Origin of the sequence: Marinilabilia salmonicolor (genome assembly GCF_003003035.1) — a bacterium.
GTDB lineage: Bacteria > Bacteroidota > Bacteroidia > Bacteroidales > Marinilabiliaceae > Marinilabilia > Marinilabilia salmonicolor_A.
In genome coordinates, this window is the sequence record NZ_PVTS01000002.1 from 353,465 (window position 1) to 411,135 (window position 57,671).

At 40.8% G+C, this 57,671-nt stretch carries 51 protein-coding genes (1 of these 51 cut by a window edge); 4 read left to right on the plus strand and 47 right to left on the minus strand.

Annotated features, from left to right (window positions below):
- Positions 1-705: 705 nt before the first annotated feature.
- From BY457_RS03110 to BY457_RS03215, 21 genes are all read right to left on the minus strand, one after another.
- Positions 706-1,080, minus strand: a complete 375-nt coding sequence (locus BY457_RS03110) for a GxxExxY protein (RefSeq protein WP_106151862.1) — start codon at positions 1,078-1,080, stop codon at positions 706-708.
- Between the two features lie 1,217 nt (positions 1,081-2,297).
- Positions 2,298-3,851, minus strand: coding sequence for a glycine--tRNA ligase (locus BY457_RS03115; protein WP_106151863.1), 1,554 nt, complete (start codon positions 3,849-3,851; stop codon positions 2,298-2,300).
- A gap of 247 nt (positions 3,852-4,098) precedes the next feature.
- Positions 4,099-4,785 carry a hypothetical protein gene (locus BY457_RS03120; protein ID WP_106151864.1) on the minus strand — a complete coding sequence of 229 codons (687 nt, stop codon included), beginning with the start codon at positions 4,783-4,785 and terminating at the stop codon, positions 4,099-4,101.
- Positions 4,786-4,832: 47 nt separating this feature from the next.
- Positions 4,833-5,606, minus strand: coding sequence for a hypothetical protein (locus BY457_RS03125; protein ID WP_106151865.1), 774 nt, complete (start codon positions 5,604-5,606; stop codon positions 4,833-4,835).
- A gap of 12 nt (positions 5,607-5,618) precedes the next feature.
- Complete coding sequence (locus BY457_RS03130) at positions 5,619-6,170, minus strand: DUF2867 domain-containing protein (protein ID WP_106151866.1); 552 nt, start codon at positions 6,168-6,170, stop codon at positions 5,619-5,621.
- Positions 6,171-6,181: 11 nt separating this feature from the next.
- Positions 6,182-7,648 carry a rhomboid family intramembrane serine protease gene (locus tag BY457_RS03135; RefSeq protein ID WP_106151867.1) on the minus strand — a complete coding sequence of 489 codons (1,467 nt, stop codon included), beginning with the start codon at positions 7,646-7,648 and terminating at the stop codon, positions 6,182-6,184.
- 10 nt (positions 7,649-7,658) lie between these two features.
- Positions 7,659-8,168, minus strand: a complete 510-nt coding sequence (locus BY457_RS03140) for a hypothetical protein (protein WP_106151868.1) — start codon at positions 8,166-8,168, stop codon at positions 7,659-7,661.
- A gap of 95 nt (positions 8,169-8,263) precedes the next feature.
- Positions 8,264-8,716, minus strand: coding sequence for a hypothetical protein (locus BY457_RS03145; protein ID WP_106151869.1), 453 nt, complete (start codon positions 8,714-8,716; stop codon positions 8,264-8,266).
- Between the two features lie 760 nt (positions 8,717-9,476).
- Positions 9,477-10,478, minus strand: a complete 1,002-nt coding sequence (locus tag BY457_RS03155; RefSeq protein WP_106151871.1) for an NADP-dependent oxidoreductase — start codon at positions 10,476-10,478, stop codon at positions 9,477-9,479.
- Positions 10,479-10,669: 191 nt separating this feature from the next.
- Complete coding sequence (locus BY457_RS03160) at positions 10,670-10,924, minus strand: DUF3781 domain-containing protein (protein ID WP_106151872.1); 255 nt, start codon at positions 10,922-10,924, stop codon at positions 10,670-10,672.
- Between the two features lie 13 nt (positions 10,925-10,937).
- Positions 10,938-11,342 carry a GyrI-like domain-containing protein gene (locus BY457_RS19320; protein ID WP_374956691.1) on the minus strand — a complete coding sequence of 135 codons (405 nt, stop codon included), beginning with the start codon at positions 11,340-11,342 and terminating at the stop codon, positions 10,938-10,940.
- 148 nt (positions 11,343-11,490) lie between these two features.
- Positions 11,491-12,042 (minus strand): helix-turn-helix domain-containing protein, encoded by a 552-nt coding sequence (locus tag BY457_RS03170; RefSeq protein ID WP_106151873.1) that lies wholly within the window; start codon positions 12,040-12,042, stop codon positions 11,491-11,493.
- An 11-nt stretch (positions 12,043-12,053) separates the two neighbouring features.
- The gene (locus tag BY457_RS03175; RefSeq protein WP_106151874.1) at positions 12,054-12,395 is read right to left on the minus strand and encodes a type II toxin-antitoxin system HigB family toxin; all 342 of its coding nucleotides are present in this window, start codon (positions 12,393-12,395) and stop codon (positions 12,054-12,056) included.
- Positions 12,396-12,525: 130 nt separating this feature from the next.
- A complete protein-coding gene (locus BY457_RS03180; RefSeq protein ID WP_219885129.1) occupies positions 12,526-13,419 on the minus strand; it encodes an NAD-dependent epimerase/dehydratase family protein in 894 nt (297 codons plus the stop codon).
- 36 nt (positions 13,420-13,455) lie between these two features.
- Positions 13,456-16,596, minus strand: coding sequence for a DUF3427 domain-containing protein (locus tag BY457_RS03185; RefSeq protein ID WP_106151876.1), 3,141 nt, complete (start codon positions 16,594-16,596; stop codon positions 13,456-13,458).
- Positions 16,593-16,979, minus strand: coding sequence for a (deoxy)nucleoside triphosphate pyrophosphohydrolase (locus BY457_RS03190; protein WP_258176545.1), 387 nt, complete (start codon positions 16,977-16,979; stop codon positions 16,593-16,595). The genes BY457_RS03185 and BY457_RS03190 overlap by 4 nt, the downstream gene beginning before the upstream one ends.
- Positions 16,980-17,111: 132 nt before the next feature.
- Positions 17,112-18,545: a DUF5723 family protein gene (locus tag BY457_RS03195; protein WP_106151926.1), complete on the minus strand. Its 1,434-nt coding sequence runs from the start codon at positions 18,543-18,545 to the stop codon at positions 17,112-17,114.
- A gap of 115 nt (positions 18,546-18,660) precedes the next feature.
- The gene (locus tag BY457_RS03200; protein ID WP_258176547.1) at positions 18,661-20,286 is read right to left on the minus strand and encodes a hypothetical protein; all 1,626 of its coding nucleotides are present in this window, start codon (positions 20,284-20,286) and stop codon (positions 18,661-18,663) included.
- A gap of 28 nt (positions 20,287-20,314) precedes the next feature.
- Positions 20,315-22,795, minus strand: a complete 2,481-nt coding sequence (locus BY457_RS03205; RefSeq protein ID WP_106151878.1) for an OmpA family protein — start codon at positions 22,793-22,795, stop codon at positions 20,315-20,317.
- Between the two features lie 315 nt (positions 22,796-23,110).
- Positions 23,111-24,820, minus strand: coding sequence for a S41 family peptidase (locus BY457_RS03210; RefSeq protein ID WP_106151879.1), 1,710 nt, complete (start codon positions 24,818-24,820; stop codon positions 23,111-23,113).
- A gap of 82 nt (positions 24,821-24,902) precedes the next feature.
- Positions 24,903-27,407 carry a hypothetical protein gene (locus BY457_RS03215; RefSeq protein ID WP_106151880.1) on the minus strand — a complete coding sequence of 835 codons (2,505 nt, stop codon included), beginning with the start codon at positions 27,405-27,407 and terminating at the stop codon, positions 24,903-24,905.
- A gap of 129 nt (positions 27,408-27,536) precedes the next feature.
- Here BY457_RS03215 and BY457_RS03220 point away from each other — a divergent pair, with 129 nt between their 5' ends.
- Entirely contained in the window at positions 27,537-27,842 is a 306-nt protein-coding gene (locus tag BY457_RS03220; protein WP_106151881.1) for a YciI family protein, read from the plus strand.
- Between the two features lie 105 nt (positions 27,843-27,947).
- Here the strand turns inward: BY457_RS03220 and BY457_RS03225 are convergent, their stop codons facing one another.
- The 10 genes from BY457_RS03225 to BY457_RS03270 form a co-directional block, all read right to left on the minus strand.
- A complete protein-coding gene (locus BY457_RS03225) occupies positions 27,948-28,229 on the minus strand; it encodes an acylphosphatase (RefSeq protein WP_106151882.1) in 282 nt (93 codons plus the stop codon).
- 267 nt (positions 28,230-28,496) lie between these two features.
- Complete coding sequence (locus tag BY457_RS03230; RefSeq protein ID WP_181256327.1) at positions 28,497-29,399, minus strand: glycosyltransferase family 2 protein; 903 nt, start codon at positions 29,397-29,399, stop codon at positions 28,497-28,499.
- Positions 29,400-29,470: 71 nt separating this feature from the next.
- Positions 29,471-30,175 carry a phosphoadenylyl-sulfate reductase gene (locus tag BY457_RS03235; protein WP_106151884.1) on the minus strand — a complete coding sequence of 235 codons (705 nt, stop codon included), beginning with the start codon at positions 30,173-30,175 and terminating at the stop codon, positions 29,471-29,473.
- Positions 30,176-30,217: 42 nt separating this feature from the next.
- Positions 30,218-31,249 (minus strand): ATP-dependent 6-phosphofructokinase, encoded by a 1,032-nt coding sequence (locus tag BY457_RS03240; protein ID WP_258176549.1) that lies wholly within the window; start codon positions 31,247-31,249, stop codon positions 30,218-30,220.
- Between the two features lie 68 nt (positions 31,250-31,317).
- A complete protein-coding gene (locus BY457_RS03245) occupies positions 31,318-32,178 on the minus strand; it encodes a universal stress protein (protein WP_106151885.1) in 861 nt (286 codons plus the stop codon).
- A gap of 115 nt (positions 32,179-32,293) precedes the next feature.
- A complete protein-coding gene (queA, locus tag BY457_RS03250; protein ID WP_106151886.1) occupies positions 32,294-33,343 on the minus strand; it encodes a tRNA preQ1(34) S-adenosylmethionine ribosyltransferase-isomerase QueA in 1,050 nt (349 codons plus the stop codon).
- 120 nt (positions 33,344-33,463) lie between these two features.
- Complete coding sequence (gene truB, locus BY457_RS03255) at positions 33,464-34,240, minus strand: tRNA pseudouridine(55) synthase TruB (RefSeq protein ID WP_106151887.1); 777 nt, start codon at positions 34,238-34,240, stop codon at positions 33,464-33,466.
- 33 nt (positions 34,241-34,273) lie between these two features.
- Positions 34,274-35,077 carry an undecaprenyl-diphosphate phosphatase gene (locus BY457_RS03260; protein ID WP_106151888.1) on the minus strand — a complete coding sequence of 268 codons (804 nt, stop codon included), beginning with the start codon at positions 35,075-35,077 and terminating at the stop codon, positions 34,274-34,276.
- A gap of 106 nt (positions 35,078-35,183) precedes the next feature.
- Entirely contained in the window at positions 35,184-35,453 is a 270-nt protein-coding gene (locus BY457_RS03265) for a DUF3098 domain-containing protein (protein ID WP_106151889.1), read from the minus strand.
- Between the two features lie 71 nt (positions 35,454-35,524).
- Positions 35,525-36,394 carry a cell division protein FtsX gene (locus BY457_RS03270; RefSeq protein WP_106151890.1) on the minus strand — a complete coding sequence of 290 codons (870 nt, stop codon included), beginning with the start codon at positions 36,392-36,394 and terminating at the stop codon, positions 35,525-35,527.
- Positions 36,395-36,994: 600 nt separating this feature from the next.
- Here BY457_RS03270 and BY457_RS03275 point away from each other — a divergent pair.
- The gene (locus tag BY457_RS03275; protein ID WP_106151891.1) at positions 36,995-37,927 is read left to right on the plus strand and encodes a radical SAM protein; all 933 of its coding nucleotides are present in this window, start codon (positions 36,995-36,997) and stop codon (positions 37,925-37,927) included.
- A gap of 11 nt (positions 37,928-37,938) precedes the next feature.
- On the opposite strand, the gene BY457_RS03280 is transcribed toward BY457_RS03275, so the two are convergent.
- From BY457_RS03280 to BY457_RS03300, 5 genes are all read right to left on the minus strand, one after another.
- Positions 37,939-38,967, minus strand: coding sequence for a hypothetical protein (locus BY457_RS03280; RefSeq protein ID WP_114437357.1), 1,029 nt, complete (start codon positions 38,965-38,967; stop codon positions 37,939-37,941).
- The gene (locus BY457_RS03285) at positions 38,964-39,449 is read right to left on the minus strand and encodes an RNA polymerase sigma factor (protein ID WP_106151893.1); all 486 of its coding nucleotides are present in this window, start codon (positions 39,447-39,449) and stop codon (positions 38,964-38,966) included. The genes BY457_RS03280 and BY457_RS03285 overlap by 4 nt, the downstream gene beginning before the upstream one ends.
- Positions 39,450-39,828: 379 nt before the next feature.
- Positions 39,829-42,603, minus strand: a complete 2,775-nt coding sequence (gene polA, locus BY457_RS03290) for a DNA polymerase I (RefSeq protein ID WP_106151894.1) — start codon at positions 42,601-42,603, stop codon at positions 39,829-39,831.
- Positions 42,604-42,646: 43 nt separating this feature from the next.
- Positions 42,647-43,096 (minus strand): 6-pyruvoyl trahydropterin synthase family protein, encoded by a 450-nt coding sequence (locus tag BY457_RS03295; protein WP_106151895.1) that lies wholly within the window; start codon positions 43,094-43,096, stop codon positions 42,647-42,649.
- Positions 43,097-43,158: 62 nt separating this feature from the next.
- Complete coding sequence (locus BY457_RS03300; RefSeq protein ID WP_258176557.1) at positions 43,159-43,458, minus strand: ArsR/SmtB family transcription factor; 300 nt, start codon at positions 43,456-43,458, stop codon at positions 43,159-43,161.
- 533 nt (positions 43,459-43,991) lie between these two features.
- Here BY457_RS03300 and BY457_RS03305 point away from each other — a divergent pair.
- Positions 43,992-44,966, plus strand: a complete 975-nt coding sequence (locus BY457_RS03305; protein ID WP_106151896.1) for a polyprenyl synthetase family protein — start codon at positions 43,992-43,994, stop codon at positions 44,964-44,966.
- Here the strand turns inward: BY457_RS03305 and deoC are convergent.
- From deoC to dtd, 3 genes are read right to left on the minus strand one after another with little or no spacing between them, the layout of a single operon-like run.
- Positions 44,963-45,841, minus strand: coding sequence for a deoxyribose-phosphate aldolase (gene deoC, locus BY457_RS03310; protein ID WP_106151897.1), 879 nt, complete (start codon positions 45,839-45,841; stop codon positions 44,963-44,965). The two genes, BY457_RS03305 and deoC, sit on opposite strands and share 4 nt — an antisense overlap.
- 1 nt (position 45,842) lies before the next feature.
- Complete coding sequence (locus tag BY457_RS03315) at positions 45,843-46,166, minus strand: nucleotide pyrophosphohydrolase (RefSeq protein ID WP_106151898.1); 324 nt, start codon at positions 46,164-46,166, stop codon at positions 45,843-45,845.
- 5 nt (positions 46,167-46,171) lie between these two features.
- Positions 46,172-46,624, minus strand: coding sequence for a D-aminoacyl-tRNA deacylase (dtd, locus tag BY457_RS03320; RefSeq protein WP_106151899.1), 453 nt, complete (start codon positions 46,622-46,624; stop codon positions 46,172-46,174).
- 232 nt (positions 46,625-46,856) lie between these two features.
- On the opposite strand from dtd, the gene BY457_RS03325 reads away from it, so the two are divergent.
- Positions 46,857-47,828 (plus strand): lipoate--protein ligase family protein, encoded by a 972-nt coding sequence (locus BY457_RS03325; RefSeq protein ID WP_106151900.1) that lies wholly within the window; start codon positions 46,857-46,859, stop codon positions 47,826-47,828.
- A 12-nt stretch (positions 47,829-47,840) separates the two neighbouring features.
- Here BY457_RS03325 and uvrC read toward each other — a convergent pair whose 3' ends face one another.
- From uvrC to BY457_RS03370, 8 genes are all read right to left on the minus strand, one after another.
- On the minus strand, positions 47,841-49,664 hold the full coding sequence (gene uvrC / locus BY457_RS03330; RefSeq protein ID WP_106151901.1) for an excinuclease ABC subunit UvrC: 1,824 nt from the start codon (positions 49,662-49,664) through the stop codon (positions 47,841-47,843).
- Between the two features lie 5 nt (positions 49,665-49,669).
- Complete coding sequence (gene ade, locus BY457_RS03335; protein WP_106151902.1) at positions 49,670-51,301, minus strand: adenine deaminase; 1,632 nt, start codon at positions 51,299-51,301, stop codon at positions 49,670-49,672.
- A gap of 901 nt (positions 51,302-52,202) precedes the next feature.
- The gene (gene mnmG / locus BY457_RS03345) at positions 52,203-54,080 is read right to left on the minus strand and encodes a tRNA uridine-5-carboxymethylaminomethyl(34) synthesis enzyme MnmG (protein WP_106151930.1); all 1,878 of its coding nucleotides are present in this window, start codon (positions 54,078-54,080) and stop codon (positions 52,203-52,205) included.
- A 50-nt stretch (positions 54,081-54,130) separates the two neighbouring features.
- Positions 54,131-54,559, minus strand: a complete 429-nt coding sequence (ybeY, locus tag BY457_RS03350; RefSeq protein ID WP_106151904.1) for an rRNA maturation RNase YbeY — start codon at positions 54,557-54,559, stop codon at positions 54,131-54,133.
- Positions 54,560-54,564: 5 nt separating this feature from the next.
- Positions 54,565-54,951 carry an ATP-binding protein gene (locus tag BY457_RS03355; protein WP_106151905.1) on the minus strand — a complete coding sequence of 129 codons (387 nt, stop codon included), beginning with the start codon at positions 54,949-54,951 and terminating at the stop codon, positions 54,565-54,567.
- A gap of 112 nt (positions 54,952-55,063) precedes the next feature.
- Positions 55,064-56,221: a murein hydrolase activator EnvC family protein gene (locus BY457_RS03360; protein WP_106151906.1), complete on the minus strand. Its 1,158-nt coding sequence runs from the start codon at positions 56,219-56,221 to the stop codon at positions 55,064-55,066.
- Positions 56,202-57,029 (minus strand): DUF4292 domain-containing protein, encoded by an 828-nt coding sequence (locus BY457_RS03365; protein WP_106151907.1) that lies wholly within the window; start codon positions 57,027-57,029, stop codon positions 56,202-56,204. The genes BY457_RS03360 and BY457_RS03365 overlap by 20 nt, the downstream gene beginning before the upstream one ends.
- A protein-coding gene (locus BY457_RS03370) for a tetratricopeptide repeat protein (RefSeq protein WP_106151931.1) crosses the window boundary here: on the minus strand, positions 57,019-57,671 show its end. The gene runs 1,105 nt beyond the window's last position; the window shows 653 of its 1,758 coding nt (coding positions 1,106-1,758); its start codon lies off the right edge, out of view — the gene reads right to left on this strand; its stop codon occupies positions 57,019-57,021. The genes BY457_RS03365 and BY457_RS03370 overlap by 11 nt, the downstream gene beginning before the upstream one ends.

Genomic DNA, 57,671 nt, shown 5'->3' on the forward strand with positions numbered 1-57,671 from the left:
TTTTTTTACCACAGAGAAGCACGGAGGAGCACAGAGTAACATCGCAAACTTTCCGTGTGACTTTTTGGATAACTGTAGTTTTTTTTCTTTTTCCCCAGAAAAACGGAGGAGTAAACAGCAACAACGCAATCCCTCTGTGTGTCTCTGTGAACCTCTGTGGTTTATTCTTTTTTTACCACAGAGAAGCACGGAGGGGCACAGAGTAACATCGCAAACTTTCCGTGTGACTCTTAGGGGCACTGTGGTTCTTTTTCACCCCAGAGAACCGGAGGAGTAAACAGCAACAACGCAATCCCTCTGTGTGTCTCTGTGAACCTCTGTGGTTATTCCTTTTTTTTACCACAGAGAAGCACGGAGGAGCACAGAGTAATAACGCAAACTTTCCGTGGGACTCTTTGGGTCACTGTGGTTCTTTTTTTCAGCCCAGAGAAACGGAGGAGTACACAGAAATAACGCAATCCCTCGGTGTGTCTCTGTGGAACTCTGTGGTTTATTCTTTTTTTACCACAGAGAAGCACCGAGGGGCACAGAGTAACATCGCAAACTTTTCGTGTGACTTTTTGGATAACTGTAGTTTTTTTTCTTTTTCCCCAGAAAACCGGAGGAGTACACAGCAACAACGCAATCCCTCTGGGTGTCTCTGTGAACCTCTGTGGTTATTCCTTTTTTACCACAGAGACGCACGGAGAAAACACAGAAAAAAAATCAATTATTCACTACTCTCTGTATCCCGTTTTTTAATTTGCTAACATTGAAATTCAACAGAAGACCAACCCGGCATTCTGATAATTTCAAATACGTTAATAATTGAGCTAAATGTAAATCTGTCAATCGTTCTACTGTCTTCAACTCAACAATAATCTTGTTTTCAACCAACAAGTCCAGTCTGAACCCAGTCTTTAACCGAACATCTCCATAAACAACCGGTAATATCTTCTCTTTTTCAACTTCAAACCCTTCATTTTTCAATTCGTAGAAAAGGCACTCTTGATAAACCGACTCAAAAAGACCCGGCCCCAGTGTTTTATGAACCTTTATGGCAAGCTCAATAATCGAACCTGTAATTAAATTTTCATGCATAATGCAGGTAGTTTTAAGGTTTTAATAACTCATGGGTTTTACAACACAGAATCAGTAATATACAATTTTTTTGTGTTTCATTTTTAATAACAAAAAAAAACCAAAAGCAAAGAAATGATAAATCCCCTCTTTGTTTCTCGCTGAACACTAACAACTTACCCTTTTTGTCCACAGAATTAAACGAAGGAACACGCAGGAACAAAACTGACCCTCGGTGACTCTCTGTGGACCTCCGTGGTTTATCTTTTTTTACCACAGAGAAGCACAGAGGGGCACAGAGTAATAACGCAAACTTTCCGTGTGACTCTTTTGGGTCACTGTGGTTCTTTTTTTTCCCCAGAAAAACGGAGGAGTACACAGCAACAACGCAATCCCTCTGTGTGTCTCTGTGAACCTCTGTGGTTATTCCTTTTTTTTAACCACAGAGAAGCACGGAGGAGCACAGAGTAATAACGCAAACTTTCCGTGTGACTCTTTTGGGTCACTGTGGTTCTTTTTCTATCCCAGAAAACCGGAGGAGTACACAGCAACAACGCAATCCCTCTGTGTGTCTCTGTGAACCTCTGTGGTTATTCCTTTTTTTTACCACAGAGAAGCACGGAGGAGCACAGAGTAACATCGCAAACTTTCCGTGTGACTTTTTGGATAACTGTAGTTTTTTTTCTTTTTCCCCAGAAAACCGGAGGAGTAAACAGCAACAACGCAATCCCTCTGTGTGTCTCTGTGAACCTCTGTGGTTATTCCTTTTTTTTACCACAGAGAAGCACGGAGGAGCACAGAGTAATAACGCAAACTTTCCGTGGGACTCTTTGGGTCACTGTGGTTCTTTTTTTCACCCCAGAGAAACGGAGGGACAGCAACAACGCAATCCCTCTGTGTGTCTCTGTGGAACTCTGTGGTTATTCCTTTTTTTTACCACAGAGAAGCACCGAGGGGCACAGAGTAATAACGCAAACTTTCCGTGTGGACTCGTTGGGTCAATGTGGTTCTTTTTTTTTCCCAGAAAACCGGAGGAGTACACAGCAACAACGCAATCCCTCTGTGTGTCTCTGTGAACCTCTGTGGTCATTCCTTTTTTTACCACAGAGCAGCACGGAGGAGCACAGAGTAACATCGCAAACTTTCCGTGGGACTCTTAGGGCCCCTTAGGTAAAACAAAAAACCCGGCACCTGCCGGGTTTAAACCTCTCTTTATGAGCCTATATTTTCTAAAAAATTTAGATCAATGACTTCAGCAGCTCTTTCATACTTATATGACCTGTCATGATTTTGTACAACTCCGAAATCTTCACCCGCTCCTGCTCCATACTATCGCGGTAACGGATGGTTACGCTATCATCCTCCATAGTCTGGTAATCCACTGTAATACAGAATGGAGTTCCTATTGCATCCTGACGGCGGTAACGCTTTCCGATAGAATCTTTCTCTTCATATCGGCAGTAAAAGTCGAACTTGAACTGATCCATTATTTCCAGCGCTTTTTCAGGCAGTCCGTCCTTACGCACCAATGGCAAAACAGCCAATTTAACGGGCGCAATTACAGGGGGCAACTTAAGCACCACACGCGATTCGGATTTCCCGTCTTTCCCGGGAACTTCCTCTTCAGTGTAAGCACCTGCCAGAATACTCAGGAACATACGGTCAACCCCGATAGAGGTCTCAATGACATACGGCACATAACTCTTGTTCAGTTCCGGATCGAAATACTGCATCTTTTTTCCTGAGAACTCCTGATGCTGAGAAAGGTCAAAATCAGTACGGGAATGAATTCCTTCAACCTCTTTGAAACCAAAAGGCATCTCAAACTCCACATCGGTAGCCGCATTGGCATAGTGTGCAAGCTTATCATGGTCGTGGAAGCGATATTTTTCATCCCCCATTCCCATCGACTTATGCCACTTCATCCGCATCTCTTTCCAGTATTCGAACCATTTCATCTCCTCGCCGGGACGCACGAAAAATTGCATCTCCATCTGCTCAAACTCACGCATGCGGAAGATAAACTGACGGGCGACAATTTCGTTACGAAAGGCTTTACCAATCTGTGCGATACCGAAAGGCAACTTCATCCGACCGGTCTTCTGCACATTCAGAAAATTCACAAAAATCCCCTGAGCAGTTTCAGGACGCAGATAAATTTTTGAGGCACCCTCTGCTGTAGAGCCCATCTCGGTAGAGAACATCAGGTTAAACTGACGAACATCGGTCCACTCTTTGGAACCCGAAAGCGGACAAGCCACTTCATAATCCACAATAATCTGGCGCAACTCTGTCAGGTCATTATCGTTAAGCGCTTTCACAAAACGTCCATGCACCTCATCCAGTTTATCCTGATTGGCTTTCACCCGTGGGTTGGTTTCGCGAAACTGAGCCTCGTCAAAATCATCGCCAAACTTTTTCCGGGCTTTTTCAATCTCCTTATCGATTTTACCCTCAAATTTGGCCATCAGGTCCTCTATAAGCACGTCGGCACGGTAACGCTTTTTGCTGTCTTTGTTGTCAATCAACGGATCGTTGAAAGCATCAACATGACCGGAAGCTTTCCAGGTAGTGGGGTGCATAAAGATTGCTGAATCAAGTCCGACAACATTCTCATGCAGCAAAACCATGGAATCCCACCAATATTTTTTGATGTTATTTTTGAGCTCAACCCCGTTCTGACCGTAGTCGTAAACGGCACCAAGACCGTCGTAAATCTCACTCGACTGAAATACAAACCCGTACTCCTTACAATGGGCTACCAACTTTTTGAAAACATCTTCCTGGGCCATACAATGAAATTTTATATGATTTTTCTTATTTCTGATTCTGCCTTGTAAAGCGCACAAAAATAAGGGAAAAAATGCTTATTGCGAATTATTTGCAAAAATCTGTTGGCGAAATTGGAGAAAATTGGGGAGGACCACCAATTCAACACCCTACAAACATATAAAAAAAAGGCTTTACACACAGCAAGGCACCAAAGCCATCCCGTGCTCTTCTTCTCATTCAACACAAAAAGACCAACCGAAAGATTTTTTATTCCAATGCGACACCCTCCATATCGTTTCTGATTTTTTCAATCAGGAAAGTATTGAAATCCTTCAGCATCAGGTTGGCATTCCAGAAAGCACACCAGCAGTAGGCATCCACCTTAAATTCATCCACATACTCCTTGTAAAAACTGCCAAAATCCTTTACCAGTGTACCGTCTTTCCTAAACAACTTCAAATCTGAAACATCAATAATAATTTTCCCCGGAGTTTTTATGCCGGAAGTAGCCAACGCTCCCACAAGTCCAAAAGATGCACCCACGGCTGCCCCTGTTGAGTATTCCTGCTGAGCATAAAAACTATTTAATGTCCCGGTCATATAGTAATCGCTAAATCTACTCTGATCGTATAAAGACATTTCAAACAAACGCGCCTTATTAAAATGATCAACCAGAATTCGGGTAAACTGATTTACAACCGTATCTTTCTTATAATGCTTTTCAGAATTAATACACATCTGTTTCCCATCCAATCTCATCTGATGTGGGTTGGAAAACAAAACAGAATTGGCCTCAAAACTATCTCTGTTATCTGTAAAAATCCTTACATCAACAACCACCGGAATGGGCGTTACCGACTTATCGGCAGCCAAATCATCGGTTTTGTAAGTTATTTTCTGGCTGATGGTGCAACCCCAAAAAGCCAGCGGGATAAAAAACAGTAGTTTTCTCATAGCTTTAATTATTCAACCTGGAAAATTATGATCTCCCCAGATTAAGGTTAAAATTTAATGCCGAGTTGAAAGGTTACTCCAACATCATTATTGTAAACATCAGAACTTAGCACTTTTTCATAAATCCCGATTCCCAGGGTGACTCCAGCTTTTGATTCAGGAATAAACACAATGCCCTGCGACGGATTCAGGCCGAAAAACATATTGGAAGAAACATCTCCTGAAAAGTCTGTGAGTTCTTCCTCTCCGTAGATCAACCTTACCCCCAGCTGAAGGTAAAACTTATCTCCCAGACGGTAAAAAGGACTAACTCCAAACGTCATATAGCTCATTTCAGCCTGGTAGTAGCCCGTCTTATCAAAATAATCGGGTCGGAGATCAAACCCTTCAATTCCAACAACAAGAGGAAGCCCCCACCGTGAGCTGCCCGTCAGGTTGTAACCGTAATAGTCCACGCCCCAACCTGTGGCATTTACCCCGATTCGCGGAGAATAAACAACCAGGTTAACCCATTCATCAACCTCTTCTACATATCTGGTGGTGTCTACAAGAACCTCATTGACTTTGTCTTCAACAACGATGATAGAATCGAAACTGTCCGCAACACTCCCTTCACCCCCTCGCTGATAGCTCCTGACTTCCGTCATCGGAATAAAACTTGAAAGGCGTCTTTCTCCATCATGGAAATCAAAATAAATAACCTGCTCATCCACCTTGGTAATAACACAATCAATTTGCTCCCCGTCTCTTTTGGTAATCTGGTCCTGCGCATTTAACAGCGCAGAAAAACAGAGGAAAATAAAAATGAAAAATACTCTCATGATTTAGTCTGATTAATCATTTTTTTGATCGTTGCACCAGTTAATTTTCCGAAGCATTCTTTTAAGGGTCGCCTTCACAATTAACTGATGAAAGAACTGAACCGGCAAGAAATAAAGACGCCCGAACCAATTTTTGAAGACCACAGTGGTGGTTAAGCTCAAAGACGATTTACTGGTATCACTGGTGTGTTTATCAATAAATATTGAAATCCGAAAGTCAAGATGCGCATCGTCCTCCCCCATGATTAGTTCATTTTCAGTCTTTTCAAACACTTTAAATAAACCAACCCTTTCGCCCGGAACAAAATTCAGCGTCTTTTCTTTGTCCTGTTCCTTTATCAGTTGAGCACCTGTTTTTAACCCAAAAACACCTACTATACTATCTCTGACAACCATTAGGGAATTAGCCCAGTCGGGACCACTGGAAAGAAACAAATTCCCTATTTCGATAATATCGACATCCTTCACCGGAGAGCATATCACACCCTGAAAACTGTCGATATAATCGAAATCCTCATTTTTAAGAATCGACCCGGCAGGAATCGTCATCTTTTTTTCAATCATTTTTTGAACCGTTACTGTTGTGCTGTCAATTCTTCGATCAGCAATTCTATTTCCTGATTGATACCGAAAATTTCGTTTTCATAAATTTCGGTATCTTCTTCTATCGCCTTAGCAATCAACTCGTAGCTCCTGATTCTCAACCTGCAATACTCCTTCATTTTATCGTTATGTTGAACAATTGAAGCGGGCAATTCCAGATTATCACAGCTCTCCATAAGTTTTAACCCTTTGTTCCAGAAAAAAGTCCCACCGCCTTTTAATTCGTACAAAATCTGATCGTCGGGCGCATTTTCCGGCAACCTGAAAACAGCCAGGGCACGCTCCTCAATGGTAACGAATTCATTCATCTTCTGATCGTATTCGGCAATATCGTTGGGCAACGAACGATAAACCGTATAAGAAGAAATCAACAGCGTGAGTGCAAGAATGCCAATGGTGGAAAACTTGATGGAACGGTTGTCAAAAGCCTTCAGCCCCGGGACATAAGCATATCCGATAACAAAGCCACTCAACAATCCACCAATATGAGCTGCATTGTCTATCCCACTATCAGGCTTTAATCCGTTGAGCAAGTTGTAGCCCACAAAAACAGCGATACTAACCATCAGTGAGTTTCGCGCTGAACGATCAAGCAGGTTGGTGCTCAATAAGGCCAGAAAAACCCCATACAATCCAAATATTGCTCCGGAGGCACCTGCACTGATGGTCAATTCGTTCCACCACAAACTGGCCACGCTTGCTGCAATTCCTGAAATAAAATAAGCCGCCAAAAAGCGAATTTTTCCCAGATAAGGTTCCAGCAACACACCGATGTACAGCAGGGCGTAAAGATTCATCAACAGATGGATTACCCCGATGTGCAGAAAGATGGAGGTAAAAAGCCTCCAGGGCTGTCCCTCCAGTGTAAGAGGCCGAAAATTGGCACCCCAATTCATCAAATCCTGCCCCTCCGGCATCATAAAGTGAACTCCTGCAAGCACCATCAATCCAAAAATCAGGATATTCAAAATCATTAAAATCGGTGTGATAAAATACCCGTCACCAGGCTTAAAAACGGAACTAAAACCGGTCAACTTCCCTTTTACTGATAAAGGAGACTGACTCTCATCCGATGAAAAAACTTGTCGTATATTTTCAAATTTTGACAGGACCTCCTCATCTGACAGGATGTTTTTAACCTCGTCAATTTTTACAAGAAGTTTTTTCGCATTCCTCTTGTTTTTGCCCCAATCAAAAAGCTGTGCCCCGGTACACTCACTTTTAATTGTTGCAGTGTCTCCAGTAATCTCAATGGTAATTTGCTCGCTCCACGAGGTCATGGAAACTTTGGTGTAGGCAATAAAGCCTGAATCGCTCAGAAAACTCACGTCCCAGCCAAGTTGCAGTGAAGCTTCCCAAGCCAAAACCAGAAGATGTTCTTTGCTTATATCATCCAGTTTGAATTCATGGATGTACTTTGGGGAGAATCCGAAGGCCATAATTTACAAGTTAATTCATCCTTACAAGGTTACTTTCCCAGCTGTCAGGAACATCTTTTAATTCCAATACTTTCAAGGAGGCTTCTTCGGTTTCTGGAGATACACCGGAGAGTGTTTCATTCAGAAACTCTGTATCCAGTTTCCACATGGCGCCACTGGCAGGATCAATTATCAGAAACCCAATCAATCCGCCGAAAAGAACGTTTCCAACGTACCAACCGTCGAGTGAGAAATTTACAGGAACTGTTTTTGCCTCAAAGCCATCCATTTCAAAAATTACTGAATAACTGGCTTTTGAGAAGAAACCGGCACCGGCCTTCAGTTTAAAATTGGCCGGAGTGTTTCCGGTGAAAACATCAGCCCCCTTTTTGTCCTTCACCGTAATTTTTGCCCCCGACGGAGTGCTGTTAACCGAAATGGGATAGGTTGTCTTGCTAACAATGGAAGCACATCCCGATAAAAAAAGAACAGAGGTGATCAACAATAAAGAAAATCCTTGTTTGTAAAATTTGAAACTCATATTAGTTTGGTTAAGGTTCTGAAACTATGGCATTCAGAAAAGCCCCGTTTTTATTGGTTTCTGGACTCCAGTTAATATTGTGCCGACCCGTTAAATTATTCTTTTACCAAATATTGATCCGCCGAAACTTCAATTTCCGTTAAAAAGTTACCATTCATACCGCAATACCTATATGACATGGTCGTCTTGTTTTCCCTATAAATTTGCATCTCCGGATTGGTCTTCACACTTTCCAGAATAATTGGTTCCATGGCAGCTCTAAACGCATTCGCATCAATGGAATCTTTCACCCAATTGACCAGGGTGTAATGATACATAAAGTTGTTCTCTGATGGCACACTGGCGCTATCCAGACGTGTTTCCTGGTCAAGCATTACCGGACAGTCTTTGTTAAGTTCTTCGGCTGCTTTTACCATTACCTCATCGAAGGAGGGTGAAGCAAATACATAATGGTTAAGCAGAACTGAAACCGAAACACCAACCGCAATTCCGACAGCGAGTCCCAGTCTCTTCTTTATTCTGTTTTTCTTCTCTTGAGGGTTTGTCATGTTAAAACCTTAATTGATTTATTTATTTATCGTGTATAGGATTCAAAAACTATTTCACAGAGGTTTCAGGCTTTCAATAAAACCGGCCGGATTTTGAGAAATGTCGAAAATATCAACTGACTGAACACCCCGGAACGAGCGAACGCTCAGACCAAATAATGGCGAGAACCTACGAAAAAACAAGGGTGTAAAACGTGGAAATAAAAAATAAGGAACAGAGAAGAAGACAATCCTGAACAATTGATGTTCTGCTATCGCCGGGAAACGATATAATAGCAACATAGAGCCTGGGTTAAAAGGTTTTGTTAAGAACTAAAGGTTTTCTAATTTACATTGGTAAAAATAGCTTTTCTGCTTTTTATGTCCAAATTTCGAAAATGAATTCACCTATTTTTGTGAACGATTCAGGTTTGTTCCTTCTAACCCCAAAAATCAGGAAGCAAAGTCTAAAACTTAAGATAAAAATGGACAAAAAATTGACTTTTAAAGAATTGCAAGCGAATACAACAAATCAAAAATTAAGGTTTCTTAATGCGCAGCAAAAAAAAATGCAGCAATTCCGGAAATTGCTACAGTACTTTCCAATCTTTAAAGTCTCCAACACTCCAATAAACTCGTGCAAATGCCTAACAATTAAAGATTATTGCAGGCCCAACCCTAGCAATGACGCCCTTTCTCTTTTTAAAGGAAGAGCCTGACAGATGGCAGCGCGGAGAAGTCCCCCTGCCATCTGTCAGGCTCTTCTCAAATTTTAACCTTATTAAAGTTTCACCACCATTTTACCTTTATTCTTCCCGTCGAAAAGGTCCAAAAATGCTTGTGGAATGTTTTCAAAACCTTCTCTGATGGTTTCCGAAAATTTCAATTTACCCTGGCTAAACCACTCGGCCAATTGTCTTACACCCTCAGAATGTTTGTCTGCATAATCGGAAACCACGAAGCCCTGCATCAAAGAACTTTTCTTCACCAGAAATGGCTGTACACTAATACTTTTGGGAAGTTCAGTGTTGTTATACACCGAAATAGCTCCACAGTTCACTGTTCGTGAGAACTTATTGATGTTGAAGAGAACAGCCTCAGAAATAACACCCCCAACATTATCGAAATATACATCCACACCATCAGGACATGCTTTGGCAATGGCTTCGACCATATTTTCGGTGGTTTTGTAATTGATGGCGTCATCAAAACCAAATTCTGATTTGAGCATTTCCACCTTTTCATCAGTTCCGGCAATACCGACAACGCGTAAACCCAGTATTTTTCCAATTTGTCCTGTCACACTGCCTACTGCTCCGGCTGCACCAGAAACCAGAAGGGTCTCCCCCATTTTTGGTTTTCCAATCTCTGTCAACCCCAGATAAGCGGTGAGTCCGGTCATTCCTAAAACACCAAGATATGCAGAAAGAGGCGCTTTATCAGGATCAACTTTAATCAATCCATCAGCAGTTATTACCTGGGTTTCTTTCCAGGGTAAAAGACCGGAGACATAATCCCCTTTGCTAAAATTTCTGCTCTTTGATTCTAAAACTTCAGCAATAACTCCGGATGCCATTGGCTTATTGAGCTCAAAAGGCGGGATGTAAGATGGCGCATCACTCATTCTCCCACGCAAATAAGGATCTACAGAAACATACCTGGCACGGACCAGAACTTCTCCTTCCTTTAATTCAGGAATTTCTGAAGTCGTAAACCCGAAATCTGTTAATTCAGGCTTTCCTGTTGGCCTGTTCTTTAAGGTGATCGTTCTTGTGGTGTTCATAGTTTCTATGTTTTAATTTTCTCGTTAAAAGCAATAATTTGCTTCTGCAAGAACCTATGAATCATCTTTTTGTTCACAAGTTATTTTTTGACCACAGAAAACAAGAATAATCCATTGAATAGCCTCTGCATCAAACAGCAAAACCAGCAAAATACGTGGGCTAAACATCCCTCCTTGTGGTTCATTACGAATCACCGAGGATCAACCGTAATAACCCTGTACGTGTTGGAATTAATTGTGATTCTGATATTCTGTTCGTTGTTGGTTACGTAGATATTCTTTCCCGTTTTCTGAAATTGTGATTCGTCCGTTTCTTTAAGAATTCCAAAAATATTTTTCTCAATCTCGTCTTTTGAAAGCGTCCAATTCATCTTTTTATTAATTCTTTCATAAACAAGATCGGTGTAGCAAAGATTCCTTAATACTAATCCCTTATAACTTTCCATTTCAACTTTATATTTAATCAAGGTTTGTATTCAATGGTAAATAGATATCAATTACCGAACCAGGGTTGTTCCAGTGAAATCGCCAATCATATTTTTCGAAGTGAATAAAACCTGTTTTTGTATGGTCTTGAATTTCCAGGTTTGATTTTGGCAAAATGACCTTATAAATTTCCACATACGTGTGTTTCATATTCTCCATACTCCCGTGGTGAGAATATATTTCATATTCCCCTTTAGGAATTTCCTTATAAGAAAAATGGTCCGGAAACAAAAGATGGTTTGTGGGAATTGCAGTGAGGTAAAAATACCTTTCGCCCGATTTAAAGGTGATCCCATACTTTACCCAATTACCACCGCCTTGATTTAGATTATATTTTTTTAGTTCTTTGTTAAAATGCACCCAGTGTTTTCGGATGATTTGAAAATTTTCAGTTTGTTATTTTGTCAATTCTACAAAAAGTCCGGAAGTCTGAATATTCTTCTTTATTGTTGCCATTTCGGCTTGTTTTTAAATGCTTTAAAACGGTTTGGTTTCAGATATAGGCCAGTGTCATGTGCTTTTGCTTCTATGCTATTTCTGTCTTCCTCAATCTGAGTTTTGGTTTATTTAATTTATCAATGGATTCTCTGACCTTATCTCTTGTTTCAGATTGAAGATAAGTTGGAATTAATGTTTTTAAGCTTATCCCCAAAAGTCGATGTATTATTACCAAATCTTTCAACGTGAATTGGGAAATACCATTTATTAATTCACTCATATATGATTTTGGGTGTCCCAATATTTGCCCTAAATCCTGCTGGGTCATATCAAATTCTTTGAGCTTTTTTCTGATACTTTCTTTCCGTTTTTGTATGAATTTTTGTTCGTAATCAACGATTTCTTCTGCTTTGTCAGATTCTTCTATTTGGGAATCGGTTATATTTTCAAAATCCGACCATTTTCTACTTTCGTATTCTGAGATTAAGTCTCTTATTTTTTCACGGAAAAGTTTTAAATCCGGGTTTTCTTTAATCATTAAGCGTAATTTACGGTCAAGCAATGATGCTTTTTGTAAATCATATTCATTATCAAGTCTTTCGATATTCGCAATTTCTTTTATGTCCTTAATTTCTTTCATCGTTCTTAGCTTTAAATCCAATCATTATTTTTCAACCACTTTTTGATGACGTTTCTGTTGTTCTTGAAAGTCATTTCGTAATCATCGTGGTTACCTGCCCAAACAACTGTTGCTTCTCCGTTTTCTTCAAATTCAATTAGAATTAAAGTTCTGTGAATGTTGATATTGAAAAAATAGAATTCTCCTCCATAAACACAATTGGCGTCTGGCCTTTCTTTTGTCAAATCATGTGGTGTTTGCCAGTTGCTTGTCTCAATGTCGGAAATGAGTTGTTCAACTGCATTTACCAATTTTGAGTTTCCCTGATTTTTCTTAATCAGTTTGGCCAGAATGTGTTTGTTAGTAATTCTCAATTTGTTTGGGTTTAATCATCTTACGTCAAAGATACGATTAAAGTTCGGAAATAATAAGAACAATGTGTGTTTTTTTCGGTTGCAATTGCGCATAACCTTTTCGATAAAATCACTTTTATCGGCCTAAAAATCAATCCCATTCAAGGTAATTCCGCCAATTGTGTTGCTCTTTGAATCCCAAAACTTCACGGATTTTCCGATTTGAAAACAATGCTTCATGCTGGCCCAACTCCCGGGAGAGCGGCACTCCCGGAAAATACTTCTCAACCAGTTCTTTGGTCGGAATAACCGCGCCGTTGTGGTCGTTTCCGGCATTGAAAATCTGATAGCCCAGACCATCTTTTTTCAAACATAAATCCACTATCTGTCCAAGGTCACGAGCATCAATATAACAAAACGCATTTCTGCGGCGCACTTCAGGATTTTTAAAATAATATGGAAAGAGTTCTGTGTATTCGTGAGGCTCAATCACATTACCGATACGCAGGGCGTAAATATCAAAGCCCGACCGTCGCTGGAACCCGCGGGCTGTTTCCTCATTTACAACCTTCGATATCCCGTAACTATCCATGGGATCCACATCATAGTCCTCCTCCAAAGGCAGCACATGAGGATCCGTTTTGCCGTCCGAAAAACAAATGCCGTAGGTAGTCTCTGACGAAGCAATGATAATCTTCTTAATACCAAGCTTTACGGCAGCTTCAATTACATTATAGGTACCAATCGTGTTGACCCGGAAAGTTTCGTTGTCCGGTTTTATCAGAATCCGGGGTACCGCAGCGAAATGCACAACAGCATCGAATTTTGGAACACCACTACCCGGCTCCAACTCTTCTAATCCGGCATACGAACTCATGGCATTAAACATTTGTCCTGAATCGGTAATATCGGCTATCAGATTATCCACACCGGGGTAATCCAATGGCTGCAAATCAACATTCAACACTTTATGCCCCTGATCCAACAGATAAGGGATCACGTGTTTTCCCGCTTTTCCTGTTCCTCCTGTAAATAAAATTCGCATTTTTGTCATATTTTTAATACCTATTTCCCATTTTTCTTAACCAACCCTTAGCTTTGCCGCATCTTTCCACAAATAGTGCGGCAATGGTTCATTCAACTCCCATTCAATATTCATGGGTTTTGAGCCGTAGTAATCACTCAATTTTCCCTCACCTACAAAAACATACCCCATGGTAATGCCAAATTCGTCCTTGTTCCTTTCTCTGACAAAAAGGAGTATTCTCTTATTCTCTTCTTGATGATTTATATAAGAAAGACCTTTTGACGTTTCCGGTCCTGCTGAATTTTGACTTTGCCAGTGAAATAAAGTTTCATTAATGGCGTAATCATCATACATCGTGGTTGGTGAAAAGTTTTCTTCTGACTTAATCAAATTAATAAACAGCAATTCTGTATTGATGGCAGCATTATAAGCGACTCCTTCCCGGCTTGATGATTTATACTCAAAAGTAGTTAGCCCAAAAGCGATCAGGATCTGTTCTCTGGTGTATCTAGCATGAAGTTTTAGCGGTTGCTCATAGTGAAACTCAAAATCAATCTCCTTAAAATCAATTCTGTCCACCAATATTTCCAATACCTCAATCATCTCCTCAACCAATTGTTTATTTTTTCCAATTTCAAGAATACCTGACTCCAAAGAATCAAAACGTTTCGTTTCTTGCCATACATCATAATACAACATCAACAACATACGCTTTTCTAACTCATCGCAAGATTTCAGAGAAATAATAAAGCCATTCCTAGCTACCTCTAAAACAAATTCAAAATAGCTGGTGGAACAACATGAAAACCACTTTTTATAAATGGCAGTAATAATTTGTTTCTCATTGGTACTATCAAAATGTTTAATCTTTCCGGCCTCATAGCAAAGCCGTTTCCAACCACCTCTTTGGTATATTAACGGTAGTGGAATATCGCAAAAAGTAACAAAATTCTTAAGGTTAAGATCCAGTGTCGTACTATGCTCAAAACTTTTGATTTTTTGAATCAGCCTATTTCGATTAAGTTTTGTTGCTGCAGTGATATTATCAAGTACTATCTTCCTGGCTTTTCGTTCAAGCACAATCGAACATCCAAGAGGTAAATGTGGGAAATTATCCTCAATTTCCCTTTTTACAGTTGTGGCTGTTTTACCGATCAATGCCCGGAATTTATTCTCAAAATTATATTCAGATCTCGAACTCCCTACAAAATCCAGAACGGTCAAAACTTCTTTTTCCTCTGTTAATCGCAAACCTCTTCCAAGTTGCTGAAGAAAGATCGTCAAGCTTTCGGTTGGTCTCAAAAAAAGAACCGTATCAATTTCCGGAATGTCAACCCCCTCATTAAAAACATCAACCACAAACAAATAGTTAATTTCCTTCCGCATTAATTGCTCTCTACACCTTTCCCTGTCGTTGATATTTGCACTTGTTAAAGAAGCAGCTTTTAACCCACTAAGATTAAACTTTTGGCTCATAAACCGGGCATGTTCAATAGTCACGCAAAATCCCAATGCGCGAACGTCATTAAGATCCCTGGTATATCTATTGAGAGCTTCAATTATTTCACGTACCCGTCTGTCGTTAGCCGTATAAACAGAAGACAGTTCACTGACAACATACCTGCCTCTCTCCCACTTAACTTTTGAAAGATCAACACTATCAGTAATTCCGAAATAATGAAATGGGCATAGTAATTTCCTGTTGAGGGCTTCCGGCAATCTGATTTCAGCAGCAATCCGTTGATGAAAGTCCTCCTGAATATCTCCTCCATCCATTCTTTCAGGAGTTGCGGTTAATCCCAGCAATACTTTGGGCTGAAAAAAATTAATAATGCCCCGATAGCTGCTTGCTGTAAGATGATGGCACTCATCAACCACAATATAATCAAAATCGTCAGGTGAAAATAAGCCATCATTAAGCCTGTTATTTACAGTTTGAACAGATGCAAAAATATTTTCAAAACTGTCAGGGATCATCCCATCCACCCACAATTCTCCAAAATTGTTGTCTCTTAATATTCCTCTGAAAGTGCTCAACGCCTGACTTAAAATCTCTTTTCTATGTGCCAGAAAAAGAAGCCTGGAAGGATTGTTTAATCTGATAAATCTTTTGTAATCAAATGCAGAAATAACCGTTTTCCCGGTTCCTGTGGCCGCAACAACCAAATTCCTTTTCCTACGATGAACACTCCTCTCGACCTCCAGTTTTTCCAGGATCTCTTCCTGAAATGGAAAAGGCTTTAAATCAAAGAATGAGAGATTAATTGCTGAACTACCTTGATTTCTTCCAGCGTTTAAAGAGGTCTGCAGTTTCTCACGATGCACATCATCCTCAAAGACCTCAAAATCATCGCTTTGCCAATAAGAATCAAATGTTTTTTGAAATTTATCAATAATATGACTTACCTCTTTGGTAGTCACCTTCAGGTTCCATTCCAATCCATCCGTCAATGCGGACCTGGAGAAATTAGAAGAACCAATATATCCCGTATGAAAACCTGTATTGCGCTTAAACAAATATGCTTTTGCATGCAGCCGCTCATTTCCTGTATTATACGAAATCTTTATCTGAGAATTATCCAATTTCGAAAGCATCTGAATTGCCTTATAATCAGACGCTCCCATATAAGTAGTGGTAATAACTCTCAATTTTCCTCCCCTGCGGGTAAATTCTTTTAATTCCGGCTCTAGTATGATAATGCCTTTAAACTTGATAAAGGAAACCAATAGGTCAATCTCATCAGAAGAAAGGATCTCCTTTTTAAGTTCACTCTCTAGGGAAAGCCCAACGTTGCCTCCTGTAAAGAGCTCACTATGCGTCAAACTTGTATATGGAGTAATTTCTTTTAAATGTAATTTAAAGTCAGAAAAATGAGCATCAACTCTCGAAAAAACAGCTTTTAAAACGGCCCCTTCCATGGCAATTAAGTCCTCAGATAACTCTTCTTTCTGAAGTTCTTCCTTTAAAAAGAGAATAATCTTATTTACAATAGCAATCTGTATTTCAAGCCGATTATCACCTTTGATATAACTTAACGCATTCCTTATCGTTTGAGAAAGGTGTTTTGCCAATACAGAAGCAGCCTCTGCCTTGTCTATTACCGTCTTGTCAATAAAAAAATCATTTTTATTAACTTCCGCTAATTGACTGGAAACAAGTTCAGTTACCAATTCCTCGTATATTCCTTCGTTCATAAATCCATGTATTGTTTAAGAACGGGCAAATCTGCTTCGGCCCAATCCAGGTCTGGCATTTGTTTTTTCTCAAGCAACAAAAATTGTTGGTGCTCCCTAAGTTTTAATTCTCCATGTTTATATCGCGCCAGGAAAGGTATCAAGTCAACAGATATTTCTGCATAATCATGGGAGACTGGTGTCAAACGACGTTGAAGTTCTATTTCAATAGCTAATTCTTCTTTTATTTCTCTTTTAATGCAAGCCTCTTCCGATTCCCCTCGTTCCACTTTGCCTCCCGGGAACTCCCATTTCAAAGGCATGCTCATTTGGGAACCACGTTGTACAACGAGGAATTTGGTGTCGAAAGAAATAATTGCACAAGTAACCTTAATTCTATTCAACAGACTGAATTTTAGATCATAAACGTTCTTCAAACCAAAGATAACATTTTTCTGTGCCCCTCGAAAACAAAGAGAGGAGATCGCACCTCAGCACCATCTCCTCTTTATTGAATATCTAAATTTGCAAAGCCCCTAATTCACACTCAGCATCGGCTCATCGCGGTAGCCGTGACGGCCAAAGATCAGGTTGAGCCCAAAGCGGAAAGTAAGATCTTTTTGGCGATGCAACATCGGAAAAGAATCTCCCTCATCGAAAGTCACCTCAGAATAGCGCATGGGGATATAGTCGGCCGCCATATACATTTGCAGGGGGCCTGCCAAAAATGTCACCGCAGTACCCAAACCATTTCCTCCACTGATACGCTTGCTGTAATTAAGATTGAAAGCGATAAAACTGTAAGGCTGAATATTGGCAGAGAGGTTGAACTCCTGACGAAAATTATGCTTCTGAAACACGCTGCGGGACAACAGCCCAAACGAAACAGCCGGGCTCATCCTGTAAGAGGCACCCACATACATGGAAGGGGTGAGCGGAATGCTGAATTTATCATGTCCTACCCCATAATCAATCACGGTCTTCAATGAATCACCAATATCTTCAAAAGCCTGTTCAATGTCTTCCTCTTCAGAACCATTCACACTAACACCTTCAAAATTATAGGTTCCGTTAAAAGAAAGACTGTTCAGATCATTTTTAAACTTAACCCAACCCAGGTTGGTCAGGGCAGCCGAAAAGGTCCAGTCTTCCGTGTGTTCATAAACGGCACCAAAATCAAAAGCCAGGCCGCCATTGTTCAGGGAAGTCAGATATTCAGCCACCTCATCATCCTCCAGATCCTTTCCATCAATCGATTCGGGGAAATCACCGGGCACTTCGCTCTCCTCCACCTCAATGGGTGCGGAAGAGTAAAAGGTTCCGTCCACATGTACATCCCACTGCTGGCGGCTGGTATTCAGCTCAAATTTATTGATGTCGGTAACGCCCCCCACAATGCCAAAAAGTGGCTTAAGTTTGGCTCCAAAGGTGAATTTATCGTTCCATTTCCTGCTATACCCGAAAGCCAACTCGTGATAAGCTGCCTCTTTGATTCGCATGGTGGAAAAATCGAAGTTTTGACCATCAGGAAACCCCAGTTCCGTAATCTTAAAAAGATCGGAAGGAATGCCCGTTTGCATAACATTTTTCACCGACATAGTAAACGTAAAATAATCCCGGCCGGATCGGAAACCAATACCCAAAAGATCCACGGTCTCTTCATTGTTGATGCCCACAGCTTTGCCGACGGCATTGTAAAGATCGTCGTAGTTAAACTGGTCGTTCAGAGGAGTTACCCATTGACTGCCCACCTCCTGAAAGGCGTCATTAAAGGCCACATCACTCTGAAACATCAGGCCGGTGGAAGGCAAGGCAAAGAAACCGTTGACACGCGGTTGCATGGCCGGATTGATCTGTGACGACTGAGGAATGGTCTCCATGAAGTAAAGCCCCATGGGATTTTGTGCGGTTGCCTGAAACAACATCAAAAATGCGATGGATACGGTGGCAATATATATTTTGATCTTCATTCGTATAAAATTTATTAGGTTATTGCTGGATGAAACCAATGCTGCTTTTTTTTTAATCACGAAACGCCCAATTTCATCAAACTCCGGATTTACAATTTTCAATGACCTCTTCCGCCTAAAATGAAGGCATTTTGCCGGCCGCTTCAAACGAAACGTCTGCTTTAAAACTCATATCATCGTAAATTTTCACAAACTCTTCACCATCGGTAAAAAATTTAGTTTCCAGCATAATATTCATAGCATTTAGATCCAGATAATCGTTGATCTGATCTTGTGTCACCTCAATTTCAAACTCGGTATGCGTGGGATTTTGTACCCGACCACTTTCTGAATCAGGAACACCTGCTTTCACAATGTGAATGCTTTCGCCATTTTCGGCATCTCCAAACAGATTTCCAATATTGTTCCCTTCGGCATCCACCACCCATGCCGCAGCAGAGATGTCCACCGGTATTTTGCTGTAAAAATCGAACCAGATGGTTGCTGATTCCACTTCACGGGCATCATCAGAGTCTTCCCCAAGGATGTCATTAAAGTCAAAATCAATGGTATCGGTTCTCACGTAATCAGAAGAAGTCCGGAACCAAAGCGGAGCAACAATATCCATCTCTCCCTGAAGCACATTAGACGGTCCCATGAAGTTCGACGCCTGTGTTTCTCCATCAGGATTGGAAAAAGAAGTAACATCAAACAACACCCGACGTGGATAACTATTCGCGATTTCCACAATATTGCCCGGATTGGATTTGCTTATGTGAAAACTGGTTTCACTCGCACTGATGGGGTTCCCGTAAACAGCCGGTTCCAATGCAAGATGAATCTGATTGCTGTTTTCCACCTCTAAAACATCAATCAAAGCGTTGTTTTCATCATAAAACCGCAGGTTTTCGGCTACCACATCAAAAGGTACCCCTATTTCACTGTTTACTTTCAGGTCGATGTAAAAATCAAACAACTCTATCTTATTATCATCATCCATTTCCAGCTCATCAAACACATCAAGCGTCAATTCCTCATCGGGACGTGCAGATTCCTGCTGTCCGAAATAACCAAACGCCATTCCGGGCTGCATATCCACTAATGAAAACTCCAGCTCCACATCACCAGCCACCATATTTGACAAATCCAGAGAGGTTACAACGGATATGTAACTGGAATCAACAGCCTGGGAGGGAATAACCTTTTTTTCGCTTAAATCTTCCGTAATCTGAAAAATTCGCTGATTACCTGAAGCATAAAAAGAATAACTCAGAGGAACCCCGTCGTGAAGCACCTCAGGAATGGTTATCGTAATATTCCCCTCCGTGCCGTAAGGAACCATAAGATAAGCTGACAGAGCACCCCACTCCATGGTAAGACTGTCATAACGAACATCAGCGCGGTGATTCAACTGAACTTTCTCTGTATAATCCACATTTACGGAAGAATTTATGGGAAACAGCAACCCGGGGGAATAGGTCCAGGTATCGTTGAAATCTCTCAGATTAACCAGAGATTCCCAGTCAATGTCCACATCTCTGGTATATTTCACATTTACCAACCCCTCTTCATCCACAAAAACATATTCGTTATCGATATCGCGGATCAAATCTGCCACCTGATAGGTAATATCTCCGGCAGGAGCAGCAATCTCAATGCGCCGGTTACTATCGGTAGTAACCGAAATATCATCATCCTGACATCCCATTAAAAAAATGGGAATGATCAGTATTCCTGTTTTCAAAAATTTCATGCTCTTCATAACTCAAAAATTATCTTCGTCACCAACTTTATTCAATTACTTTAATCTCCACTCTTCTGTTAAGCGCCCTTCCTTCCGGAGTAATATTGGGAGCAATAGGCTGGTCAAAGCCATAACCCTCATAATCGATGCGCTCGGGAGCAATACCCTGTCCTTCGAGATAACGTTTCACCGAAAGCGCTCTCGACTTGGAAAGCCGCTTGTTCAGTGAAGCAGAACCTGTATTGTCTGTGTGTCCGGAGACCTCAATTTTAACAGATGGATTCTCTGAAAGCAACCTGGCCAGACGGTTCAATTCCGGATAAGATTCGGCTCTCAGCGTTGCTTTGCCACTGGTGAAGAGAATGTTTTCTGCCACAATTCGGGCACCCCGGGCCATCGGTTTCAACCCGATGTTGTTAATTTTCAGAGTAGTATCCGGATGGAACTGAAGCGGGAAATTGTTAAAGAAATATCCATCCGCATTAACTTCCACCAAATAGGGACCATCCTCATACACCGTTAAACTGTATTTTCCGGTGGTGGAATCGGCAAATGCCACCAGGAATGCATTCTCCTCTCCGGGCTCAAATACTGCCAGCTCAGCAGGAACCGCATCGTTGGTCTTTTCTTCCATCACTTTTCCCGACAAGGTATAAGCAATCACACTTTTCTCCAGTTCAATGTTTTTTTCCTCCGAATCACCCAATGTTTTTTTAAGTAATAGTTCAGAAGAGTAGAGGTGATAGTCTTTCGCTGAAACAATCATCCGAAGATCGAATTTATCTTCAAAAGTAATCTGAAAAGCACCTGTTTCTTTGTCAGAGAAAATCCGGTGAGTAACAGAGTCCTTATCCAAAGGACGGAAAGTAATTTCCGCCTGCACCGGTTGCTGGGTGTCCACATCGGTAATAACCCCGCTAAGTGCATAAGGATGCTTTAGTTTTTCCAACCGGAAATCAATAGTAAATGCGGCATCTCTTCGGGTAGCCTTAGGAACATTAGCCAGCGCCATTTTGTACCCCTCTGCGCCTGCCTGTAACACATAGTTACCGGTATCTTCAAGCGCTACTAAATAATCTCCGGTAAGTGAATCGGTCCATGAGGTAAGAACCTGCTCTCTTTTAAGTGTATCAATGAGTGCAACCTGAGCATAAAGTCCCTGTCCCGATTCCGCATCGGAAATGGTTCCTGCTAAAGAGAAAGGAACTCTTATGTCTTTACGGATTTTATACAAATCAAGGCCACCGTATCCTCCGGGTCGGGAAGAAGCAATGAGTGAAACCAGGGAATCGGATGCCGGAAAAAAGAAAAGATCATCAAACGGACTGTTAAAAGGCTGCCCCATATTTACCGGATGCATCCACTCACCATCTCTGTTTCGCTCCACCCTGTAGCTGTCAAAACCGCCAAAACCGGGATGTCCTTCAGATGAAAAATAAAGGATATTGCCATCCGGTGTCACATAAACGCCCTCTTCATTAAATGCGGTATTGATAACCGGCCCCATATTTCGGGGTTTGGAAAACCGTCGCGACCCTTTTCTCCGACATGTCCAGATATCCTTTCCTCCAATCCCGTCTCTCCTGTCGGAAACAAAGAAAACCACACCATCTTCTGTTTCCGTAAAAGAGGTTTCTTTAAAAACCTTATGATCAACCCTTTCACTGATGGGCTTTGGCTTACGAGCCCTTTTTCCGGAAATATCCGACAGCCCTATTTGTCCTCCACGTTTCTTTCCACGATATACATAAAGCGTTTCTCCATCAGGGGAGATACCGGCAACCCCGGAATTAAACCTTGAGTTCAGCTTACCATTTTCAACACCCTCGGAAACAACGCCATCAACATAGGAAGCCTCCAGAATTCTTTCCTCGAAAACGTCACGTCCCACAGGAACATCTGGCAGATAATCGGGACGACGGGTGACAAAGAAAATTCTTTCGTTTTTGCTGTCCTCAACTGCAGCATACTCATCATAATAGCTATTCACTGCAGGTCCCGGATTCAAAACAAAAGCCGGAACCGAATCGGTGGCATTGGCACCTCCGAACTCACAATCACTCAACAACTGATTCAAAAGGGGCCTGAACTGTTTTTGACCCCACGACGAAAGTGTATTGTTGTATTGCTCAAAAGCCTCCCGGGCACGGGAATATTCCATTCTGGCACGGTGCGCATATCCCAGCAGCAAATAGTAGTCCTCTGCAACCGAAGGTAAACTTTCAAGGAGAAAGCCGGCAGCCTCTTCCTGTTTGTCTCCTAAAAGAGCACTCACGCCCAACTTGTAATTCAGAGAAGCTACTTCAGGATTCTGTTTGTATAACTCATAAAACGCCCTGAAACTACCCTCATAATAACCGGAACCATAATACCGTTCACCCTGGCTGAGACGATCAAGATAATATTCCAAATCCGTTTCGGAAACATCCCCTAAAATCTGATTTACATCGGTTTTAGGATTTTCCTGCCCCATCAGAGGGTACCAGGCAGCATTTAAAAACAATAACAGTAAAAAAAGAATTCTCATAATTTAAAAGTTTGGTTAATTCTTCCGGGGAGAAACCAATTTCGCCTTCCCTTCTCCATTCAATCTTTTAAACGATTTTCCGCATAGAGATGGAAAGAAAAATATTAAAACTGTCTATTTTCCCCACAATTTTTACGGAAAAGTCATCAATTTGTTCTGTTTCCCTGAGACTTTTTATCACAGAGAACCGGCTGTTGGCGGATATTTCTTTGCCACCGGCGCGATCTTACGATAGACTAAAGGTCGGTGCCGGAATATAAAAAGGGCGCTACCGATACCGGTGCGCCCTTTGGTCCCGAATAATCGAAACTCATTTCATCGTTGTCTTCTGTCTCCGGCATGACTCAGCACAGTGCCGTTAAGAATTCCCTGGTATTCAGAATCACTTCCGATAACCTCTAAAGCTTTTTCCAACACTTTATCGTCCTGCAATGCGTATTTCACTGCTCCCTTGCGGTAATAATAGCGTTTAAGAATTTCATCGGCAAGAAGATCATCAACCTCATCGCGGAAATTCTCAAGATCCTCAGAAACACTGACATCAAGTTTCTTTTCGAGTGTCTCAAAAGCATCGGCATTTGCTTCGTAATACCCTTCTTTTTCCGCTGCTTCTTTCAACGTTTTGAAGCGTTCCCGACTTTCTGAGGTATATTTGAAACTGTCCAGAGCAGTAACATAATCGGTAAAATCACCATAAATCCCGTCGGTTACAGAAAACTCTTCAGGGGCAGGAACAGAACTGTTCTCGGCAACAAAACGGTTCACATAATCAAAAATGGTTTGCTGAGCCACCAATGCAAAAGTCATGTTGCTGTATTTGTCATAAGGCACCACTACATCAGGAGAAATGCCTCCTCCATCATAGACGGTACGTCCGTTTTGCGTGGTAAATTCAGTTATCAGTGAGTCGGGAACATACCCAACACTACCATCCTCATTCCGATGACTATAATCCAATGCCTGAATGCATCGTCCACTGGGAATGTAATATTTAGCTGTGGTAACCTTAAGCTTTGCATTATATGGCAGACTGCGGGTCGTTTGAACCAATCCTTTTCCGAAGGACCGATTTCCCACAATCACTCCTCTGTCGTGATCCTGAATGGCCCCCGCAACAATTTCGGAAGCGGATGCAGAGCCCCGGTTGATCATCACCACCAACGGAATAACCGTGTCCACGGCGGCCTTTGAAGTACGGTAGATTTTGTCCCACTGTTCAATTTTCCCTTTGGTACTCACCACTTCAGATCCTCTGGGGAGAAAAAGGTTTGCCAGTTTCACTGCTTCATCCAGGAGTCCGCCAGGGTTTCCTCGTAGGTCAAGGATAATTTTCTCGGCACCATGCTCTTCTTTCAGATCTTTTAGTGCTTTCTCCACGTTGCGGGAGCAATCCTGCGTAAAATTATCCAGAATTATGATGCCGGTTTTATCATCCACCATTCCGTAATAAGAAACGGGATCAATCTGAATTGCTTTTCTAACAATATTGATCTCCAAAGGATCATCCTGCCCGTAACGCTCTACGGTAACAGTCACGTCGGTATTGGCCGGTCCCTTAAGCTTATTGCTGACATCTTCGGTTCTTTTCCCTTTCATGTCCACCCCGTCAATAGACAAAATCTTATCTCCGGCTTTCAGGCCTGCTTTATCAGCAGGAAAACCTTTGTAAGGTTCGGAGATGTAAACATAATCCTCACGTCCGGTAATCAAAGCTCCGACTCCGGCATATTCCCCGGTGGTCATAAAATTAAAATCATCCATCTCCGATTCCGGAATGTAGGTCGTATAGGGATCCAGTGATTCCAGCATGGCACCAATTCCTGTTTCAACAAGTTCCTCCGGATTGGTTTCCTCCACATAATAGGTATTCAGCTCCCTAAAGAGGGAATAAAAAATATCGAGGTTTTTAACGATGGAAAAGTTCCGCTCCTCATTTCCGGCAGTGACAAAGCCCAGTGAAATAATCAGGCCAATGGCCACCGCTCCGGTCCATCCAATCCATTTTCTTCCGCTAATTTTCTTCATTATCTGATCTCTTTAATCTGTATATTTAATTTTACTATTTCTCAGAAACCATGCCATTTTACCAACTTCTTCGTTTCACGGCTTAATCTTTATTAATGATGTCTGCCCGATACCTCCATAAAAGTGCCAATGCAAACAGGACAACCAAAATACCGCCAATAACAGCCAGCCTTTTAGCTGTATTTACCGATGCCGGCTCGAAACGAAACTCAATGGTATGTTCTCCGTCCGGGATCATCAAAGCTCTCAAAAGATAATTCACCCTTTTGATCTCTACCTCATTGCCATCCACAAAAGCTTTCCACCCGGCAGGATAATAGATGTCGCTGAAAACAGCCAGCTTTTCACCGTTTACCCGGGCCCCGAAAATCAAATGATCAGGGGCGTATGACGTTAGTTCTATGGTGCTTCCAGCCTCTAAGTTTTGATACGAGCCCCAATCGGCAACCCGGTCCTGACGGATGATGGCCGTTTTGGTAAGATCCACATTTTTCAGGGATGCAAGTTCCTCCTCTGCCGAGGCCACTGTTTCAATATTGCTTACAAACCAGGCATTCCCATAGACAAAAGGATTCTCTAGCGGGGCCTGCCCGGGATGATAAATGATGTATTTGGTATTCAACATATTGAGAACAGGCATTTGCTCCAGCATTTGTTTGGCATTTTCCGGAGAGCCGCCGTTCCTGAAATGCATCATCAGCGTCTGCCAGTTGTTTTGCAGGTAAAAGTCAATAACATCCTGATATACCCGCAGCTTGGCACCGTGATAACCCCCGATGGAGTTATGGAAATAAGAGGTATTTACCTCGTTAAAAGGATTTCTGTAGATACTGAATACGCGATAATATGGATCCTCATCCTCCAATATCATTTTATCTGCTTTGGACTTCTCAAACTGTCCGGAAATCTGACGGGGGGAAACAAAGTCATCATTACTGAGATAACGTTTATCCACTGCCCACATATCTATAACAACCAGTAGTGCCAGTCCCGGCAAAAGGTATTTTTTGGACAGGCGGTTGGTTCCATAAAGCCATAAGGATGCGCTTCCCAGAAGGATAAAAAAGAAAGAACGGATGGCGTCTGCCTGCAACAGTCCGGCACGAGCCTGCTGCATATTCAGAATCACCTGATCAATGACCCCGGCCTGGTCCGGCATCTGTTGTTTCTGACGCATCAGTGCATTCAACTCCTCCCGGCTCATAAAATCAAAGAACAGATTCGGGAACAAATAGATCAGAAGAGCGATTCCCCCGGTCAGCCCGAATGCAGCCAGAAATTTGCCGCTTTGATCCCGAATCAGGGCAGGATTATCCACCACCTTTTTCAGTCCCAGCATGGCAAGCAGTGGGATGGTAATGGTCGCAATAATCAACGCCATTTCAACAGTCCGGAACTTATTGTACAGCGGAAATACATCAAACATAAAATAATTGAACCACTCCAGATTCTTTCCCCAGGCAAGTAATACGGAAAGAACCGTTGCACCCACCAGCCACCATTTCTCAGGTCCTTTGTAAAAAAACAAAGCCAAAACGAACAAGAAGAATATGAGGGCACCCACATAAACAGGGCCTGACGTGAAGGGTTTACTTCCCCAATATTGCGATTGTCCGCCAACAATTTCCCTCAGCCGGGGATCCACATCTTTCATTGCCCGGGGACTCTGGGAAAGAGGCTCTGATGCACCACCCATCAGGTTTGGAATCATCAGGGTCAGCGTTTCCGCCTTTCCGTAACTCCAGGAAAAAGCATAATCCCGGTCAAGGCCGGAATCAGTCTCCCCTTCTTTCGAAGTGGATTCCAGCTCCGAAGGGCCCCTTATACTGAAAGTACCGTACTCATAAGTTGGCAACAGATGCGTAAGATTAGGCAAAACAGCAAGAACAGCTGCCAAAACCAATAATGCGGCACGTTTCCCAAAATCACGGATGGTTCCGTCGAGCAAAGCTTTAACAAACCGTGCAACCATCAGCACCAATACAATCAGAAACAGATAATAAGTAATCTGAATATGATTGTAAGCCACCTGAACCCCCAGTGCAACGGTAGTAAAAAAGGCACCAACCAACGGTTTTCGGTTCAACGTATAGAGAATACCGGCAATAACAGGGGCTGACAGAGCAATGGCATAAGCCTTGGTAATATGTCCGGCAATAATGATGATGATATTGTAAGACCCGAATGCAAAGGCCAGTGCTCCGACCAAAGAAAGCCACCGTCCCATTTTCATGCTTCGTAACAAAACATAGAATCCAAACAGATAAAGGAACAGGATAGCCACAGTATGGAAAGGGAGTCCAAATCGAAGCACCTTGTTTAAATTGTAGAAAAGATTGGATGATGAATCGCCTTTAATCTGGTAAGCCGGCATCCCTCCAAACATAGAATTGGCCCAATATGAATGATCACCTGTTTCGGCTTCAAATTCATTCAGCTCCTGAGCGGCTCCTATGGCATGGGTATTATCCATCTGAGGCAGCTCCTGCCCCTTAAAAACCGGGTTGAAATATAAAAAACTGAGCCCTGCAAAAAGGGCCATTACACCAATAAAATAAAGTACTGACTTCAGGTTGTGACGATCCATTGTAAAAACTCTTTTGCGATTTTAAGACCAGAAAGATACATAAAGTTTGCGAAGCGACCTTTTTGTGCCGAGTGAAACTTTAATTTCAATTTAACGTAAAGAGAACCAGTTTTACTAACCCTGATTCCCATGTATATTGTATTAATCCAGTTCAGACGTTCCGACGAACAAGTCAATTACCACAAAAAAGCACACCTCTCGTTTCTAAAAGAGCAGGTGGAAGCGGGTAATTTCATCATTTCAGGAAACCGAACTCCCAACACAGGCGAAGTAATTCTTTCCTGCCTTCCGGATATGGAAACTCTTTATGAAATCCTACAGGAAGATCCATTCTATAAAAACAGAATCGGCCAGTACGAAATCATCGAATTTGACCCCGAAATAAAATGCCGGGAAATAACAAACTTTATAGAGGAACGCGAGGAGAACCCCTGAACAGGCCACACCTGGCTCAATTCAGCATAAATTAGAAGAAGATTTTTCGAATTTCACTTCCTGATACTTGAGCATCTCATGTCGAAAACACATAAATTATTGGGGTTAAAAATCCTCACAATGCCGTATGCGAAACCTGGTATATCCGTAAACCGGAACATCAAATATCTGAAACGTACTGACCACCGCTTGAGGAGGACCCATTCTACACTTTTCCAAAAACTTATCCAGCATTTCTGATGTCCCTTCAGCATCTACCTCCACATTACCACCGGGCATGTTTTTTACATATCCGTTGATTTGATACCGGTGGGCATTTTCCTGCACAAAATAACGAAATCCCACTCCCTGAACTCTTCCTCCGATTATCAACCTTACTCTCTTCATGGGTACTAACATTTAAGACATTGACCGAGCCTGGGTTATTAACTTCCTCGAACCTCTTTTACAAATTCTGTTTTGCGATGAATAGTCCGTCAAACTTTTTTTCAAATCACTGGAAATTAAACTCTTAAGATTCAAGGAATGTTTTGATAAATTCAGAATTTCAATGTTACACGATTTTTCTAACTTCTAAAAATCAAACCATCTCTTGAATGTTCAATTTCCTATTAATACAGGCATCCTCAATAAAAAGATTACCCTTTCCGGGGCTTACAATCTCTCTTCCTGAAAATCACTTCTTAAAAACAATCCAAGCTTGTAGAAATCAAACATCCACAAGGCCACTATCCCTCTGGTCAATAAAAATTCAATTATTGGTTTAAAAAGGAAAAAGAGCCCTGAAAATACAAACCTCCAGTATTTGATTCTTTTATAGAATTGCAACAAACCAATGTCTCCGGTAAAACCGGGATGATAATCGACATAGCCCAATATAACACTCAAATTCTTAATGCTTAAGACACTCTTACGAAGATATTCGCTGTTAATTTCAAGTTCCCCGTTCAATACAGGGTTATCTATATGGTTGATTTGTATCCCGTTCTCTTTCAGAACAAATCCCAGCAGGGTATCTTCATGTCCGTATTGCGTAATCCGCCCATCAAAAGGAAATTTAGCCAGCACATCCCGACGAATCAGAAAATTATTGGACATAAACGACCGGTTCGATTCCTTTTGACGTTCTTCAAAGGTTCGGCTCTCCCGGTAAACACCGTATTTCCACCGCAGTAAATAATCCCTTGCCGGCCTCTCTTTATCGTAAACCCTGCCTCCACAAACTACTTTCACGTCGTCAGAATACACCGATTCAGCATAATTCATCAGAAAGTCATCTCTGATAATCAGGGAATCACAATCCAAAAATAACATCCAGGGAAACCGGGCATATTCCAAAAAGAGATTCCTGACACTTGCTCTGCCCACATTTTCAGGCAACTCCACATAAACCCGCTGATTACAAATGGAACGGTTGATTTTTCTGAACTCCTCATCCGATCCATCGTCAATCAAAACAATTTCGCACGGAAAGTTTACCTCAGCTGCCTGTCGGACAAGCTTACTCACCAACTGGCGCACATCATAGTTGAATACCGGTATGCAAACAGATATCAAGAAAACAGATTTAAAAATTTTAATGCCCCGTTTTTCAGAAAGTAAGAATGCAACCACCTGAAAATCGGGCATTATCTCTTGTGTAATCCGCACTCCTTACTTTCGGGATTTTCCCACCACCAGCGGCCGGCACGAACATCTTCCCAGGACTCAATAGCGCGGGTACAAGGCAGACAGCCAATACTGGGATACCCCTTGTCGTGAAGCGGATTGTAAGGAACCTTATGCTCTTTAATATAGTACCAAACATCACTCTCCGACCATGCTGCCAGTGGATTAAATTTTAACAGTCCGTTGTTATCGTCCCACTCCACCACATGAATGTTCTGGCGGGTAATGGCCTGACCGGCACGCAATCCGCAAATCCAGGCATCCAGCGTACTAAACATTCTTTTCAGCGGTTCAATCTTACGAATTCCACAACACAGCTTTCTGTTTTCAACACTGTCATAAAACAGGTTAATCCCCTTGCTGTTGACCATCTCTTCCACTTGCTTATAATCGGGAAACATTACCTCTATTCTGGTATTGTACTTCTTATTGGTTCGGTCAATCAAGTCATATGTTTCCGGGAACAGGCGTCCGGTATCAAGAGTGAAGATCCGGGCATCAGGCTTAATCTTAAGCACCATATCCGTCAACACCTGATCTTCGGCTCCCATACTTGATGAAAGAGCAACCTTGTTACCATATTCATTCAGAATCCACGTAAGAAGCTCCGTGGGGTCTTTACTGGTAAATTTTTCGTTTAATTCTGCTATTTGCTTTTGATCCATTGAATTGTTTTTTTGCAAATTTAAGGATTCCCTCCGGAAAAATTACTTTCCTCCGAAACAAACCCCCATATAACGGGCTTTTTGCACCAGTCCGCTATCCGGTTCCACCAGTCTTAACCGCCCGCCTACCTCATCGAGGGGCACACTAACAATGTCATTTCCTCTTGCGGCCACCATTACCCCATAGTTTTCCTGATGAATCATCTGAGCAGCATAAGTTCCATAACGGGTGGCCAGAATACGATCGGCCGGGGTTGGACTTCCGCCCCGCTGAATATAGCCAAGAACGGTCTCTCTGGTCTCCAAGCCGGTCATTTTCCGTATTTTTTTTGAGATATAGGCCCCTGCATTTTTCTTTTTACCAGATTTAATTCCCTCTGCCACGACAACAATAGAATAAGGTTTTTTCTTTTGGTTACGTTCTATCAGACAATTTGCCACCACATCCATGTCGTAATCCAGTTCGGGAAGCAAAATCACATCTCCTCCCCCGGCAATACCTGAATGCAATGCAATCCAACCGGCATGATGGCCCATAACCTCAATGACCATCACTCTTTTATGAGAGTTGGCCGTTGTGTGCAGACGGTCAATGGCCTCGGTTGCAATGGTCAATGCGGTATCAAACCCAAATGTGACATCTGTACCCCATACATCATTGTCAATCGTTTTTGGAATTCCCACAATATTCAGCCCTTCCTTGTACAAAAGGTTGGCTGTTTCCTGGGTTCCGTTTCCTCCGATACAAACCAGGGCATCCAGCCCGAGTTCCTTATAGTTTTGCTTTATCAGCTGAGGCTTATCAGACACAATATCACCTTCTTGTTGCTTAAAAGGTTTCATCCTTGAAGTTCCCAGAATAGTTCCACCCAAAGTTAAAATACCTGAAAGCAGCTGCTCATTAAGAGGAATCACATCTTTCTCAAGCAGACCGGTAAATCCGTTGGCAATGCCAACGACCTCCATTCCGTACTCAACAATAGCAGTTTTACCAATGCCTCTTATGGTTGCATTAATTCCCGGACAATCGCCTCCTGCGGAAAGGATTCCGATTTTCATTTTTTTATTCCCCATGACCATTTCGTTTTTAAACGGTTATTGCCGATTGAAAATCCGGCTGAACTTTTTGATTGTTTTTTGGGTCAGGCATGAAATACCAACAATGGTACGTCGGTATAAAACAGAATACGCCGGGTAATTTCCGGAGTAAACAAACGAGCAATCATATTTCGCTTTCGACGCGTCATTGCAATTAGATCAATATTATTTTCCGTTACATACTTTTCCAATGAATCCATAAACTGCTCACTTTGTTCAAAATTGCTTTTAATCTTATGGTTCCTGTATGTTGCATCGCAATAATCCCGAAATTTCTCCATTCTTCTTATTTCAGTATTATCCGGCTGATGTGCCTGAAACCGAACGGCATTTATCCGGGTCTGAAAAGGAGTGATGAGCCGAATCAGTTTATGTACTGAAATATAATCAGCATCCCCGAAGTCGGTAATAAACAACACCCTGCTCAATTTTTCCAAATCAACGGTGGAGGTAGCAGGAACAGCCAGTACAGGTACAGAAGCTCTTCTCATCACATCGCTTGTAACGCTTCCCAGAAGCTCTTTAATGGTTTCCCCCTTGCTTTTGGTCCCCATAATTATGACATCCGGATCCATATCTTTGCTGACCTTTAAAATAACTTCTTCGGCATATCCGAACTCAAACCGGTTTTCCAACTCAATGTTCTTATCCTGAAGAGAGGTCATCTTATTAATGGCACTTTGACAAAGGTCCGCAAGGCGGTCGCGGGCATCCTGTTCTCTTTTTTGAATATCTTCTTCACTGTTGGGAGGCATGGCATTCATCCCCTCCTCTATGTCTTCATATTCCGAAAAACTATGCAACAGCGTAACGGTGGATGGGAACTTACCGGCCAGCGTCAGCGCATAGGTCAATGCATTTATGGAATGATCGGTAAAGGTTACCGGAACAAGGATTTTTATCATAGCAGTTCTGTTATAGCAAAAGCTTGGTTCAGGTTCAAAAGTTACGAAAAAAATGGATAAAAAAAACCCGCATCCACCATTCCGGGATACGGGTCAAACGTTTTTTTATCGCAGATTATATGATCAGCATGGCATCTCCGTAGGTGCCAAAACGATATTTCTCCTTAACTGCTGTTTTGTAGGCCTTCATTATCAGATCGTATCCTCCGAAAGCAGCCACCATCATCAGCAAAGTGGAATATGGCAGATGGAAGTTGGAAACCATGGAATCGGCCACGCTGAATTCGTAAGGCGGGAAAATAAACTTATTGGTCCATCCCTCAAACTGATTCACATGCCCGTTGGTGGAGACAGAACTTTCGATGGTTCTCATCACTGTAGTGCCTACCGCACATATCCGACGACGCTCATCCTGTGCCTTATTAATCATTTCGGCCGAATTTTCGGGAATAATGATTTGCTCTGAATCCATTTTGTGTTTGGTCAGATCCTCCACATCAACCGATCGAAAACTTCCCAGCCCCACATGAAGTGTAACGTAAGAAAAATCAACTCCTTTAATTTCGAAACGCTTCAGCAATTCACGGCTAAAGTGCATTCCTGCGGTGGGTGCAGCCACTGCCCCCTCGTGCTTGGCAAAAATAGTCTGGTAACGCTCCTGATCCTCCGGTTCAACTTTTCTGTTGATGAATTTGGGCAGCGGAGTTTCGCCCAGACTGTATAAAGTTTCCTTAAACTCCTCGTGCGATCCGTCAAAAAGGAAACGAAGCGTACGTCCACGGGAAGTAGTATTGTCAATCACCTCGGCTACCAGGGAATCATTATCGCCAAAATAAAGTTTGTTTCCGATACGGATTTTACGTGCCGGATCTACCAACACATCCCACAAACGTTGCTCCTTGTTCAGTTCCCGAAGCAAAAACACTTCAATTTCAGCACCGGTTTTCTCTTTATTACCATACAATCGCGCAGGAAAAACTTTGGTATTGTTGAATACCATGACATCTTTCTCATCAAAGTAATCAATGATGTCTTTAAACACTTTGTGTTCAATTTTCCCGGTATCTTTATGCACTACCATCAAACGCGACTCATCACGATTGGGCGCGGGATGCAATGCGATTAGTTCTTCGGGCAATTTGTATTTGAATTTTGACAACTTCATAATTCCCTTTGTGATTTTGTATGATTAATTACTCTGTTTTTTAACGCAAAAATAAGCCTATCTTATACGCAAGAATTGACGGTTTGTTTCAAATAACTTGTTGAAAATTTTTCAACAATCCTACCTCACATTAACACCAATCAACCCCTGGTTGTTCCACTTTTCTTTCAGCTTGTCAAACGCTTCATCGAAAGACTGGACAGACCAGGCATTTTCAACCCGGGCAATCCCAATCTCAGTTCTTCTAAGTCCGGTCAGGTAAGCACCAGATTTCAGTTCCAGCCCTAAATCCCTTGCAAACGAACGGATATAGGTTCCTTTACTGCAACGAATCTGCACCAGAGCCTCATTGTTGTCAAAACCCAATAGTTTTAACTGATGAAACACGACCTTCCGTGATTTTATTTCAAACTCCTCTCCTTTTCTGGCCATCTGATACGCTCGTTTCCCGTCCACTTTGACAGCAGAAAATTGCGGTGGCACCTGATCCTGCTCTCCCAAAAAACGATCTAACGCATTTGCAACCGCATCACCGGTCAGATGTTCAACCGGGAACTCCTGATCAACCGGAGTTTCCATATCAAACGAAGGAGTGGTAGCTCCGAATTTGATTTTGGCCACATAGGTTTTATCATGTCCCATCAGCCGGTCTATCTGCTTGGTTGCTCTTCCGGTACAGACAATCACCAAACCTGAAGCAAGCGGATCCAAGGTGCCGGCATGTCCTACTTTCAGCTTCTTAAGCTTTAAGCCATGCTGAAGGCGCGATCTTATTTTTTTCACCACATCAAACGATGTCCATTCCAACGGTTTATCCACCAACAAAATCAACCCCTCTGAAAAGCAAGCCGGATGATCTAAAACAGAGAGATCGGTACAAAATTCATTCAACTCCATTATTCCTTAAAATAAACATCGATAAAGTGCAAGTTACCACACAAAACCACCTATGGCAAGAGCCCCTACTATTGCGCAATAAAGTGCAAAATAGATCAGTTTTCCACGCTTCACAATCTCAATCATCCACTGACAAGCGAGCAATCCGCTGATAAAGGCAGCCACAAAGCCGGTCAGCATCACCAGAGCCCCGATTTCATTGCTTGTAGCCACCTGCGGAACATCAGTCTTCAACAAATCTAAGGTATTCTCACCAATGATTGGTACCAAAACCATTAAAAATGAAAACCGCGCAACTTCTGTCCGCTTGTTTCCTATGATTAATCCGGTAGCAATGGTAGCTCCCGACCTTGATATCCCAGGAAGCACAGCAAATGTCTGAGCAATCCCGATAAGTAAGGCATCCCGGAAAGTAATATCCCTATCGCCAGATTTTTTGTAATACGAAAATGCCAGAAAAGAAGCAGTAATAAGTAACATCAGACCTACCAACAGCAGCATGCTTCCGGTATTGAAAATCTCTTCCACATAATCTTTAAAAAACAGCCCCACAATAGCAATGGGAATCATTGAAAAGGCAATCTTTGCGATATACCGGGTCTCCTCATTCCATTGAAACTTAAAAAGTCCGGCAAATAACTGAACAATGTCTTTGCGAAAAACCACCAGCGTACTCAGCACTGTAGCTCCGTGAACCACCACCGTAAATCGAAGACTATCCGGAGTCTCAATCCCCAGAAGATGTTTACCTATTTCAAGATGTCCGCTGCTGCTTACGGGCAGGAACTCTGTAAGACCCTGAACAATGCCCAGGATTAACGCTTCTAACCAATCCATTTTATACCTAAATTACAATAATCAGCCGGCCGTTACACCAAAAATGCCTGCCAATAAATACGACAGACATTAACTTATCCAATTAGCCGGTAAATATGTGAAAACCCTAATTCTTTTTTTCCATCTCTTTGGTGTCCACAGGCTTTTTCATGATGGCATAAATGGCAAATAAAAATCCAAATAACACAACCAGCGGCGCAAGCGTTATTCTTCGAAAACTATACACCTCTTCATTAAAAACTTCCGGATTCTCACTACCTCCGCCCATCATCAACAAAAAACCAACGATCACAATCACAAATGCGATGGCCAGTAACAGATAATTCTGTTTCTCAAGGGCCATTTCAAATTTCTTTTCTGTCTCCTTTTTCGACATAGCTTTTATTTTTTATGCACTGTTGCTTCATTGTTTCATCTCCGGGAATAGCACCCGGTCAGATCTACTGCTTAAAAATACAAATCATCCGCTTTCAGGCGAAGGTATTTGTTCACTGCAAAGAATGTAGAGATAAGCGTTATCAACATTCCCAAAAGAATTACCAGTCCAAACAGAACCCCGATTAAAAAGAGGTTATCGAAACCGATCATACCCTGCAACTCTTTGTTCATCCCGTAAATAAGTGTTGAAAGTAAAAGAATGGCAATGGTTGCCCCGGCCAAACCATTGAGGATGCCGGTAGCCAAAAAAGGTTTTCGAATAAATCCCCGGGTTGCCCCTACCAATTGCATGGTCTTTATTAAAAATCGGCGTGAATAGACAGACAACCGAATGGTGTTATTGATCAACGCAATGGCGATAACCAACAAAAGGATGGAAAAACCCGCAAGAACAATGGTAATCTTCTCGATGTTATCATTCACCGCATGAAGCAGATTTTTTTGATAATATACCTCCTGAACCTGGGGAAAGTTAAGCACCTGGTTTTCTATAACCGCCATGCTGTCAGGATTGGCATACTCTGCATACACTTTAACTTCAATGCTTGAAAGCAATGGATTGTATCCGAGAAAATCCACAAAATCCTCTCCCAGCTCCTCCTGCATAATGGCAGCAGCCTCATCCTTGCTTACATAAGCGGCTTCCCGAACATAGGGCGAGGCATTAAGGATTTTTTGAAGTCGCTGAACTTCTGCCTCACGGGAATTGTCATCCACCAGCACAGTAAAACCCAGATTCTCTTTTACATAGTTGGATAACCGATGTGCGTTGAGAAACAAAAGACCGATAATTCCCAACAAAAACAACACCAGTGAAATACTAATCACGGTGGTTACGTAGGAACTTCTGAGTTTTCTTTTTGCTGCAGTATTGCTCATGAATGTTGCACATTTTTCCTGATACGCTGGAGCCGTTCCGAAAAATAAATATTTTGTCAAACTCAAAGCGAACAAATTTTTAATCCGGATTTATCGTTTGATAATAAGGATTCAAAAATCCGCGCAAACTGGAGGTTGACGAAAATAGACATTTCGGAGATGCCCTAATTAAGTTGCAAATATAAAAGAATTTAGTGCTATCCCATTAAAATAGTTGCCCTGATTTGGAAGTCTCATGAAAAAAGATTAATAGTTATGCAATAGATTAATATCATACTTGCCTGCCTATCTATGTTTTAAAAAACTTCACTTAAATCTTAAAATGCAAAACCTCTAAATGTAAAGACAGGACTAAATAGAGTCTGTCTATAAACCAAGCCAATTCTGTTTTAAGAGCTGTTTCTGGTCAGAAAGTGCCAATTGCCAGGCTTGCGAAGCCGCAAAAAACGGAGTTTACTTATCGTAAATGAGTATTTTGGCGGCAAGCGTAACGACGCAAGTGGTACTTTATGGACAGAAACTAAAAAACCTGAAAAAGGTTAAATTCAATGACATTTTGGAGTGAATCCGTTAACTTTGGATTCCACAAAAGAAAAAGTCATGTACAAGTTTATTTTCGGACCGGTTCCATCCAGACGCCTCGGAATGTCATTGGGGGTAGATCTGGTACCGCGCAAAGTTTGTTCTCTGGACTGTGTCTATTGCGAGGTAGGCACCACCACCAAGCTTACCACGCAAAGAATGGAATACGTTCCTTATGAAAAGGTGGTCAACGAACTGTCAGATTATCTCAAGAACAACCCGGCTCCTGATTTCATCACATTTTCGGGATATGGAGAGCCATTGCTCAACTCCCGGATTGGTGATGTATTAACCTTTATCAAGACGCATTACCCCGACATTAAGGTAGCGATCCTGACCAACGGAACGTTACTGTCAGACAAAAATATTCGTCAGGAGATCCTTCAGGCCGATGTAGTCCTTCCATCTATTGATGCTGCCTCAGATAAGGTTTTCAAAAAACTGAACCGGCCAGAAAAGCACCTCAAGGTTGATCAGCACATCCGAGGCCTTATTGATTTCCGAAATGAGTTCAAGGGTGAAATTTGGCTGGAAGTTTTTGTTCTTCCCGGATACAACGATACCAATGATGAAATTTGTCAGCTGAAAAAAGCCATTCATCAAATCAATCCTTCAGTGGTACAATTAAACACGCTCGACAGGCCTGGAGCTATTCCCGGACTTCATCCGGCAAGCAAGGAAGAGCTGGAGGATATTAAAACTAAACTGGATTTCGAAAACACCATCATTGTGGCTGCAGCAAAATCCCGAAAGGAAACCACCGCATACCGCAACGATAAAGAGTCCGCCATTCTGGAAACCATCGCTCGTCGTCCCTGCACCGTTCATGATCTGAGAGATATCATGGGGCTTCACATCAACGAAATCAACAAATACCTGGATGTTCTGGAAGCTGAAGGAAAAGTAACCACTGACTTTGGTGAAAGGGGATTGTTTTACAGAATCAAATAATTAAGAAGAAGCTACCTTCGGAGCTTTTTTTCAACCTCTAAATATCCGGCTTTCAGATTGTAAGCAATGAAATTACCATCTTCATCATACAGCTTATCAAAATTAACCAGATCTCCCGAAACCCGGTCCACGAATTGAATTCCCTTCATTAAAAAGTTGCCTTCTGGTTTTGAAACAGTCTGTGAAGCCTGTTCTGCAAGAATTGGCGGATTGTTTCGGTTAATATCCAGATACATGGGCATCATGTGTCGCAACCCGGCTTCGTAAGCATTGGGCACCTGTATTGCAAGTCCTTCCTCTAAGGCAGATGGCTGCAGTCTGGTTAGGTCTTTTTCAGGAACAGCAATCGCGTTGACCGGAATCGTTTCTATTTCAGGTTCCCCTAATGTCGCGGTAGTCTGTTGAGCTTCTTCCCTGTCCAGTCCATTATTGCTGGCAGCCAGTTTTTCAGAAACAGAAAAATCCGGGGAAAAATCTTCGGTCTCAATAGTTGCAGGAAGAGATGGTAATAACTCCAGAACTGTTTCCTGTCTTTCCGGTGCAAAGAAAGAATCACTATTCCAGATTGTCAGTAGCAATGCAACGACAATAACAGCCGCTGCAATTCGAGTTGTCCGATACCATGGAGCAATTGACCTCCGAATCAAAACTCCTTTTTGCTGATAAGAAATATCTGCTGCCACCAACCTGGTTTGTTGATACTCCAACCCCCTTTTTATCAGCGACTCATCATTTCTTATTTCTTCCGTAAGTTCAATATTTTCCTCTTCCGTAAGTCCCTGTTCCATCTGCTTAATCAACAGATAATCGGGTCGGGAAACAGCTATCAAATCCGACTCCTCTTTATAGAGCGATTGGATCGATTCATATTCAACTTTATCCGGACTGAGACTGACTTCCGAAAAATCCTTCAACTCCTTTTCCAAATCGGGATTGGCCTGAAGGAACTCCTGCAATTTTGCCAAAGCCTCACGGTCCAGGTTTCCATCCAGATAATCGATGAACCAAACCTCGTAATTATCTCTGCTTATGTTCATCATACCACCACCTCCATCTTTCCTATATATTTTCTGAGAAATACCCGTGCCCGATAAATATAGACTTTCACCTGACTCTCACTCAGACCAGTCATTTCTCCAATTTCCTCATAAGAGTATCCTTCGTAATCACGCATCATAACCACCATTTTCTGATCCTCCGGAAGCTTTTCCAGAGCCAGATGCAAAACTTCCTGCAGATCTGAGTACTGACGCTCGTGAGAATGCTCCTGCAAATCAGCTTCTTCCATCCGTACAGAGTGCTTTTCTCTTCGTGTATGGTCAATCAAAACGTGATAAGCAGTAGAAAAAAGATAACTTTTACCTTTTGCCCCATCAACGTTTGCATGATGTCGCCACATCTTCTCAAAAGCATCCTGCACAATATCCGACGCTTTCTCCTCATCACGAATGTTTTTGAGGACAAAGCGGTAAACATTGTCGGCATAATGTTGCACGCAATCGTTGTATTCTTCTACTGTCATCAGGTTCCGGTAAATTGATACGAGTGTAGCAATTACTAAATTCCTTCACTAATTTCAAGCGCTTTTTCCCTTTCTGCTTCGCCGGGATTTTTAACCGTAGCTACGGCTAGGCTTTTCAAACCCCGTCTGGCAAAAAGAAAAAAATCACATAAAATATAAGTTAACTAATTTAATAACTGACACACTAGTGGGACGCTTTAGTTCAGCGAAAAGTTACAGCGAAATTTTACTGAGCACAAATATTTTACTTTTCCTCACGGGAGAATATCCCTACCCGCCTTGCCATAAGGCAGGTAAGATGCAAAACATACTGAAAGCCTGTTGCAGAAATGCCAGTAAATTCAGGATAGCGTTTCCTGTTCCCTCCGCAATAAAAAAATCAATGTGCCTCCAGCCAATTCCGGCCAACACCCATATCAACTTCAAGTGGTACTTTCAATGAAACTGCTGATTCCATCTCTCTTTTAACGATTTCCTTTACTCTGTCCTCTTCCGACTTTAGCACTTCGAAGTTAAGTTCGTCATGCACCTGAAGTACCATTCGGCTTTGAATATTTTCTTTTCGGAATGCCTGCTGCACACCAACCATCGCCATTTTTATGATGTCGGCAGCAGCCCCCTGAATAGGAGCATTGATCGCATTTCGCTCCGCCACACCCCTTACCACACCATTGCGGCTGTTGATATCAGGCAGATACCGGCGGCGACCAAACATGGTTTCAACAAATCCTTTGTCACGGGCCTGGGCAATAACCCTGTCCATATACTCTTTTACAGCCGGAAAACTTTCAAAATAACCATCAATAATGCCTTTTGCCTCCCCTCTTGGGATATTTAACCGCTCAGACAAACCAAAGGCCGAGATGCCATAAATAATGCCAAAATTAGCAGTCTTGGCTTTACGACGCATATCACCGGTCACTTCCTCCGGTGATACTTTAAATATTTTAGCTGCAGTGGCAGCATGAATATCTTCTCCACGATTAAAAGCTTCCAGCAGGTTTTCATCTTCGCTCAGATGGGCCATCAACCTGAGCTCCACCTGGGAATAATCAGCACTTAGAAACAGATGGTCAGAATCCCCCACCACAAAAGCTTTACGCATTTCGCGCCCGTCTTCTTCCCTGATTGGAATATTCTGAAGATTGGGGTTGGAACTGCTCAACCGGCCCGTTACCACCACAGCCTGATTAAAAGAAGTGTGCAATCGACCGGTATCTTTATTAATCAGTTTAGGTAATGCTTCCACATATGTATTCAACAGCTTCTTAAGTCCTCTAAACTCCAATATTTTTTCAATGATCGGATGTTTGTCCTTCAACTTTTGTAAAGTCTCCTCGTTGGTACTGTATTGCCCCGATTTGGTCTTTTTTGCTTTTGCATCAATTTTTAGTTTATCAAAAAGCACTTCACCCACCTGGCGGGGACTGGCAACATTAAAATCCGTTCCGGCATCTTCAATAATCCCCTTCTCCAAAGCTTCGATACGTTGCTGAAGTTTTCCGGCGAAATCAGCAAGAGCATCTGAATCCAACACCACACCATGATACTCCATTTCGGCAAGCACCTTGAGCAAAGGCATTTCCACATCTTCAAAAAGAGAAACCATCTTCAGCTCTTCCAGCTCCTTGAGCAATGGCTCTTTCAACTGTAAAGTGATATCTGCATCTTCTCCGGCATACTCTTTGACCTTTTCTTTGTCAATATCACGCATACTGCCCTGCTTCTTACCCTTTTCACCAATTAGCTCCGTTATGGAAACAGGGGTATAGTTCAGATAAGTCTCGGCCAGGAAATCCATATTGTGCTTCAGCCCGGGCTGAACAAGATGGTGAGCAACCATTGTGTCAAAAAACGGTCCCTGCATCTCTACCCCGTATCTCTTAAGCATCAGGTAATCATACTTCAGATTTTGACCAACCTTCAGCACCGCAGGATCGGTCAGCACTTTCTCAAATCGTTGAACAATCTCTTCAGCCTTATTTTTATCCTTATCTACAGGTACATAATAAGCTTCACCCTTTTCAAAACTAAAAGATAGCCCTACCAATTCATTGGACCACACATCTATACCGGTGGTTTCGGTATCGATACAAAACTCTTTCTGTACACTAAGGTCGGCCGCCAGCGAATCCAGTGCCTGCCGGGTTTCTACCAAATAGTATTCATGTTTGGCATCTTTTATCGTTTGGTTACTGGTATTAAATCCGGCTGATGAAGCCTGGGTGTTGTTGTCGTCCCCAAATAGCGATCCCTGGGTAGGACCTGCATCCTTTTTCCCGGCAATCTTTTCCCAAAGTGTTTTAAACTCCAGTTCTTCAAATACCGGTTTAAGTTTCTCCAGATCCGGCGCTTTATGAAGAAACAGCTCCTCATTAAACTCCACCGGAACCTCTGTTTCAATGGTTACCAGTTTGCGGGACAGTTCCACCTGCTCCCTGAAGTTGATAAGGTTTTCTTTTTGTTTGCCTGAAAAGTCATCGATGTGCGCATATACATTTTCAATGGATCCGTATTTCCCAATAATATCTTTGGCTCTTTTTTCTCCGATTCCCGGGCATCCCGGGATATTATCGGCGCTATCACCCCAAAGTGCAAGTAAATCAATGACCTGTTCAGGTTTTTCCACCGAAAACTTTTTCTGAATTTCAGGAATTCCCCATCGTTCAATATCATTGCCTGCCGACTTAGGCTTATACATAACAGTATCGGCCGTTACCAGCTGGGCATAGTCTTTATCCGGGGTTACCATAAATGTTTTAAATCCGGCATTTCCTGCCTTTCGTGACAAGGTTCCAACCACATCATCAGCTTCAAATCCGTCCACCTGAACAACACTTATATTAAAAGCTTCAAGGATTTGTTTGATATATGGAACAGCCTTTTTGATATCCTCAGGAGTGGCGTCCCGGTTGGCTTTGTATTCTTTAAAAAGTTCGTTTCGGAAAGTAGGACCCGAGGGGTCAAATGCCACAGCGATATGTGTGGGGTTTTCTTTATTCAAAACCTCCAGCAGAGAGTTGGTAAATCCAAAAATAGCAGAAGTATTCAGCCCCTTTGAATTCACCCGGGGATTTCGAATAAAAGCATAATACGCCCTGAAAATCAAGGCGTATGCATCAAGAAGAAATAGTTTTTTGGTTTGTTCTGACATAACTTTTCAGGTTTATTCCCGAAAAGTAAGAAAAAATGAGATACTAATCATTGTCGGAAGCAAACCATTCGGCAAACGAATTTGCGGTTTCGTGCAGTTTCAGACTGAAAAGAGAAACATTCTCCGGCAGTCTTGCCCGAATTCTTTGAGCATAATCAACCAGCAAATTTTCACAGGTTGGCTGATAGGATACCACATGGTAACGATCGGCCATCTGAGGAACCTGAAGTAACTTTTCCACCGGGGCTCTATCACTGATTACAATGCTGTGATCCATAGGATCGACCACCTCTTCTTTGACAATCTTTTTCAAGTCACCAAAATCCATCACCATCCCGTATTTCGGACTATTCTCATCCGGTTCCGGCTCCCCGATTACGGTTACCTGAAAAATGTAAGAATGACCATGAATATTTTTACAGAGTCCGTCATAATTCCAAAGCGCATGAGCCATCTCAAAACGAAACTCCTTCGTTAATCTTATTTTAGACATACAAATACTCCAAAAAATCCGGTTTCAAAAACCGGTCTCAACATCCAATAAAAAACACAAAACTACTCAACAGAACAACGACTGACACATTCCACAATGTTTCGGAGGCTGTCATGTTTCAGGAAATAAAAGGTGTTTTTTCCGTCTCTTTGAGAAGCCAATACCCCCTTATCCTTCAAAATTCCCAGGTGATGAGAGGTCGTGGACTGCTCAATATTTAACAGGTTATGAATTTGTGTTACCGTCAGTTTTTTCCCATCCTCCAAATGATTAAGAATGGCTATTCGCATCGGATGAGCAATGGCTTTCAACATGCTTGCTGCCCTATCCAGCTGATTGGCATCAAGATCTTTAATTTTCATAGTTTTAACTTCCATCATTAATATTCATATTTAAAAACACCTGTGAAAAGATCAAACAGGTAAATTTTCTTCCCTAATTTTTTCCAAAATAGTCCGTTAAGTATTTTCAAAAATCTGGTAATTAGACATCTAATCTTAAACGAGTGGGTTTTTGACAGAACTCAGAACGTCAATGTTATACGATTTTTCTAATCTCTAATTTCTAAAAATCTCACGATCTATTATGTTCAGGTGGGCAAAGATAATGAAGATATTTTGATTACTAGATATTTAAACCTGTAAAATATGCAAATATTTAGATAGGACTGATATTTCACTTTTGTTACAACACTAATACGCCGCAAATTGTTATTTTTGAAAATTCATTCCCCGCCGGTAGGTGTAATATCCGGAAAAAGAACTAACTTATTCTGGTTAGTCCGCTGATTTTAAGCCTTAAACCTTATTCAAAACAATTAATTAAATCGATAATACTGAAGACAACCCTCTTTACCGCTGAAAAAAGCAAAGGGGTTTAAGATAAAAAAGAAGTAATGAAAATTTCATCAAAGATAACATCTCCCATCGAAGAGGAAATGAAGCATTTTGGTCCGTATTACAAGAAAAATTTCGACACCAAAATTCCGCTTCTCAATATTATCACGAATTATCTCATCCGCCGCAAAGGAAAACAGATGAGACCAATGCTGGTATTTTTATCGGCAAAACTTAACGGATCCACCGATGAGGGGACCTATACCGCTGCAGGATTGATTGAATTACTGCACAACGCAACACTTATTCATGACGATGTAGTGGATGAAACGTATCAACGCAGAGGATTTTTCTCCATTAATGCACTTTGGCGTTCAAAAATTGCCGTGTTGGTTGGTGATTACTACCTGGCTATGGGGCTGATAAAATCACTCGAGGAAAATCAGACAGAAGTGCTCCGCATTGTTTCCACTGCTGTAAAGGAAATGAGCGAGGGTGAATTACTTCAGATCGAGAAATCCCGAAAACTTAACATCACCGAGGATATTTATTACGAAATCATTCGCAAAAAGACAGCTACACTCATTGCTGCCTGCACTGCTGCCGGGGCCCTTTCTTCGGGAGCATCCGAAGAGCAGATTTCTAAAATGCGTGATTTTGGAGAATATCTGGGAATCGCCTTTCAAATCCGTGATGACTTACTGGATTATGAGAAAACAAACCTGGCGGGTAAACCTACCGGTAATGACCTGAAGGAAAAGAAAATGACACTTCCATTAATTCACGTTTTGGAGAAAATGCCGGCCTCCAAAAAAAGACAAATATTAAGTACCATTCGAAAACATCATAAAAACGAGAAAAAAATTGCCCCCATTGTTCAGTATGTAAAAGACAACGGAGGCATTAACTATGCTCGTGAAAAAATGACAGAATACCGCGATAAAGCACTGGAGATTCTTAACTCCTATCCCGAAAGTGATGCCCGGGAAGGCTTAATCGAATTGGTTCACTTTACAACCACACGAAAAATTTAAAAATACTTTTCAAAAGGCTTTCCCTGCTTTTCTGCCAGATCAGCAAGCAGGTTGTTGGCCAGCCGGCTTGCTCCTATCCTGAATCTTTCGGATGTCAGCCACTCCTCGCCCAATACATCGTTGACGATTTTCAGATAGACCAGGGCATCATCCGTGGTACTGATTCCTCCTGCCGGTTTCAATCCGATTGTTTTTCCTGTGGCCTTCTGAAATGCTTTTATAGCATGAACCATAACCCAGACTGCCTCTGGGGTAGCCGCAGGATTCATTTTGCCGGTAGAGGTTTTTATAAAATCGGCACCGGCCTCCATTGCTATAATTGAGGCCTCCCAGATGTTTTGCGGTGAATCCAATGCACCTGTCTCAAGTATAACTTTTAAATGAGCTTCCCCCATCACTGATTTTATGGTGCTTATCTCCTGCATAACAAATTCATGATTCCCTTCCAGGAATTCGCCAACTGAGATGACAATATCAATCTCATTGGCTCCCATATCCAGTGCTTTTTTAGTCTCCAGCACCTTCAGGTCAAGAAATGTCTGGGAAGAAGGGAAACCGGCAGATACCACTGCCCTGTTCACATTCAGACTGCCCAACCGGGTCTTTAATACACTGGCAAAAACAGGATATACACAAACAGCCCCCACCAAGGGCATATCAGGAAAATCCTTTTTAAAAGAAACGAGCTTATCACAAAATTCCTGTACCGAATTGGCACTGTCTGTGGTATTAAGGGTGGTTAAATCAATAAATGAAAAAATCCTTTTGAGGTTATCTTCCGTATCTAATCCCTTAATATCAATACTTTCAGGAAATTCAGGCATCGCCTGAAAATCTTTTTCATATTTCTCAAGTAATTGTTCCGACTGTTCCATTCTATTTAAGTTTTGGATTGTTTTTATGACGATCTTTATCTCTGTTGGTTTTCTTTTCCATTGATTTTCGGAAAGCCTCCGTCAAATCAACTCCGGTTTGATTGGCCAGACAGATAAGTACCCACAATACATCGGCCATCTCTTCTTCCAGGTTAGGATCCTCCCCTGCCTTAAACGATTGGTCACCAAATTTTCGGGCCATTACTCTCGCCAGTTCTCCCACCTCTTCAGTCAATACAGCCATGTTCGTTAATTCACTGAAATACCGAACACCATGTGTCTGAATCCATTCATCCACCAAACGCTGGGCCTTCTCTATATGCATACAATCTATTTTTTGTTTTTGGTATCAATAACAATGGTTACAGGACCGTCATTTACCAATTCGACAGCCATGGAAGCGCCAAACTCACCCGAAACGACAGGATTCCCCAAGGTCTGAGAAAGAGCCTCCTTAAACCTTTCATAAAGCGGAACAGCAACATCCGGTTTGGCAGCATCAACATAAGACGGGCGGTTGCCTTTTTTGGTTCTGGCATGAAGCGTAAACTGACTTACGACCATTACTTCGCCATTCAAATCCAAAACAGACTGATCCATTATCCCGTTTTCGTCATCAAAAATACGAAGATTGACTATTTTATTTACCAACCAGGAAATGTCTTCTTCTCCATCCGCATTTTCAATTCCCACTAAAATCATTAAACCTTTTCCGATGGAACGGGTTTCTTTTTCATTAATCGTTACTGAAGCTTTCGTTGCTCTTTGGATAACGACTCGCATAAAATTTCTTTTTAAATTTTTGTTTTACATTTAGTGTTAAAAATGGCAATTCTTTTGCCAATTAAAAAGAACAAACAATCATTTTAGCTGGTTTGTCATTTTGATTTCCATTTAAAATTTTAATTATTCTTATTCCTTATATATTGTTTTGCAATATATTATATTATTTATTTACATCTTTACTTTAATGTTTAATGCCCTGAGATTTTAATAAAAATTCAAGCACTGTACAATGGACAGAGATACTTTATTCATAACCAGTAAAACCAATGACCCGGCATTTAATTTAGCAACCGAGGAGGTTTTACTTCGAAAATTCAAACAAAACATAATTTTCTTTTATATCAACAGACCTTCTGTCATAGTGGGAAAACATCAAAACACATTGGCGGAAGTAAATCATGAATTTCTGGAAAAAAACAATATTCCGGTCTATCGAAGATTATCAGGTGGAGGAACCGTTTATCACGATTATGGAAACATCAATTATTGTATCATTGAAAATGGTGAACCGGGCCATCTTGTAGATTTTTTAAGAGCAACCACCCCGGTTGTTGAAGCACTCAAAGATTACGGTCTGGATGCGCGCCACGGAAAGAGAAATGATTTGCTCGCCGGGTATAAAAAAATTTCGGGCAATGCTTGCCATGTGTATAAGTCCAGAGCAATGCACCATGGCACTTTGCTATTCAACAGCAATCTAAGTCAACTTACCGAAAGTTTAAAAGCAGATGCCACCAAATTTCGTGACAAATCAGTTAAGTCTGTAAGAAGTGAGGTGGTAAATATCTCTGACCTGATACCTGAAAATAACGATGTGGATATATTTGTATCTAAGATAGGAAGCTTTTTGCAAAGGAAATACAATGCTGCTCCTTATGCATTTTCTGAGGAGGAAATATCCGAAATAACAACGCTGGCAGAGACAAAATACAAAACCTGGCAATGGAATTATGGATACAGTCCAACTTATGAATTCTCTAAGCGCTTCAAATCAGATAACTATGTCTATTCAGCCAAACTAAAAGTTGAAAAAGGAATTATTAGTGAGATTACTGTAAAAACCAATCATCCTAAAAAAGAAGAAATCATCAATACAACCAATAAGCTGACGGGAACCATTCATGAAAAAAGTCAGGTCGAAAAAGTATTGGTCGAAACAGATAAAGAAATCCGGGCTAGCCTCCTATCCTGCTTATTCTAAAAACGATTTATTTCAACGATCCTGATTGTTTTTGAAATATTCACTAATCTTTTCAGCTCTGTTTTTTCCTACAATTTCTGTCAGGGCCTGAAATGAAGCCTCTTCTATCCCCTTGGCAGAGCCAAATTGATTAAGCAACTTTTTTATGCTTTCCGGCCCTACACCCGGTATTTCCTCCAGGCGCGACTTAAGAAAAGCTCCGCTTCTCTTATTTCTGTGAAAGGTAATTCCAAAACGGTGAGCTTCATTTCTAAGATGCTGGATCAACTTTAGAGATTCAGAATTCTTATCAAGATAAAGGGGTACCGGATCACCAGGATAAAATATTTCCTCCAGCTTTTTTGCGATCCCTATAATAGCTATTCTATCATCAAGTTTTAATTCACGCAACGCTTTAACAGCAGATCCCAATTGTCCTTTCCCACCGTCAATTACAATCAGCTGGGGCAAAGATTCGCCTTCGTTCAGTAAGCGACTGTAGCGTCGGAAAACCACCTCCTCCATGGATGCAAAGTCATCAGGTCCCACAACCGTTTTAATGTTAAAATGACGATAATCCTTTTTTGAAGGCTTTCCGTTCTTAAAAACAACACATGCAGCCACCGGAAAATGTCCCTGTATATTAGAATTATCAAAACATTCTATATGTACAGGGAGCTGATTTAATCGCAAATCTTTCTTTGTCGTTTCTAACAGTCGCGCTTCCCTGGGCACTTTTGTTTGATTGGCTATCTGTTTGAGTTTCTCCAGCCGGTAATATTTCACATTCCGTTCTGACAACTCCAGCAACTTCTTTTTATCACCTATTTTCGGAACTAAAAAACGCACATCTTCAAAATCAATATCCGGTTCAAAAGGGACAATAACCTCCCTGGAATTGCTGTGAAGTCTCTCCCTGATATCTGCAATGGCCATTGGCAACAACGTATAAACATCTTCGTCCAGTTTTTTCTTATACTCTATGGTATGAGCCTGAATAATGGCACCATTGACAACTTTCAGAAAGTTTACAAAAGCATATTTTTCATCATCAACAATAGAAAAAACATCCACATTGTTAATTTTGGGATTAACAATGGTGGATTTACTTTTATAACCTTCCAGTATCTCCAGTTTTTTCTTTACATCCTCTGCCTCCTCAAACTTGTAATCGGCCGCCAGTTTCATCATGGTTTCTTTCATATATTTCATGACCGATGAAATATTGCCTTTGAGAATGTTCTTAATTTCTCGTATGTATTCGAGGTACTCAGATTCAGGTTGAAGACCTTCACAAGGACCCTTGCAATTGCCAATATGGTATTCCAGACAGACTTTAAATTTTCCTTTGGAAATATTTTCCGGTGTAAGCGCATGTCTGCAGGTTCTTAGAAAATAGAGTTGTCTGAACAGGTCAATGAGGGTTTTTACCATCATCCCACTGGTGTAAGGACCAAAATATTCACTGCCATCACGCACAATTTGACGGGTGGAATAAACCCTGGGAAAAGGTTCATTTCTCACTACAATCCAGGGAAAGCTTTTATCATCTTTCAGCAAAACATTGTATCTGGGCTGATATTTCTTAATCAGATTATTCTCGAGCAATAAGGCATCCTGCTCAGAATTTACCACAATGTGTTTGATATCCCTGATTTTTCGAACCAGAATTCGAGTCTTAGCATTATCTGGCTCCTTGGTAAAGTACGAAGAAACCCTTTTTTTCAGGTTTTTTGCCTTACCCACATAAATAATTTTTCCGGTGTCATCAAAATATTGATAGACACCGGGTCCTTCCGGAAGTACACGAATTAAACTCTTAAGATAACTGGTTCTTTTATCTTCTTTTTGTGCCATTTATATCACTCAAAAACAGATGTAAATTCAAACTTTTCTCCGTCAAACAGTCCCTTATCCCCCAGCTTAAGTTTGGGAATAACCAAAAGAGACATGAAAGACAGTGTCATAAACGGAGCTTTTAAGGTACTTCCCATCTGAACGGCCATCTTCTCCAATAGATTGTATTTATCAGCGACAACTCTTCCATCTTCATTGCTCATGAGGCCGGCCACCGGCAAAGGAAGCACTTTTTCTTCATTTCCATCCACGGCTACGAGTCCGCCTCTCTTTTCCATAACCAGATTAACAGCTCTGGCAATTTCTCCATCATTCACACCCACGGCAACAACATTATGGCTGTCGTGCGCAACAGATGACGCCAAAGCTCCTTGTTTTAAACCAAAACCATTAATAAATCCGACCGAAACCGGCTTATTCTGATATCGATCCACAACCACTATTTTAAGGACGTCTTTATCAACCGAAGCCGACATTTCAGATTTTTCTTTAACCTCTGTCCATACAGTATCGGTAACCAACTCCCCATCGAAACATTGAATAACTCTGGCTCTGCTTTTTCCTGAAGGAACTATAATCTTCAAATCATTTTCAGATATAAAATGAGGCACAAAATGATTTACAGGATTGACTTTTTTCTCTGAAAACAACACACCCTTTTCGCTATCAAAAACACATTCTCCATTAATGTATGTACCCAGCACATTAAAAGATTCAGGATGATCAATAACAATAAAATCTGCAGGATCTCCTTCTCTCAATAATCCAACAGGAAGATTGTAATGATTAGCAGGAATTAATGAGGCAGCGCGCAGCAATTTAAACAGATCAATTCCTGCTTGTAATCCCAAATGAATTAATTTATCGATGTGTCCGCTTTTTACCAATTCATCAGGATGAGAGTCATCGGTACACAACATCAGATCATCTGCATGTTCTTTGAAGAGGTCGGCAAGTGCGTCAAAGTTTTTGGCGGCACTCCCCTGGCGAACCTGTATTTTCATCCCTCTTTTTATTTTCTCAAGGGCCTCAGATAACTCAAAACATTCATGATCTGTTCCAATTCCGGCCGCTGCATATTGTTTTAAGTCCTCCCCTCTTAGTCCTGGTGCATGTCCATCCACAGGGAGATTTCTATCAACAGCCGCTTTGATTTTAGCCAACACTTCAGGATCCTTATTCACAACTCCCGGGAAATTCATCATTTCACTCAGAGCAATAATCTCAGGTTTTTCAAGCAACCTTTCAATCTGAGCGGAGTCAATCACTGCTCCGGAAGATTCCAATGGAGTAGCTGGCACACATGATGGTGCTCCAAAAAAACATTTCAACGGGGTGTTTTTCGATTCCTCAATCATATACTCAACCCCCTCTACTCCCATTACATTACCAATCTCATGCGGATCTGTTACAACGGCAATTGTTCCACGTGGAACAACCAGCCTTGAAAAGCCCGATGGGACAAGCATACTGCTCTCAATATGAACATGTGCATCGATTAATCCGGGAAGAATATACCGATCATATTTACCACCTGTTTCTTCAATTCGATCTATTCCACCCTCACTGTAGTGAATAACACCACCGAAGATAATCCTTCGATGAATATCAATAATATTACCTGTTATTTTCTTCATATTTTCATAATGCTAATTCATTTCACAAATATTGGCGATAAAAACAGGGCCAGTTTTTAAAATAATCAAAATCTTTATAGAACAAAAAAAGTTAGAAAGGAATAACAACAAACCCTTGATGGAATATTTAAGTAAAAATAATTTCAAACAATAATATGGACAAAACTTCAATTCAAACTAAAAAATAAAATATACATACGACAATCTTCCATTTACCTGAAATAATCTGTTTACTATCGAAAGAAAAAATAGATGGCTTAAACATTAATCTTCGATGATTGGTGTACGATTAAAAAACTGAAATTGATAAAATACATTCAAAACAAAAGTTCTTTACAAGACATCAAGCATTACCAGGTTTTGATTTTGGCAAATCAGTAAATTAACACCCTACCTCTACTCATAATCTTTTAAAAACCGAGTTATTGTGAACAGAGCAAGGAAAGCTTCTTCCCATAATAATATTATTTTTGGACAATCGTGCTTTTCAATATTGGTAAAGCGAACCCATATTTTATTGTATAAACATATTCCCTTTAAAAAAAACAATGCAGCTATTTTAAAAAAGAAAACCAACATCATTTAAGATAAAAAAGACTTTTAGAGAACGGAATAAAATTCCTCCATTATTTAACCTAAAGAAAAATAAATGCCAACTTCTTCTTTGGAGGAATAAAGTAAATATAAGTGTACACTCAAATCAATGGAAAAATCAGGAAATAATAAAACCTGAATAATAACTTATTAAAATCATAAGCCTTAACCCTCTGAAAAAAATTTATAAAAACACCCTCTAAGGGCATAAGCCTAAAACAACCCTAAAAGATTAAAATCAGGGAGAAAACAGAGAATTTCATTATAAAAAGACCAAATCTGGTTATAAAATGTTCCACGTGGAACACTACCTCCCCATTAAAACCAAAAGCACATTGATATCGCTTGGTGAAACACCACTGATGCGCGAGGCTTGCCCTATAGTTTCTGGATTAATTCTCGCCAATTTTTGCCTTCCCTCCGTGGAAATATTCTTAATGGAGGCGTAATCAAATTTCCCTTTAATCTTTAAATTCTCTAACCTTTGAAGTTTTTCAGCTATTACTTTTTCCCTGTTAATGTATCCTTCATATTTAATGGAGATTTCTATTCCTTCTAAAATTTCAAGACGACGCTCTTCAGGAATATCACAACACAATTGTCTCAAATCGGAAACAGCGTCAACCAGTTCATGAAACTTAACTTGTGGCCGGGAAACAATATCCCGTAATTTACCCTTTTGTTTTAAAGGACTGGTCCCTTTCTCCTCTAACCAGGGGTTTATTTCAGTAGGTGAAATTCGGTATTCCTCAAGAAAATTAAAGATCTTTTCTCTCCATACAGTCTTCGCTTTAAAAAGTGAATATCTGTCATCTTTTACCAAACCAATACTTCTCCCCTTATCAGTCAATCTAATATCAGCATCATCCTGTCGAAGTAAAATTCTGTATTCTGCCCGGGAAGTAAACATCCTATAGGGCTCATCTACTCCTTTAGTAACCAGGTCATCTATCAAAACACCTATGTATGCTTCGTCTCTTTTAAGAATAAAGGGTTGCTCTCCTTTTAGTTCCAATGCAGCATTAATTCCGGCGACCAATCCCTGTGCAGCCGCTTCTTCATACCCGGTTGTACCATTAATTTGTCCGGCAAAATACATTCCACCTACCTTTTTAGTCTCTAAAGTATGATGTAACTGGGTGGGATCAAAAAAGTCATATTCTATGGCATAACCAGGCCGGAAAATAAACGCCTCTTCCAATCCGGGAATAGATTTTAAAGCAGCAAGCTGTGTTTCCAACGGCAAAGAACTACTAAAACCATTCAAATAAAACTCGATGGTCTCCTCTCCTTCCGGTTCCAAATGCAATTGATGTTCATCTTTGCCCTCAAAGGTTACTATTTTGGTTTCAATACTCGGACAATATCTTGGACCAATACTTTGAATGGTTCCGTCATACATAGGACTTTGATTCAACCCCTCCTTAATGCTATCGTGGACAATGGGATTGGTATAAGTAAGATAACAACTGCGTTGTTTCAGATTTTTGTTGGAAACAGGCATAAAGGAAAACTTGTAAAAATCTTCCTCTCCGGGCTGTTCCTTTAATTTATCGAAATTAACAGTACGCCCATCAACTCTTACCGGAGTACCCGTTTTCATACGACCGGTAGTAAATCCTCTTTCAAAAAATTTATCAGAAAGCCCTTTTGAAGAAGGTTCAGAAATACGTCCACCTTCCATTTGAACTTTACCAATATGCATTAAACCATTTAAAAAAGTACCGTTGGTTAAAATAACTTTTTTACAATCAAAAGTGACATTTTGAGCAGTATGTACTTTAAAAGAATCATTCTCAGAAAAATCGACATCAATAACAGTATCCTGCCAGAAATACAAATTGTCGGTTTGTTCAAGTTTCTTTCTCCATTCGGCAGAAAAAACCATACGATCACATTGAGATCTGGGACTCCACATGGCAGGTCCTTTAGATCTGTTGAGCATTCTGAATTGAATGGATGAGGCATCAGTAACTAAGCCCATCTGTCCACCAAGTGCATCAATTTCCCTGACAATTTGCCCTTTAGCAATACCTCCAACCGCTGGATTACAGCTCATCTGAGCCACCTTGTTCAAATCCATGGTAATAAGCAAGGTTTTGGCACCCAAATTAGCAGCTGCAGCACTTGCCTCACAACCGGCATGTCCCCCACCGATAACAATAATATCAAAATTGAAATCCATAATAATCACACGTTGAAAAAAAGATACAAAACTCCGCAAAGTTAACAGAGTTACTGAAAATTTGTTTCGTAAAATAACAAAGCAATATTTTCAGCATTACGCATGGTTTGTTTTTCTTCATCGGTATGATCATCATACCCCATCAAATGAAGAACACCATGAATAATAACTCTTAAAAGTTCATTGAAAAACGTTACACCAAATCTTTCAGCATTCACACTAACAGTCGGAATACTTATTAGAACATCTCCGGAAATTTTTCGCTTAGAGGAATAATCAAAAGTGATTATATCGGTAAGATAATTGTGAGAGAGAAATTTTTTATTGGATTCTAAAATATAATCGTCTGAGCAAAGTAAGTAATTGATTTCACCTACTTTAAAACCCTTATTTTCAATAACTTCAGTAATCCAGTCTGTAATTTTTTCTGTATTCGGGAGTTGGTATTCAATATCGTATGTAGAGAAGGAAATAGACACGTTAATTATGATAAATTAAAGATAACTTTAACTTCATTTCCTTTTTCGTTGAATTCAACTTCATCAGCTAAATGATTCATAAGAAAAATTCCGCGTCCATGAGTTTTTTCTAAATTCTCCGGTTTGGTCGGATCCGGTAAATCTTTATAATTAAATCCGGAACCATTATCGGTAATGACAAATTGAATAATTTTGTCGGTAATTTCATACTGAAGAACAACATCTTTATCACTCTCCAATTTATTACCATGCACGATGGCATTATTCACCCCTTCAACCACAGCCAATAACAACTTTCCGTAAATATCGGAATGCAGTTGATATTTTGTAGAAATATCATCTATTAACCTTTCCACAAGGTTAATATTCTTAATCTCAGATTTAAAAACCATTTTATTCACTTCCACAAATTTTGATCAGGCCCGGTTTTAAAAATACTAAAATACATTATTTATACTGGTTTACGGAAAAGAAGTTTCTAAAATATCCACATTTTTTAAATAATTAACGAATCAGCCATTGTTCCGGATCCAATTTATTATTCTCTTCCCATATTTCAAAGTGCAAAATTTCCTTCATTTCACTATTGTCCCTGTAAATTTGTCCAATTTTCTGACCAGCTGATACAATATCACCTTTTGAAACAAAAACATCAACCAAATTTCCGTAAACAGTTAAATATTTTCCATGTCGTACAATAACCGCTTTGTTAAGTCCGGGAATGGCAACAACAGTAGAAACCTGGCCATTGTGAACACAATATACATCAGAGGACCCCGTTACCCGAATGTCAATTCCATTATTTTTAATGGTAACATTTTTAAGAACGGGATGTCTGTGTTCACCAAACTCGTTAACAATTAACCCATTGGTAACAGGCCAGTTCAATTTACCCATTCTATCAGCAAATTCACCAGATTCTGCAGCATTAATATTCTCTTTCTTCTGTGCGGCTATTAACTCCCTTATTTTGTTTTCCAATTGTGCTGCAGCCTTTTCCTTTTCCTTCAAACTCTTTTGAAGCCATTGCTGCTCAGTCATTAATCTTTGAATCAATCTGGATTTCCGCTTCTTATTCAAAGTAAGCCTATGAACTTCATTTTCAATACTGCTCAAAACCTCTTCTTTCTCGCTTTTTTGCTGTTGAATCTCCCGCAACAGTGCTGCAACCTTATTTTGATTTTGAACCAATAATTCGCCCTGTTTTTGACGATATCGGCTATATTCCTTAAACAATCTATACCTCAAATACCCTTTACTGAAATCTTCAGCACTAAACAAGAACATAAGATAATTGAGATCCTCCTTTCGCTGATAGGAATCCCGGATAAGCCGGGAATATTCTTCTTTCAAATTAATGATATCACTTTCCAGATCATTTACCAGCATTTGATTGATTTCTATCTGCCGATCCAGTTGTTCTATCTCTTCTCTAAAATTTTCAATCAGCCGTTCCCTGGTAGAAACTTCCCTTTCAATCAAATTCAATTCTCTCAGGTTATCAAGCCGGCTTTCCTTTTTTTCTTCTATCAACAAAGAAGTATTGGAGATTTCTTTAAGCAGACTTTCCCTCTCATTACGAAGATCTTCAACACTTTGAGATTCCGCATAAAACCAAGGCAATAGCAAAAAAATAAAAAGACTACCTAAAAATTTTTTCATACTTGTCTGATACCTGAAATGAAATTATATCCGCCCCATTAACTTGGATATCGGAGTGTGAAATATCAACTGAAACCTTTTTTAATCCTCTGTTTCCAGTGATAGAAATCTCTTCAGGAAACTTTTGTCCCTCTGAAAGTTCTATAAAATTAGTATAGAGAATGTCAAGGACCATATTCTTCTTCTGTTCATTAAACGAAAAACGGGTAACTTCATATGATTTTGGTTCAATCCAAATCTTATGAAAAAAACCATCCGAATTGCTATTGAATAATGAACCGGATCTTTCCCTGGCGGAGCTTAGTTTATATTGCTGTTTATCAATACCCATGTGATAATTATGCAGACTAATTCCTTTATTTTGGAAAATACTAAAGGCTTCATTCAGCAACAAACTCTGAAAAAGATGAAAGTCGCCTTCTATCCCAAATTTACGGTAAATCTCGTCATAATCAGCGTAAATCACTTCCCTGTTCATCCTGTCGATGATTGTTACACTGTCAGGGTCCAAAGAAACTCTGGCAACCTCAATCCCCATAGGGGCCAAAATACTTATTCGTATAACACTATTTCTGTTGATATAAATATTAGACCTGAAAGTATGACTGATTTCATCAGAAGAAAACTGAACAAGAGAACGACGAAAAAATATATTATCAATGTTTTGAGAATTATCCTCCAGTTGACCAATCAAAACATCTTTATCCAAGGGAGGAACAATGTTTGAATCGCTAATAACCTTCTTCGTCTTACAACCAAAAAAACCTGCAAGAATAATAAGTAAAATAATTATACCCCTAATTTTCATCTATGTATTCCTTTTGCTCAATTTTTTGTTCCAATAAATCTGAATGTCCTCCTATTTCAAGTGCTTTTTTCCATTGCTCAAGAGCACCATTAATATTGCCGTTTTTAAACAAAATATCACCATAATGCTCCACAACAACTCCTGATGGTTCGTCCATATTATCAATAGCTCTTTCGATAATAAATTTAGCTTCAAGAAACTGACCCTTTTTAAATAAAATCCATGCATAAGTATCCAAAAAGGTAGTATTACCAGGTTCAATTTCAACAGTTTTAGCACTCATCCTTTCAGCCTTATCTAAATCTTTACCCAACACTGACAAATAATAACTGTAATTATTGAGAACCATCACATCATTTTCATCAATTTTAAGGGCTTTTTCGTATTCTTGGAATGCTCTGTCTATACTATCAGAAGAATGGTAAAAATCCCCTAAATAAGCGTGAAAACGTTGTTTTAATCCCCTGTTATCATCAGTCAATTCAAGACCTTTCTCAAGGGTTTGAATAGCCTGCAAAGTATCTCCTGTTTGAAACAAAGAAATTCCATGAAACAATCTGAATAACGCAACGTCAGGAAAAAAGGTAATCGCTTCCTGAGATTTCTTTTTAAGCTCTGAATTATCTCCTGAGCCTGACAGGG

What these genes read in the sequence shown, in the direction of transcription:
- BY457_RS03205 (WP_106151878.1), bottom strand. Translation starts at nt 22,795, where the DNA reads ATGAGAATTCTTTTTTTACTGTTATTGTTTTTAAATGCTGCCTGGTAC.
- BY457_RS03360 (WP_106151906.1), bottom strand. Translation starts at nt 56,221, where the DNA reads ATGAAAAAATTTTTAGGTAGTCTTTTTATTTTTTTGCTATTGCCTTGG.
- BY457_RS03325 (WP_106151900.1), top strand. Translation starts at nt 46,857, where the DNA reads ATGGACAGAGATACTTTATTCATAACCAGTAAAACCAATGACCCGGCA.
- BY457_RS03300 (WP_258176557.1), bottom strand. Translation starts at nt 43,458, where the DNA reads ATGAAAATTAAAGATCTTGATGCCAATCAGCTGGATAGGGCAGCAAGC.
- truB (WP_106151887.1), bottom strand. Translation starts at nt 34,240, where the DNA reads ATGGAGTTGAATGAATTTTGTACCGATCTCTCTGTTTTAGATCATCCG.
- BY457_RS03170 (WP_106151873.1), bottom strand. Translation starts at nt 12,042, where the DNA reads ATGAAAGAAATTAAGGACATAAAAGAAATTGCGAATATCGAAAGACTT.
- BY457_RS03140 (WP_106151868.1), bottom strand. Translation starts at nt 8,168, where the DNA reads ATGAGTTTCAAATTTTACAAACAAGGATTTTCTTTATTGTTGATCACC.
- queA (WP_106151886.1), bottom strand. Translation starts at nt 33,343, where the DNA reads ATGAAGTTGTCAAAATTCAAATACAAATTGCCCGAAGAACTAATCGCA.
- ade (WP_106151902.1), bottom strand. Translation starts at nt 51,301, where the DNA reads ATGAAGAAAATAACAGGTAATATTATTGATATTCATCGAAGGATTATC.
- BY457_RS03110 (WP_106151862.1), bottom strand. Translation starts at nt 1,080, where the DNA reads ATGCATGAAAATTTAATTACAGGTTCGATTATTGAGCTTGCCATAAAG.
- uvrC (WP_106151901.1), bottom strand. Translation starts at nt 49,664, where the DNA reads ATGGCACAAAAAGAAGATAAAAGAACCAGTTATCTTAAGAGTTTAATT.
- BY457_RS03295 (WP_106151895.1), bottom strand. Translation starts at nt 43,096, where the DNA reads ATGTCTAAAATAAGATTAACGAAGGAGTTTCGTTTTGAGATGGCTCAT.
- BY457_RS03225 (WP_106151882.1), bottom strand. Translation starts at nt 28,229, where the DNA reads ATGAAGAGAGTAAGGTTGATAATCGGAGGAAGAGTTCAGGGAGTGGGA.
- BY457_RS03195 (WP_106151926.1), bottom strand. Translation starts at nt 18,545, where the DNA reads ATGAAGATCAAAATATATATTGCCACCGTATCCATCGCATTTTTGATG.
- BY457_RS03120 (WP_106151864.1), bottom strand. Translation starts at nt 4,785, where the DNA reads ATGAGAAAACTACTGTTTTTTATCCCGCTGGCTTTTTGGGGTTGCACC.
- polA (WP_106151894.1), bottom strand. Translation starts at nt 42,603, where the DNA reads ATGTCAGAACAAACCAAAAAACTATTTCTTCTTGATGCATACGCCTTG.
- BY457_RS03260 (WP_106151888.1), bottom strand. Translation starts at nt 35,077, where the DNA reads ATGGATTGGTTAGAAGCGTTAATCCTGGGCATTGTTCAGGGTCTTACA.
- BY457_RS03210 (WP_106151879.1), bottom strand. Translation starts at nt 24,820, where the DNA reads ATGAAGAAAATTAGCGGAAGAAAATGGATTGGATGGACCGGAGCGGTG.
- BY457_RS03215 (WP_106151880.1), bottom strand. Translation starts at nt 27,407, where the DNA reads ATGGATCGTCACAACCTGAAGTCAGTACTTTATTTTATTGGTGTAATG.
- BY457_RS03245 (WP_106151885.1), bottom strand. Translation starts at nt 32,178, where the DNA reads ATGATAAAAATCCTTGTTCCGGTAACCTTTACCGATCATTCCATAAAT.
- BY457_RS03365 (WP_106151907.1), bottom strand. Translation starts at nt 57,029, where the DNA reads ATGAAAATTAGGGGTATAATTATTTTACTTATTATTCTTGCAGGTTTT.
- deoC (WP_106151897.1), bottom strand. Translation starts at nt 45,841, where the DNA reads ATGGAACAGTCGGAACAATTACTTGAGAAATATGAAAAAGATTTTCAG.
- BY457_RS03280 (WP_114437357.1), bottom strand. Translation starts at nt 38,967, where the DNA reads ATGATGAACATAAGCAGAGATAATTACGAGGTTTGGTTCATCGATTAT.
- BY457_RS03115 (WP_106151863.1), bottom strand. Translation starts at nt 3,851, where the DNA reads ATGGCCCAGGAAGATGTTTTCAAAAAGTTGGTAGCCCATTGTAAGGAG.
- BY457_RS03185 (WP_106151876.1), bottom strand. Translation starts at nt 16,596, where the DNA reads ATGAACGAAGGAATATACGAGGAATTGGTAACTGAACTTGTTTCCAGT.
- BY457_RS03135 (WP_106151867.1), bottom strand. Translation starts at nt 7,648, where the DNA reads ATGGCCTTCGGATTCTCCCCAAAGTACATCCATGAATTCAAACTGGAT.
- BY457_RS03220 (WP_106151881.1), top strand. Translation starts at nt 27,537, where the DNA reads ATGTATATTGTATTAATCCAGTTCAGACGTTCCGACGAACAAGTCAAT.
- BY457_RS03180 (WP_219885129.1), bottom strand. Translation starts at nt 13,419, where the DNA reads ATGCGAATTTTATTTACAGGAGGAACAGGAAAAGCGGGAAAACACGTG.
- BY457_RS03155 (WP_106151871.1), bottom strand. Translation starts at nt 10,478, where the DNA reads ATGAACACCACAAGAACGATCACCTTAAAGAACAGGCCAACAGGAAAG.
- BY457_RS03240 (WP_258176549.1), bottom strand. Translation starts at nt 31,249, where the DNA reads ATGGGGAATAAAAAAATGAAAATCGGAATCCTTTCCGCAGGAGGCGAT.
- BY457_RS03125 (WP_106151865.1), bottom strand. Translation starts at nt 5,606, where the DNA reads ATGAGAGTATTTTTCATTTTTATTTTCCTCTGTTTTTCTGCGCTGTTA.
- BY457_RS03285 (WP_106151893.1), bottom strand. Translation starts at nt 39,449, where the DNA reads ATGACAGTAGAAGAATACAACGATTGCGTGCAACATTATGCCGACAAT.
- BY457_RS03315 (WP_106151898.1), bottom strand. Translation starts at nt 46,166, where the DNA reads ATGCATATAGAGAAGGCCCAGCGTTTGGTGGATGAATGGATTCAGACA.
- mnmG (WP_106151930.1), bottom strand. Translation starts at nt 54,080, where the DNA reads ATGGATTTCAATTTTGATATTATTGTTATCGGTGGGGGACATGCCGGT.
- BY457_RS03200 (WP_258176547.1), bottom strand. Translation starts at nt 20,286, where the DNA reads ATGAAGAGCATGAAATTTTTGAAAACAGGAATACTGATCATTCCCATT.
- BY457_RS03305 (WP_106151896.1), top strand. Translation starts at nt 43,992, where the DNA reads ATGAAAATTTCATCAAAGATAACATCTCCCATCGAAGAGGAAATGAAG.
- BY457_RS03145 (WP_106151869.1), bottom strand. Translation starts at nt 8,716, where the DNA reads ATGACAAACCCTCAAGAGAAGAAAAACAGAATAAAGAAGAGACTGGGA.
- BY457_RS03355 (WP_106151905.1), bottom strand. Translation starts at nt 54,951, where the DNA reads ATGGTTTTTAAATCTGAGATTAAGAATATTAACCTTGTGGAAAGGTTA.
- dtd (WP_106151899.1), bottom strand. Translation starts at nt 46,624, where the DNA reads ATGCGAGTCGTTATCCAAAGAGCAACGAAAGCTTCAGTAACGATTAAT.
- BY457_RS03270 (WP_106151890.1), bottom strand. Translation starts at nt 36,394, where the DNA reads ATGAGCAATACTGCAGCAAAAAGAAAACTCAGAAGTTCCTACGTAACC.
- BY457_RS03160 (WP_106151872.1), bottom strand. Translation starts at nt 10,924, where the DNA reads ATGGAAAGTTATAAGGGATTAGTATTAAGGAATCTTTGCTACACCGAT.
- BY457_RS03235 (WP_106151884.1), bottom strand. Translation starts at nt 30,175, where the DNA reads ATGGATCAAAAGCAAATAGCAGAATTAAACGAAAAATTTACCAGTAAA.
- BY457_RS03265 (WP_106151889.1), bottom strand. Translation starts at nt 35,453, where the DNA reads ATGTCGAAAAAGGAGACAGAAAAGAAATTTGAAATGGCCCTTGAGAAA.
- BY457_RS03130 (WP_106151866.1), bottom strand. Translation starts at nt 6,170, where the DNA reads ATGATTGAAAAAAAGATGACGATTCCTGCCGGGTCGATTCTTAAAAAT.
- BY457_RS03275 (WP_106151891.1), top strand. Translation starts at nt 36,995, where the DNA reads ATGTACAAGTTTATTTTCGGACCGGTTCCATCCAGACGCCTCGGAATG.